55 protein-coding genes and 1 tRNA gene (2 of these 56 only partly in view) are annotated in these 55,405 nt (G+C 66.3%); 43 read left to right on the forward strand and 13 right to left on the reverse strand.

Features of this window, described 5'->3' with window-relative positions:
• The 20 genes from hisC to HHL15_RS10075 all read left to right on the forward strand — a co-directional run.
• Nucleotides 1–734: the 3' portion of a histidinol-phosphate transaminase gene (gene hisC / locus HHL15_RS09980; protein WP_169145615.1), read on the forward strand. Its footprint begins 364 nt before the window's first position; the window shows 734 of its 1,098 coding nt (coding positions 365–1,098); its start codon lies off the left edge, out of view; its stop codon occupies nt 732–734.
• Between the two features lie 11 nt (nt 735–745).
• A complete protein-coding gene (locus HHL15_RS09985; protein ID WP_169145616.1) occupies nt 746–1,639 on the forward strand; it encodes a prephenate dehydrogenase in 894 nt (297 codons plus the stop codon).
• Between the two features lie 14 nt (nt 1,640–1,653).
• A complete protein-coding gene (locus HHL15_RS09990; RefSeq protein WP_169145617.1) occupies nt 1,654–3,612 on the forward strand; it encodes a bifunctional 3-phosphoshikimate 1-carboxyvinyltransferase/cytidylate kinase in 1,959 nt (652 codons plus the stop codon).
• Nucleotides 3,613–3,725: 113 nt separating this feature from the next.
• The gene (rpsA, locus tag HHL15_RS09995; protein WP_169145618.1) at nt 3,726–5,432 is read left to right on the forward strand and encodes a 30S ribosomal protein S1; all 1,707 of its coding nucleotides are present in this window, start codon (nt 3,726–3,728) and stop codon (nt 5,430–5,432) included.
• Between the two features lie 11 nt (nt 5,433–5,443).
• A complete protein-coding gene (locus tag HHL15_RS10000; protein WP_079434022.1) occupies nt 5,444–5,728 on the forward strand; it encodes an integration host factor subunit beta in 285 nt (94 codons plus the stop codon).
• Nucleotides 5,729–5,827: 99 nt separating this feature from the next.
• Nucleotides 5,828–6,133, forward strand: coding sequence for a lipopolysaccharide assembly protein LapA domain-containing protein (locus tag HHL15_RS10005; protein WP_169145619.1), 306 nt, complete (start codon nt 5,828–5,830; stop codon nt 6,131–6,133).
• A 4-nt stretch (nt 6,134–6,137) separates the two neighbouring features.
• Nucleotides 6,138–7,313, forward strand: a complete 1,176-nt coding sequence (gene lapB / locus HHL15_RS10010; RefSeq protein WP_169145620.1) for a lipopolysaccharide assembly protein LapB — start codon at nt 6,138–6,140, stop codon at nt 7,311–7,313.
• Nucleotides 7,314–7,396: 83 nt separating this feature from the next.
• On the forward strand, nt 7,397–8,719 hold the full coding sequence (locus HHL15_RS10015) for a UDP-glucose dehydrogenase family protein (protein WP_169145621.1): 1,323 nt from the start codon (nt 7,397–7,399) through the stop codon (nt 8,717–8,719).
• Nucleotides 8,720–8,878: 159 nt separating this feature from the next.
• Nucleotides 8,879–9,769 carry a cysteine synthase CysM gene (gene cysM / locus HHL15_RS10020; protein WP_169145622.1) on the forward strand — a complete coding sequence of 297 codons (891 nt, stop codon included), beginning with the start codon at nt 8,879–8,881 and terminating at the stop codon, nt 9,767–9,769.
• 8 nt (nt 9,770–9,777) lie between these two features.
• Entirely contained in the window at nt 9,778–10,587 is an 810-nt protein-coding gene (locus tag HHL15_RS10025) for a 3'-5' exonuclease (RefSeq protein ID WP_169145623.1), read from the forward strand.
• A gap of 47 nt (nt 10,588–10,634) precedes the next feature.
• A tRNA-Val gene (locus HHL15_RS10030) sits at nt 10,635–10,711 on the forward strand.
• Nucleotides 10,712–10,857: 146 nt separating this feature from the next.
• A complete protein-coding gene (gene thrS / locus HHL15_RS10035) occupies nt 10,858–12,774 on the forward strand; it encodes a threonine--tRNA ligase (RefSeq protein ID WP_169145624.1) in 1,917 nt (638 codons plus the stop codon).
• 47 nt (nt 12,775–12,821) lie between these two features.
• Nucleotides 12,822–13,325: a translation initiation factor IF-3 gene (gene infC, locus HHL15_RS10040; protein WP_206198706.1), complete on the forward strand. Its 504-nt coding sequence runs from the start codon at nt 12,822–12,824 to the stop codon at nt 13,323–13,325.
• Between the two features lie 141 nt (nt 13,326–13,466).
• Nucleotides 13,467–13,664: a 50S ribosomal protein L35 gene (gene rpmI, locus HHL15_RS10045; RefSeq protein ID WP_169145625.1), complete on the forward strand. Its 198-nt coding sequence runs from the start codon at nt 13,467–13,469 to the stop codon at nt 13,662–13,664.
• A gap of 14 nt (nt 13,665–13,678) precedes the next feature.
• The gene (gene rplT / locus HHL15_RS10050) at nt 13,679–14,038 is read left to right on the forward strand and encodes a 50S ribosomal protein L20 (protein WP_079434014.1); all 360 of its coding nucleotides are present in this window, start codon (nt 13,679–13,681) and stop codon (nt 14,036–14,038) included.
• A gap of 72 nt (nt 14,039–14,110) precedes the next feature.
• Complete coding sequence (gene pheS, locus HHL15_RS10055) at nt 14,111–15,142, forward strand: phenylalanine--tRNA ligase subunit alpha (protein ID WP_169145626.1); 1,032 nt, start codon at nt 14,111–14,113, stop codon at nt 15,140–15,142.
• A 3-nt stretch (nt 15,143–15,145) separates the two neighbouring features.
• Entirely contained in the window at nt 15,146–17,524 is a 2,379-nt protein-coding gene (pheT, locus tag HHL15_RS10060; RefSeq protein WP_169145627.1) for a phenylalanine--tRNA ligase subunit beta, read from the forward strand.
• A gap of 5 nt (nt 17,525–17,529) precedes the next feature.
• Nucleotides 17,530–17,835, forward strand: a complete 306-nt coding sequence (locus HHL15_RS10065; protein ID WP_169145628.1) for an integration host factor subunit alpha — start codon at nt 17,530–17,532, stop codon at nt 17,833–17,835.
• Complete coding sequence (locus HHL15_RS10070; protein WP_169145629.1) at nt 17,822–18,199, forward strand: MerR family transcriptional regulator; 378 nt, start codon at nt 17,822–17,824, stop codon at nt 18,197–18,199. The genes HHL15_RS10065 and HHL15_RS10070 overlap by 14 nt, the downstream gene beginning before the upstream one ends.
• Nucleotides 18,200–18,285: 86 nt before the next feature.
• Complete coding sequence (locus tag HHL15_RS10075; protein ID WP_169145630.1) at nt 18,286–19,038, forward strand: proteasome-type protease; 753 nt, start codon at nt 18,286–18,288, stop codon at nt 19,036–19,038.
• Between the two features lie 14 nt (nt 19,039–19,052).
• Here HHL15_RS10075 and rsgA read toward each other — a convergent pair whose 3' ends face one another.
• Both rsgA and HHL15_RS10085 read right to left on the reverse strand, forming a co-directional pair.
• On the reverse strand, nt 19,053–19,946 hold the full coding sequence (gene rsgA, locus HHL15_RS10080; protein WP_235943326.1) for a ribosome small subunit-dependent GTPase A: 894 nt from the start codon (nt 19,944–19,946) through the stop codon (nt 19,053–19,055).
• Nucleotides 19,943–21,196: a M48 family metallopeptidase gene (locus tag HHL15_RS10085; protein WP_169145631.1), complete on the reverse strand. Its 1,254-nt coding sequence runs from the start codon at nt 21,194–21,196 to the stop codon at nt 19,943–19,945. Before HHL15_RS10085 ends, rsgA begins: the two co-directional genes overlap by 4 nt.
• 96 nt (nt 21,197–21,292) lie before the next feature.
• On the opposite strand from HHL15_RS10085, the gene orn reads away from it, so the two are divergent.
• Nucleotides 21,293–21,838 (forward strand): oligoribonuclease, encoded by a 546-nt coding sequence (gene orn / locus HHL15_RS10090; RefSeq protein ID WP_169145632.1) that lies wholly within the window; start codon nt 21,293–21,295, stop codon nt 21,836–21,838.
• Nucleotides 21,839–21,842: 4 nt separating this feature from the next.
• Here the strand turns inward: orn and zapE are convergent, their stop codons facing one another.
• A complete protein-coding gene (zapE, locus tag HHL15_RS10095; protein ID WP_169145633.1) occupies nt 21,843–22,874 on the reverse strand; it encodes an AFG1/ZapE family ATPase in 1,032 nt (343 codons plus the stop codon).
• Between zapE and HHL15_RS10100 the strand changes: the two genes are divergently transcribed.
• Nucleotides 22,873–23,835, forward strand: a complete 963-nt coding sequence (locus HHL15_RS10100) for a LysR family transcriptional regulator (RefSeq protein WP_235943327.1) — start codon at nt 22,873–22,875, stop codon at nt 23,833–23,835. The genes zapE and HHL15_RS10100 overlap by 2 nt on opposite strands.
• Nucleotides 23,836–24,167: 332 nt before the next feature.
• On the opposite strand, the gene HHL15_RS10105 is transcribed toward HHL15_RS10100, so the two are convergent.
• Nucleotides 24,168–24,803 carry a 3'-5' exonuclease gene (locus HHL15_RS10105; protein WP_169145634.1) on the reverse strand — a complete coding sequence of 212 codons (636 nt, stop codon included), beginning with the start codon at nt 24,801–24,803 and terminating at the stop codon, nt 24,168–24,170.
• Complete coding sequence (locus tag HHL15_RS10110; RefSeq protein ID WP_169145635.1) at nt 24,800–26,710, reverse strand: DUF294 nucleotidyltransferase-like domain-containing protein; 1,911 nt, start codon at nt 26,708–26,710, stop codon at nt 24,800–24,802. Before HHL15_RS10110 ends, HHL15_RS10105 begins: the two co-directional genes overlap by 4 nt.
• A 151-nt stretch (nt 26,711–26,861) precedes the next feature.
• Here HHL15_RS10110 and HHL15_RS10115 point away from each other — a divergent pair, with 151 nt between their 5' ends.
• Nucleotides 26,862–27,539 (forward strand): alpha/beta hydrolase, encoded by a 678-nt coding sequence (locus HHL15_RS10115; protein WP_169145636.1) that lies wholly within the window; start codon nt 26,862–26,864, stop codon nt 27,537–27,539.
• Nucleotides 27,540–27,592: 53 nt separating this feature from the next.
• Here the strand turns inward: HHL15_RS10115 and HHL15_RS10120 are convergent, their stop codons facing one another.
• Complete coding sequence (locus HHL15_RS10120; RefSeq protein WP_169145637.1) at nt 27,593–28,042, reverse strand: MaoC family dehydratase; 450 nt, start codon at nt 28,040–28,042, stop codon at nt 27,593–27,595.
• A gap of 37 nt (nt 28,043–28,079) precedes the next feature.
• Nucleotides 28,080–28,979 (reverse strand): LysR substrate-binding domain-containing protein, encoded by a 900-nt coding sequence (locus HHL15_RS10125; RefSeq protein WP_169145638.1) that lies wholly within the window; start codon nt 28,977–28,979, stop codon nt 28,080–28,082.
• A gap of 168 nt (nt 28,980–29,147) precedes the next feature.
• Between HHL15_RS10125 and HHL15_RS10130 the strand changes: the two genes are divergently transcribed.
• Nucleotides 29,148–30,662 (forward strand): acetyl-CoA hydrolase/transferase family protein, encoded by a 1,515-nt coding sequence (locus HHL15_RS10130; protein WP_169145639.1) that lies wholly within the window; start codon nt 29,148–29,150, stop codon nt 30,660–30,662.
• A 215-nt stretch (nt 30,663–30,877) separates the two neighbouring features.
• On the opposite strand, the gene selD is transcribed toward HHL15_RS10130, so the two are convergent.
• Nucleotides 30,878–31,927 carry a selenide, water dikinase SelD gene (gene selD, locus HHL15_RS10135; RefSeq protein WP_169145640.1) on the reverse strand — a complete coding sequence of 350 codons (1,050 nt, stop codon included), beginning with the start codon at nt 31,925–31,927 and terminating at the stop codon, nt 30,878–30,880.
• 30 nt (nt 31,928–31,957) lie between these two features.
• Between selD and mnmH the strand changes: the two genes are divergently transcribed.
• Nucleotides 31,958–33,010 (forward strand): tRNA 2-selenouridine(34) synthase MnmH, encoded by a 1,053-nt coding sequence (gene mnmH / locus HHL15_RS10140; RefSeq protein ID WP_169145641.1) that lies wholly within the window; start codon nt 31,958–31,960, stop codon nt 33,008–33,010.
• Nucleotides 33,011–33,012: 2 nt separating this feature from the next.
• Here mnmH and HHL15_RS10145 read toward each other — a convergent pair whose 3' ends face one another.
• The 4 genes from HHL15_RS10145 to HHL15_RS10160 all read right to left on the reverse strand — a co-directional run bounded on the left by HHL15_RS10145 (nt 33,013) and on the right by HHL15_RS10160 (nt 35,797).
• Nucleotides 33,013–33,348 carry an Hpt domain-containing protein gene (locus tag HHL15_RS10145; RefSeq protein WP_169145642.1) on the reverse strand — a complete coding sequence of 112 codons (336 nt, stop codon included), beginning with the start codon at nt 33,346–33,348 and terminating at the stop codon, nt 33,013–33,015.
• 55 nt (nt 33,349–33,403) lie between these two features.
• Entirely contained in the window at nt 33,404–34,822 is a 1,419-nt protein-coding gene (locus HHL15_RS10150) for a PhoH family protein (RefSeq protein ID WP_169145643.1), read from the reverse strand.
• Between the two features lie 48 nt (nt 34,823–34,870).
• Entirely contained in the window at nt 34,871–35,326 is a 456-nt protein-coding gene (locus HHL15_RS10155) for a peroxiredoxin (protein ID WP_169145644.1), read from the reverse strand.
• Between the two features lie 93 nt (nt 35,327–35,419).
• Nucleotides 35,420–35,797 (reverse strand): Mth938-like domain-containing protein, encoded by a 378-nt coding sequence (locus HHL15_RS10160; protein WP_169145645.1) that lies wholly within the window; start codon nt 35,795–35,797, stop codon nt 35,420–35,422.
• A 152-nt stretch (nt 35,798–35,949) separates the two neighbouring features.
• Between HHL15_RS10160 and HHL15_RS10165 the strand changes: the two genes are divergently transcribed.
• The 3 genes from HHL15_RS10165 to HHL15_RS10175 all read left to right on the forward strand — a co-directional run bounded on the left by HHL15_RS10165 (nt 35,950) and on the right by HHL15_RS10175 (nt 39,074).
• Nucleotides 35,950–37,263 (forward strand): pyridoxal phosphate-dependent aminotransferase, encoded by a 1,314-nt coding sequence (locus HHL15_RS10165; protein WP_206198699.1) that lies wholly within the window; start codon nt 35,950–35,952, stop codon nt 37,261–37,263.
• A 74-nt stretch (nt 37,264–37,337) separates the two neighbouring features.
• Nucleotides 37,338–38,645 (forward strand): homoserine dehydrogenase, encoded by a 1,308-nt coding sequence (locus HHL15_RS10170; protein WP_169145646.1) that lies wholly within the window; start codon nt 37,338–37,340, stop codon nt 38,643–38,645.
• A gap of 162 nt (nt 38,646–38,807) precedes the next feature.
• Nucleotides 38,808–39,074, forward strand: coding sequence for a DUF2249 domain-containing protein (locus HHL15_RS10175; RefSeq protein ID WP_169145647.1), 267 nt, complete (start codon nt 38,808–38,810; stop codon nt 39,072–39,074).
• Nucleotides 39,075–39,080: 6 nt separating this feature from the next.
• On the opposite strand, the gene HHL15_RS10180 is transcribed toward HHL15_RS10175, so the two are convergent.
• Nucleotides 39,081–40,265, reverse strand: coding sequence for an HPP family protein (locus tag HHL15_RS10180; RefSeq protein WP_169145648.1), 1,185 nt, complete (start codon nt 40,263–40,265; stop codon nt 39,081–39,083).
• 115 nt (nt 40,266–40,380) lie between these two features.
• On the opposite strand from HHL15_RS10180, the gene HHL15_RS10185 reads away from it, so the two are divergent.
• The 15 genes from HHL15_RS10185 to HHL15_RS10255 all read left to right on the forward strand — a co-directional run.
• Nucleotides 40,381–41,490 (forward strand): hypothetical protein, encoded by a 1,110-nt coding sequence (locus HHL15_RS10185; RefSeq protein ID WP_169145649.1) that lies wholly within the window; start codon nt 40,381–40,383, stop codon nt 41,488–41,490.
• An 87-nt stretch (nt 41,491–41,577) separates the two neighbouring features.
• Entirely contained in the window at nt 41,578–43,017 is a 1,440-nt protein-coding gene (gene thrC, locus HHL15_RS10190) for a threonine synthase (protein WP_169145650.1), read from the forward strand.
• A gap of 165 nt (nt 43,018–43,182) precedes the next feature.
• Nucleotides 43,183–44,580 (forward strand): aminotransferase-like domain-containing protein, encoded by a 1,398-nt coding sequence (locus tag HHL15_RS10195; RefSeq protein ID WP_169145651.1) that lies wholly within the window; start codon nt 43,183–43,185, stop codon nt 44,578–44,580.
• Nucleotides 44,581–44,922: 342 nt separating this feature from the next.
• On the forward strand, nt 44,923–45,405 hold the full coding sequence (locus HHL15_RS10200; protein WP_169145652.1) for an MSMEG_0572/Sll0783 family nitrogen starvation response protein: 483 nt from the start codon (nt 44,923–44,925) through the stop codon (nt 45,403–45,405).
• Between the two features lie 21 nt (nt 45,406–45,426).
• Complete coding sequence (locus HHL15_RS10205) at nt 45,427–46,446, forward strand: Nit6803 family nitrilase (RefSeq protein WP_169145653.1); 1,020 nt, start codon at nt 45,427–45,429, stop codon at nt 46,444–46,446.
• On the forward strand, nt 46,406–47,515 hold the full coding sequence (locus HHL15_RS10210) for an MSMEG_0568 family radical SAM protein (RefSeq protein WP_169145654.1): 1,110 nt from the start codon (nt 46,406–46,408) through the stop codon (nt 47,513–47,515). Before HHL15_RS10205 ends, HHL15_RS10210 begins: the two co-directional genes overlap by 41 nt.
• Complete coding sequence (locus HHL15_RS10215; RefSeq protein WP_206198700.1) at nt 47,512–48,090, forward strand: MSMEG_0567/Sll0786 family nitrogen starvation N-acetyltransferase; 579 nt, start codon at nt 47,512–47,514, stop codon at nt 48,088–48,090. Before HHL15_RS10210 ends, HHL15_RS10215 begins: the two co-directional genes overlap by 4 nt.
• Nucleotides 48,090–49,094, forward strand: coding sequence for a sll0787 family AIR synthase-like protein (locus HHL15_RS10220; protein WP_169145656.1), 1,005 nt, complete (start codon nt 48,090–48,092; stop codon nt 49,092–49,094). The genes HHL15_RS10215 and HHL15_RS10220 overlap by 1 nt, the downstream gene beginning before the upstream one ends.
• A complete protein-coding gene (locus tag HHL15_RS10225) occupies nt 49,091–50,347 on the forward strand; it encodes an MSMEG_0565 family glycosyltransferase (protein WP_328825017.1) in 1,257 nt (418 codons plus the stop codon). Before HHL15_RS10220 ends, HHL15_RS10225 begins: the two co-directional genes overlap by 4 nt.
• Nucleotides 50,340–50,636 (forward strand): MSMEG_0570 family nitrogen starvation response protein, encoded by a 297-nt coding sequence (locus HHL15_RS10230; protein ID WP_169145657.1) that lies wholly within the window; start codon nt 50,340–50,342, stop codon nt 50,634–50,636. The genes HHL15_RS10225 and HHL15_RS10230 overlap by 8 nt, the downstream gene beginning before the upstream one ends.
• Before the next feature lie 48 nt (nt 50,637–50,684).
• Nucleotides 50,685–52,013 carry an MSMEG_0569 family flavin-dependent oxidoreductase gene (locus tag HHL15_RS10235; protein WP_169145658.1) on the forward strand — a complete coding sequence of 443 codons (1,329 nt, stop codon included), beginning with the start codon at nt 50,685–50,687 and terminating at the stop codon, nt 52,011–52,013.
• A gap of 34 nt (nt 52,014–52,047) precedes the next feature.
• Complete coding sequence (locus tag HHL15_RS10240; protein WP_169145659.1) at nt 52,048–52,947, forward strand: Pnap_2097 family protein; 900 nt, start codon at nt 52,048–52,050, stop codon at nt 52,945–52,947.
• A 121-nt stretch (nt 52,948–53,068) separates the two neighbouring features.
• The gene (locus tag HHL15_RS10245; RefSeq protein WP_169145660.1) at nt 53,069–54,016 is read left to right on the forward strand and encodes a DMT family transporter; all 948 of its coding nucleotides are present in this window, start codon (nt 53,069–53,071) and stop codon (nt 54,014–54,016) included.
• 149 nt (nt 54,017–54,165) lie between these two features.
• Complete coding sequence (locus HHL15_RS10250) at nt 54,166–55,122, forward strand: TolB family protein (RefSeq protein ID WP_169145661.1); 957 nt, start codon at nt 54,166–54,168, stop codon at nt 55,120–55,122.
• 206 nt (nt 55,123–55,328) lie between these two features.
• Nucleotides 55,329–55,405, forward strand: the beginning of a protein-coding gene (locus HHL15_RS10255; protein WP_169145662.1) for a response regulator. 1,054 nt of this gene lie beyond the right edge of the window; the window shows 77 of its 1,131 coding nt (coding positions 1–77); the start codon lies at nt 55,329–55,331; its stop codon lies beyond the right edge, outside the window.

Raw genomic sequence — 55,405 nt, forward strand, 5'->3', positions numbered from 1 at the left:
CCGTGTATCCCCTGGCCACCCAGGCCGCCGGGGCCCGAGGCATCGAGGTGCCGGCAAAGAATTTCGGCCATGATCTGGATGCCATGCTGGCCGCCATCACCCCGGCGACCCGCGTCATCTTCATCGCCAACCCGAACAACCCGACCGGCACCTTCGTGCCTGGCCCCGAGCTGGAGGCTTTCCTGGCCCGCGTGCCCGCCGAGGTGCTGGTGGTGTTGGACGAGGCCTACACCGAATACTTGGCGCCGGCCCAGCGCTACGATGCGATCGCCTGGCTCGAGCGCTTCCCCAATCTGCTGATCAGCCGCACCTTCTCCAAGGCCTATGGCCTGGCGGGGCTGCGGGTGGGCTACGGCCTGGGCAGCCCGGAGGTGATCGACCTGCTGAACCGGGTCCGCCAGCCCTTCAACGTGACCAGCGTGGGTCTGGCCGCCGCCGCCGCCGCCCTGTTCGATGACGACTTCCTGCAGCGCAGCTTCGAGATGAACCTGGCCGGCATGGCCCAGCTCACCGAGGGTTTTGCCCGCCTGGGGCTGGACTGGATCCCCTCTGCGGGCAACTTCCTGACCGTCAAGGTTGGTGACGGCGCAAAGGTCAACGCCGGTCTGCTGCGCCAGGGCGTCATCGTGCGCCCCATCGCGGCCTATGGCATGCCGGAATGGCTGCGTGTGTCGATCGGTCTGGAGAGCGAGAACGCACGCTTCCTCGAGGCCCTGCCGGCCGCCCTGGCCTGAGCGGAGGGGGCGTGGACAAGATCGACAAGCTGGTCGTCTGCGGTGTCGGCCTGATCGGTGGCTCGGTGGCGCTGGCGCTGCGCCGGGCCCGGCTGGTCAATCGCATCGTGGGTGTCGGCCGGCGGCCCGAGCCGCTGGCCATGGCCCGGCAGCTTGGGGTCATCGACGAGATCGCCACGGACTGGGCCGACGCCCTCGACGGCGCCAGCGTCGTATTGCTGGCCATGCCCGTCGGGCAGATGGATGCCGTGGCCGCCGCGATTGCGCCGCACCTGGCGCCCGGGACGATCGTCACCGACGCCGGTAGCACCAAGCGTGACGTGATCGAGGCCATCTACCGCCACCTTGGGGCCCACCTGGGCACCGTGGTGCCGGCGCACCCCATCGCCGGTGCCGAGAAGAGCGGCCCCGCGGCCGCCCAGGCCGAGCTCTACCGGGGGCGCAAGGTGGTCGTCACCCCCTTGCCCGAGAACACGCCGGAGGCCGTGGCGCGCGTCCGGGAGATGTGGGCGGCCTGTGGCGCCGTGCTGCACGAGATGAGCCCCCAGGAGCACGACCGGGTCTTCGCCGCGGTCAGCCATCTGCCGCACCTGCTGGCTTTTGGCCTGGTGCACGATCTGGCCGGCCGCGCCAATGCCGAACAGCTCTTCAGCTACGCGGCCAGCGGCTTCCGCGACTTCACCCGGGTGGCGGGCAGCCACCCCGAGATGTGGCGTGACATCTGCTTGGCCAACCGGCATTCATTGCTGGCCGAGCTGGATGCCTATCTGTCCGAGCTGGCCTACCTGCGGGCCCTCCTGCTGGATGGCAACGGCCCGTCGCTGGAGGCGGTCTTTGCCGATGCCAGCCGGGCCCGCAACGAATGGGCCGACAAGGCTTTCCCTGCGACGCCCTCGGGCGAGTAATACAAGGATTTTCCATGGAATTCATCGATCTGCCGCCGATGCGGAAGGCTGCGGGCCAGGTGCGCCTGCCGGGCTCCAAGAGCATTTCGAACCGGGTGCTGCTGCTGGCTGCGCTGGCCGAAGGCGAGACCCTGGTCGAGGATCTGCTCGACTCCGATGACACGCGGGTCATGCGTAACGCCATCGTCGCCCTCGGCGTGGAGGTGGTGGAGGAGGGCGCTGCGCTGCGGGTCAAGGGATGTGGCGGGGGCTTTCCCGGGCTCAAGGCCGACCTGTTCGTCGGCAACTCGGGGCTCAGCATCCGTACCCTGGTGCCCGCCATCGCGGCCAGCCTTTCCCTTGCTGCCGATGACGCGGAGGTGCGCCTTTCCGGGGTGCCCCGCATGCATGAACGCCCCATCGGCGACCTGGTCGATGGGCTCAAGCAGCTTGGTGCGCGGGTCGAGTGGCTGGGGCAGGAGGGCTATCCTCCGCTGGCTCTCAGGCCGGCTCGCCTGCAGGCCGAGCGGGTCAGCGTGCGGGGCAATGTCTCGAGCCAGTTCCTCACCGGGCTGCTCCAGGCCGCACCGCTGGTGGCGCGAGACAAGCCGCTGGTCATCGAGGTGGAGGGCGAGCTGATCAGCCGCCCCTATGTGGAAATCACCCTCAACCTGATGGAGCGCTTCGGCGTGAGCGTGCAGCGCGAGGGCTGGAATCGCTTCATCGTGGCGGCCGGGCAGGCTTATCGCTCACCGGGCCGGATCGCGGTCGAGGGGGATGCCTCCACGGCCAGCTACTTCCTGGCCGCCGGTGCGCTGGGCGGCGGGCCGCTGCGGGTTGTCGGCGCAGGGCGGCGGAGCATCCAGGGAGATGTGAAGTTTGCCGACGCGCTGGCCGTGATGGGCGCCGAGATCACCTGGGGCGACGACTGGATCGAGGCGCGCGCGCCGGCTTCCGGCCGTCTCAAGGCCTTCGATCTCGATCTCAACCACATTCCCGATGCGGCCATGACCCTGTCGGTGGCGGCCTTGTTTGCCGATGGCCCCAGCACCCTGCGCAACATCGGCAGCTGGCGCGTCAAGGAAACCGACCGTATCGCTGCCATGGCGACCGAGCTGCGCAAGCTCGGGGCGACGGTCGAGGAGTTTCCCGAGAGCATCCGCGTCACCCCGCCGGCCCGCCTGCAGCCTGCAGCCATCGACACCTACGACGACCACCGGGTGGCCATGTGCTTCTCCCTGGCGACCCTGGGCGGCAGCTACGTGCGGATCAACGATCCGAAATGTGTGAACAAGACCTTCCCCGAATATTTCCAGACCTTCGCCGGCATCGCGCAGCCGGTGCCGGTGGTGGCCATCGATGGCCCTTCCGCTTCCGGCAAGGGCACGGTGGCGGCGCTGGTGGCCGAGGCTCTGGGTTTTGCGCACCTCGACAGCGGTGCGTTATACCGGATCGTGGCCCTGTCGGCCATGCGCAAGGGCGTTGCCCTGGAGGACGAGCCGGCGGTCGCCGCGCTGGCCGCCGGCTTGCCCGCGCGTTTCGAGGGCGGGCGGGTGTTGCTCGATGGCGACGACGTGACCGACGAGATCCGCAGTGAGACCTGTTCCGTTGGCGCTTCGCGGGTCGCGGTGCTGCCGCAGGTGCGGGACGCCCTGTTCTGGCGCCAGCGGGCCTACCGCAGCGGGGCCGGTGTCGTCGCCGAGGGCCGTGACATGGGCTCGGTGGTGTTCCCGGACGCAGAGCTCAAGATATTCCTGACCGCTTCCGTGGAAGCGCGCGCCGAACGCCGTTATAAGCAGTTGATCGGTAAAGGAATGGCTGCTAGTATGATTGATCTGCTCAAAGATCTCCATGAACGGGATGCGCGGGATTCCCAGCGCGCCGTGGCGCCTTTGAAGCAGTGCGAGGATGCGGCCCTGCTCGATACCTCCGAATTGACCGTCCAGCAGGCGGTGGATTTCGTGGTGGAGCGTGCGGCGGGTCTTCGCAAGTGAGCGCAACTGAGCGCAACTGAGTTTGTAGTCAAGGTCTTCCACTTCCCGCCCGGGTGGTGGAGGGTTGTTCAACCAGGAGCCGTTTCACGACGGTTGTAAGGTTCTTTTTTCATATGTCCACTGCCACCCCTGTCTCCTTCGAGGAAAGCTTTGCCGCCCTCTTCGAGGAATCCCTCAATCGTCAGGAAATGCGCGCCGGCGAAGTCATTACCGCCGAAGTCGTGCGCATCGACCAGAACTTCGTCGTCGTCAACGCCGGTCTCAAGTCCGAGAGCTACATTCCCATCGAGGAATTCCGTAGCGATCGTGGCGAGCTCATGGCCGAAATCGGCGACTATGTGCAGGTCGCCATCGAGCAGCTCGAAGACGGTTACGGCGAAACCCGCCTGTCCCGCGACAAGGCCAAGCGCATTGCCGCCTGGAACGACCTCGACAAGGCACTGAACGACGCGATCCTCGTGAAGGGCATGATCACCGGCAAGGTGAAGGGTGGCCTGACGGTCATGGTGAACGGCATCCGTGCATTCCTGCCGGGTTCCCTGGTGGACATGCGTCCGGTCAAGGACACCACCCCGTTCGAAGGCAAGGAATTCGAATTCCGCGTGATCAAGCTCGACCGCAAGCGCAACAACGTGGTCGTGTCCCGTCGCGCCGTGCTGGAAGCCTCCATGGGCGAAGAGCGTCAGAAGCTCCTCGAAACCCTGAAGGAAGGCACTGTCGTCAAGGGTATCGTCAAGAACATCACCGACTACGGCGCATTCGTGGATCTGGGTGGCATCGACGGCCTGCTGCACATCACCGACCTGGCCTGGCGCCGTGTTCGTCACCCGTCCGAAGTTCTGGCCGTGGGCGACGAGCTGGAAGCCAAGGTGCTCAAGTTCGACCAGGAGAAGAACCGCGTCTCCCTGGGTCTCAAGCAGCTGGGCGAAGATCCGTGGGTGGGCATCTCCCGTCGTTACCCGCAAGGTACCCGTCTGTTCGGCAAGGTCACCAACATCACCGACTATGGTGCGTTCGTGGAAGTCGAGCAGGGCATCGAGGGCCTGGTTCACGTGTCCGAAATGGACTGGACCAACAAGAACATCCACCCGACCAAGGTTGTCCAGTTGGGCGACGAAGTCGAAGTGATGATCCTCGAGATCGACGAAGACCGTCGCCGCATCTCCCTGGGCATGAAGCAGTGCATGTCCAACCCGTGGGACGATTTCGCCATCAACCACAAGAAGGGCGACAAGGTCCGTGGTCAGATCAAGTCCCTGACCGACTTCGGCGTGTTCATCGGCCTGGAAGGTGGTATCGACGGTCTGGTGCACCTGTCCGACCTGTCCTGGTCCCTGACCGGCGAAGAAGCTGTTCGCCAGTACAAGAAGGGCGACGAGGTCGAGGCCGTGGTGCTGAACATCGACGTCGAGAAGGAGCGCATCTCCCTCGGCATCAAGCAACTCGATGGCGACCCCTTCACCAACTTCATCGCCACCCACGACAAGAACACCCTCGTGAATGGCACCGTGAAGACCGTGGATGCCCGTGGCGCCGTGATCGCCCTGAACAACGACGTCGAAGGCTACCTGCGCGCGTCCGAGTTCTCCCGCGACCGTGTGGACGATCTGTCCCTGCTGCTGAAGGTCGGTGAGGAAGTCGAGGCCCTGATCGTCAACGTGGATCGCAAGACCCGTGGCATCAACCTCTCCATCCGCGCCAAGGATCAGGTTGAACAAAGCGAAGCAATGAGCAAGCTGGCGTCCGACAGCGCCTCCGCTGCCAGCGGCACCACCAACCTCGGTGCGCTGCTGAAGGCCAAGCTCAACGAGCAGAAGTAAGCGGTTCAGGCATGACGAAGTCGGAGCTCATCGCCCGGCTGGCGGAGCGTTTTCCCCAGCTGGTTGCGAAGGACGCCGAATTCGCGGTAAAGATGATTCTCGATGCGATGACCGATGCCTTGTCGCGGGGTGATCGTATCGAGATCCGCGGTTTTGGCAGCTTTGCCTTGAATTACCGGCCTCCCCGGGTCGGGCGTAATCCGAAATCGGGGGAAAAAGTCCAGGTGCCGGAGAAGTATGTTCCGCATTTTAAGGCCGGCAAGGAACTGCGGGAGCGCGTCGATATGATGGGTTGAGGCCCATCCGACGGTTTCCGGTCCGGAAGCCCGAGCCTGAAACGGAAGGCGGCGAAAGCCGCCTTCTTTTTTTTGTCCACGTCGGGGATAATTTGGGACATGCGCGCCCTTATCTGGATTCTCCGGCTGTTTTTATTCCTCCTGCTCTTCGGCTTCGCCGTCAAGAATGACGATGTCGTCGTCTTGCGGTTCTTTTTCGGGGCGCAGTGGCAGATGCCGCTGGTGCTCGTGATTCTTCTATTCGTGGTGGTTGGCGTATTGGTCGGTGTAACGGCGACGCTCTCCATCCTCTATCGACAGCACCGGGAGATCGACAATCTCCGCCGCAGCGGCCCTCGTGTCGCTTCGGATGTCCGTGTCCGGCCGCCAGTGGCCGATGGTCCGGACCTGCCTGAGACCTACTGAATCCATGGAATTCGAGTTGTGGTGGCTGCTTGCCTTTCCCCTGTTCTTCGTCCTGGGGTGGCTGGCGGCACGGATTGACATCAAGCACCTGGTCAAGGAGTCGCGGGCATTGCCGCGAACCTACCTGACCGGCCTCAATTTTCTGCTCAATGAGCAGCCTGACAAGGCCATTGATGCCTTTATCGAGGCAGTGAAGATCGACAACCAGACCGTCGAGCTGCACTTTGCCCTGGGCAGCCTGTTCCGCCGTCGTGGTGAAACCGACAGGGCGATCCGGATGCACCAGAACCTGATCGATCGCGATGACCTGTCGGATGATCAGCGCCTGCAGGCCACCTCCGAACTCGGTCTCGATTACCTCAAGGCCGGCCTGCTTGACCGGGCCGAGGCGGTGTTTACACAACTGCGCGGTTCCCGTCTCGATGAGTTCGCCCTCAAGAATCTGCTCGACATCTATCAGCAGGAGAAGGACTGGCGCAAGGCGATTGAGATCGCCGAGGCACTGCCGGGCCATGAGAGCGCGCTGTGGGAAAAGGAAGTAGCCAACTTCCACTGCGAGCTGGCGTCCGACCATCTGGCCAATTCCCGCTTCAGCGACGCCTTGACCGCATTGCGGCGGGCGCTCGAAATGAACCGGAAATCCGTGCGTGCGAGCATGTTGCTGGGCGATCTGCATGCCGCGCAGGGTGACGATCAGGAGGCGCTGGAGGCCTGGAAGAAGGTGGAGAGCCAGAATCCCGTCTATCTGGCGCTGGTGGCCGAGCGTCTGATGGACGCCTATCGGCGTCTGGGCAGTCTCGAGCAGGGCATGCAACTGCTGCGCAGCTACCTGGAGAAATATCCGTCGCTGGATCTGCTGGATGCCTTGTTCCAGTGGGAGCTGCAGAAGGAGGGCGCGTCGGCGGCCTACCATCTGGTGCGGGACGAGCTGCAGCGCAACCCGACCCTGCTGGGCCTCGACAAGTTGCTGGAGGCGGCGCTGCTGACGGCACCGGCCGAGCAGCGGATGGATATTGAGTTGGTCAAGGGCCTCGTGCATGGCCACACCCGTCGGGTGGCGCGCTATCGCTGCGATGCCTGTGGTTTCAAGGCGCGTCAGTTCTACTGGCGCTGTCCGGCCTGCGGCGGTTGGGAAACCTATCCGCCCCGGCGTACCGAAGAATTCGATCTGACCCCCTGAGTCGTCACGGGGCTGCACTCGAGTGACACGGAGTGCCGGGGTTTGACTGAAATTTCACCTGGAATTCTCGCGGGAACATTCATATGAAGATTACGGTGGTTGGCACGGGTTATGTGGGGCTTGTCTCCGGGGCCTGTCTGGCGGAGATGGGCAACGACGTGCTGTGCCTCGACCTCGATCCGGAGAAGATCCGGATTCTCGAGGAAGGTGGTATCCCCATTCACGAGCCCGGGCTCGATCAGGTTGTCGCCCGCAATGTGGCGGCCGGCCGCCTGCATTTCACGACCAATGTGCAGGATGCGGTCCAGTTCGGCACCATCCAGTTCATTGCCGTGGGCACGCCGCCCGACGAGGATGGCTCTGCCGATCTGCAGTACGTCTTGTCGGCGGCTCGCGCGATCGGCCGGCACATGACTGACTACAAGGTGATCGTGGACAAGAGCACGGTCCCGGTCGGCACCGCCGACAAGGTCAAGGCGGCGGTCCAGGCCGAGCTCGATGCCCGTGGTGCGACCATCCCCTACAGCATCGTGTCGAACCCCGAGTTCCTCAAGGAGGGGGCGGCTGTCGACGATTTCATGCGTCCCGACCGCATCGTCGTGGGTGCCGAGGACGATCAGGCGATCTTCCTGATGAAGGCCTTGTACGCGCCTTTCCAGCGCAACCACGAAAAGCTGCTGATCATGGATCTGCGCAGTGCCGAGCTCACCAAGTATGCGGCCAACGCCATGCTGGCCACCCGCATCAGCTTCATGAACGAACTGGCCCTGCTGGCCGAGTCGCTGGGCGCCGACATCGAACTGGTCCGTCAGGGGATCGGCAGCGATCCGCGCATCGGTTATCACTTCCTGTATGCCGGTTGTGGCTATGGCGGCTCCTGCTTCCCCAAGGACGTGAAGGCCCTGATCCGTACGGGGGCCGACGAAGGGCACGCCCTGCGGGTGCTCAACGCCGTTGAAGAAGCCAATGATGCCCAGAAGCAGGTGCTGGTGGACAAGGTGGTGGCCCGTTTTGGCGAGGATCTGTCCGGTCTCAACTTCGCCATCTGGGGGTTGGCCTTCAAGCCCAATACCGACGACATGCGCGAAGCGCCGAGCCGGGTCATCATCGCCGAGTTGTTCAAGCGCGGAGCGACGGTGACGGCCTACGATCCGGTGGCGATGTCCGAGACCGCCCGTATTTTCGGCGACGAGCCGCGCCTGCGTTATGCCGAGCGTCCTATGCAGGCGCTGGATGGCGCCGATGCCCTGCTGATCGTGACCGAGTGGAAGGAATTCCGCAGTCCCGATTTTGGCGCCATCAAGGACAAGCTCAAGACCCCGATCATTTTCGATGGCCGCAATCTCTTTGATCCCAAGCTGCCCCGTGAGGCTGGCCTGACCTACCTGAGCATCGGCCGGCCCTGATCTTTCAGAGCGTCGCATGTCCCGGAGGGCTTCCCAGGAAGCCCTCTTTTTTCTTCGCTGTTACCGTATTGCAACAAAACCGTGGGCCGGCCTGCCGTCCTCAGGAGCTGCATTCGGTATCATCTGCCCCAACTCCAACTTTCGATTCTGGTGAGCGCCATGGAATTCAAGACTCTCGAGGACTACGTGGGGCAGACGCCCCTGGTGCGCCTCAAACGCATCACGGCCGGCCGCAACAATGTCATCCTGGCCAAGCTGGAGGGCAACAACCCGGCGGGGTCGGTCAAGGATCGCCCGGCGCTGTCCATGATTCTCCATGCCGAGGAGCGGGGCGACATCAGCCCTGGGCACACCCTGATCGAGGCCACCAGCGGCAATACCGGCATCGCCCTGGCGATGGCGGCGGCGATCCGCGGCTACGGCATGATCCTGGTGATGCCCGAGAATCAGAGCATCGAACGCCGCCAGACCATGCGCGCCTTTGGTGCCGAACTGGTGCTGACGCCGAAGGAGGGCGGGATGGAGCTGGCCCGCGATGTGGCGGAGCGCATGCGCGACGAAGGCAAGGGCGTGATCCTCGACCAGTTTGCCAACCAGGACAATCCGCGGGCCCACATCGAGGGCACCGGCCCCGAGATCTGGGAGCAGACCGGCGGCACCATCACCCACTTCATCAGCAGCATGGGCACCACCGGCACCATCATGGGGGCGTCCACCTACCTCAAGTCGCGCAATCCGGACATCCGCATCATCGGTTGCCAGCCGACCGAAGGGGCGCAGATCCCCGGGATCCGCAAGTGGCCGGAAGCCTACCTGCCCAGCATCTACGACAAGTCCCGGGTGGACCAGTTGGAGTACGTGGGGCAGGCCGATGCCGAGGAAATGACCCGTCGCCTGGCCCGGGAGGAGGGCATCTTTGCCGGTATCTCTTCCGGTGGCGCAATGCATGTGGCGCTGCGACTCGCCGAGCAGGTAGAGAACGCTGTGATCGTCTCCATTGTTTGTGACCGTGGCGACCGTTACCTGTCCACCGGTGTCTTTCCCGCCTGATCATGACGATGCCGACCACACTCGTCTTCGATATCGAGACCATTCCCGATGTGGCGGGGATCCGGAGCCTGCACGGCCTGCCAGCGGACCTTGGCGACGAGGAGGTGGCCGAATACGCTTTCCAGTTGCGTCGGGCGGCCACTGGCAACGATTTCCTGCCTCACCACTTGCAGCGGGTGGTCACCATTTCCTGTGTGCTGCGGGATGCTTCCCAGTTCCGGGTCTTCTCCCTGTCCGAGCCTGACTGTCAGGAGGGGCAGATCATCCAGCGCTTCTTTGACGGCATCGAGCGTTTCACGCCGCAACTGGTGTCGTGGAATGGCGGGGGCTTCGACCTGCCCGTGCTCCACTATCGCGGCATGCTGCACGGCGTGGCCGCACCCCGCTACTGGGATCTGGGCGACGGTGATTATGTGGACTCCCGTGAGTTCAAGTGGAACAACTACATCGGCCGCTACCATCTGCGTCACCTGGACCTGATGGACCTGCTGGCCTTGTACCAGCCCAGAGCCAGCGCACCCCTCGATGACCTGGCCAAGCTGATGGGTTTTCCGGGCAAGCTGGGCATGGACGGCTCGGCAGTCTGGAAGGGCTATTGCGAAGGGCGGATCGCCGATATCCGCGATTACTGCGAAACCGACGTCGTTAACACCTATCTGGTGTTCCTGCGTTTTCAACTCATGCGGGGCACCATTGATCGCCAGCACTATGAGGCGGAGCTGGCTTTCGTGAAGGAAGCCCTGGGGCGTCTGGAGGCCGAGCACTGGAAGCGCTTCCTGGCGGCCTGGCCGGAATCGGGTCTTGATAAAGTAATTTGAAGAAGTAGTTGACAGGTTCTGGGAACCGTCTATAATGCGGGCTTCTTAGGCGCGTAGCTCAGCTGGTTAGAGCACCACCTTGACATGGTGGGGGTCGTTGGTTCGAGTCCAATCGCGCCTACCAAACACCTAAGAAGGAAAACGAATGTCTCGAACTTGCGGCGCTAAGGCTAGGTAATAACGAGTCTGCTGTAAGGCGTTTTCCAAAAAAGAAAAAGTGCGGCTCGTCCGCACTTTTTTTTTGCCCTGAATTTTCCGAAGCGAGCCCCCATGCCCAACATCACCTTGCCCGACGGTTCTGTACGTAGTTTCGAGCAACCCGTGACGATCGCCCAGGTCGCCGCCTCCATCGGTGCCGGCCTGGCCAAGGCGGCCCTGGCCGGCAGGGTCGATGGCAAGCTGGTGGATACTTCCTTCCTCATCGAGGGCGATGTGGCCCTGGCCATCGTGACCGACAAGGATCCGGATGGCCTGGAGGTCATCCGTCACTCCACGGCCCACTTGCTGGCCTACGCGGTGAAGGAGCTGTTTCCCGAGGTGCAGGTGACCATCGGTCCGGTGATCGAAAACGGCTTTTTCTACGACTTCTCCTACAAGCGTCCGTTCACGCCCGAGGATCTGGAGAAGATCGAGGCCCGCATGACCGAGCTGGCCAAGCGTGATATCCCTGTCGAGCGCAGCGTGCTGCCGCGGGACGAGGCGGTGGCTTACTTCAAGTCGATCGGCGAGCATTACAAGGCCGAGATCATTGCTTCGATTCCCCAGGGGGAGGATGTCTCCCTGTATCGGGAGGGTGATTTCACCGACCTGTGCCGTGGTCCTCACGTGCCTTCCACCGGCAAGCTGAAGGTCTTCAAGCTCATGAAGGTGGCGGGTGCCTACTGGCGTGGCGACTCGAAGAACGAAATGCTGCAGCGCATCTACGGCACGGCCTGGGCCAGGAAGGAAGAGCAGGAGGCCTACCTGCACATGCTGGAAGAGGCCGAAAAGCGCGACCATCGCCGCCTTGGCAAGCAGCTGGATCTCTTTCATCTGCAGGAAGAGGCGCCGGGTCTGGTGTTCTGGCATCCCAACGGCTGGACGGTCTGGCAGGCTGTGGAGCAGTACATGCGCGCCGTCTATCGTGACAATGGTTATCAGGAGGTGCGTTGCCCGCAGATCCTGGATCGTTCCCTGTGGGAGAAGTCCGGGCACTGGGAGCACTACAAGGCCAACATGTTCACCACCGAGTCGGAAAGTCGCGACTATGCGGTGAAGCCCATGAACTGCCCGGGCCATATCCAGATCTTCAATTCCGATCTGCGCTCCTATCGCGAGCTGCCCCTGCGCTACGGCGAGTTTGGTGCCTGTCACCGCAACGAGCCGTCCGGGGCGCTGCACGGCATCATGCGGGTGCGCGGCTTCACCCAGGATGACGGTCACGTCTTCTGTACCGAGGACCAGATCGAGTCCGAGGTGACGGCTTTCAACTCCCTGGTGCGCAAGGTGTATGCGGACTTCGGTTTCAAGGACGTGGCGGTCAAGCTGGCCCTGCGTCCGGACAGCCGGGTGGGTTCGGACGAGGTGTGGGATAAGGCGGAAGGCGCGCTGCGCGCCGCGCTGCGGGCCAGTGGTCTGGAGTGGGAGGAGTTGCCCGGCGAGGGCGCCTTCTATGGCCCGAAGATCGAATTCCACATCAAGGATGCGATTGGTCGCTCCTGGCAGTGCGGCACCGTCCAGGTGGATTTCTCCATGCCTGCGCGCCTGGGGGCCGAGTATGTCGGCGAGGACAACGGCCGCCATACGCCCGTGATGTTGCACCGGGCAATCCTCGGTTCGCTGGAGCGTTTCATCGGCATTCTGATCGAAAACCATGCAGGCGCCTTGCCCTTGTGGCTGGCGCCGGTGCAGGCGGTGGTGCTGAATATCTCCGAATCCCAGGCGGATTACGTTACGGAAGTCGTCAAAACCCTCCGGGCGCGTGGCTTCCGGGTTGAGGCAGATTTGCGCAACGAGAAGATTACTTATAAAATACGTGAACATAGCGTAAGAAAGCTGCCTTACCTGCTGGTCGTGGGTGACAAAGAAAAGGCAGCTGATGTAGTGGCAGTCCGCGCCCGTGGTAATCAGGATCTCGGTCAAATGTCCCTCGATAAGATTGTCGAGCGTTGGCAAGACGAAATCTCTTCGTTTGCCGGCACGGCCTGATTTTTTTGTTTTCTATGGAGATTTAAACCATCGCTCAGGATAAGAAGCTGCGCATCAACGGCGAAATTAGCGTGCCGGAAGTGCGCCTGACGGGTGAGGACGGTGAGCAGATCGGCATCGTTTCTCTGCGTGCTGCATTGGAAGCGGCTGAAGAAGCGGGCGTCGATCTGGTAGAGATCGCGCCGATGGCAAAGCCGCCCGTGTGTCGTTTGATGGACTTCGGCAAATACAAGTACGAAGAAGCCAAGCGCGCCCACGAAGCCAAGCAGAAGCAGAAGCAGATTCAGGTCAAGGAAGTCAAGCTCCGCCCGGGTACGGACGAGAACGATTACCAGATCAAGCTGCGGAACCTGACCAAGTTCCTGAACGAAGGCGACAAGGCGAAGGTGACCCTCCGTTTTCGTGGCCGTGAAATGGCCCACCAGGAATTCGGCATGCGCCAGCTGGAGCGGATCAAGGCCGACCTCGAAGAAATCGCGATGGTCGAGCAGATGCCGAAGATGGAAGGGCGCCAGATGATCATGGTCATCGCGCCGAAGAAGAAGCACTAAAAGAATTTCAGGCGCCCGAGCGGTTCGGGCGCCGGAAGACGGCGGGCAGAATAGTCCGCCGTAAACAAGTGGTGACGGGTTGTTGAAGCGTTTCCGGAAGTCGGAAGCCACCCGGGGCCATGTCATAAGCTGGAGTACTTCATGCCCAAGATGAAGACCAAGAGCGGGGCCGCAAAACGGTTCAAGGTCCGCGCTAGCGGTAGCATCAAGCGTTCGCAGGCGTTCAAGCGCCACATCCTGACCAAGAAGACCACCAAGAGCAAGCGCCAGCTGCGCGGCATGACTGCCGTCCACGCTGCGGACGAAAAGTCCATCCGCGCCATGATGCCTTACGCTTGATTTAGGAGAACGCAATGCCCCGAGTTAAACGCGGTGTAACCGCACGTGCCCGTCACAAGAAAGTCCTCGATCAAGCCAAGGGTTACCGCGGCCGTCGCAAGAACGTATACCGCATCGCCAAACAGGCGGTGATGAAGGCGGGCCAATACGCCTACCGTGACCGTCGTCAGCGCAAGCGCCAGTTCCGCGCTCTGTGGATCGCCCGTATCAACGCCGCCGCGCGTGAAGTCGGTCTGACCTACAGCCGCTTCATGAACGGCCTCAAGAAGGCCTCCATCGAAGTGGACCGCAAGGTGCTGGCCGACCTGGCCGTTTTCGACAAGCCCGCTTTTGCGGCGCTCGCCGAACAAGCCAAGGCCAAGCTCGCTGCTTAAGCTCAAGCAGCACGAAAAAAGGAGGCCTGGCCTCCTTTTTTTTGTCCTGAACCCGGGATAAGACTGAACACAATGGATCAACTGGATCAACTCGTCACGCAGGCGGAAGCCGATTTTTCCGCTGCTGTCGACGCCGCTGCCCTGGAAGTCGCCAAGGCGCGTTACCTGGGCAAGGCCGGCTCCCTCACGGAGCTTCTCAAGGGGCTCGGCAAGCTCGATCCGGAAGCGCGCAAGAGCGCCGGCGCCGAGATCAACAAGGCCAAATCCGCCATCGAGGCCCTGCTCAATGCCCGTCGCGATGCCCTGCAGCGGGCCGCTCTCGAGGCCCAGCTGGCCGCCGAGGCGCTGGATGTGACCCTGCCCGGCCGTGGCCAGGGGGTCGGTGGCCTGCACCCGGTGGTGCGTACCCTGGAGCGTGTCGAACAGTTGTTCCGCTCCATCGGTTTCGATGTGGCCGAAGGCCCCGAGATCGAGACCGACTTCTACAATTTCACGGCATTGAACACCCCGGCCAATCACCCGGCCCGTTCGATGCACGACACCTTCTACCTGGAAAACGGCGAGGGCGTGCTGCTGCGCACCCATACCAGCCCGGTCCAGATCCGCGCCATGCAGGCCCACGTGGAGGCCTACAAGGACCGTGACACCATGCCCGAACTGCGCATCATCGCGCCGGGCCGCGTGTATCGCGTGGACTCCGACGCCACCCATTCACCGATGTTCCACCAGGTTGAAGGCCTGTGGGTTGGCGAATCGGTGAGCTTTGCCGACCTGAAGGGCGTGGTGGCCGATTTCCTGCGCAGCTTCTTTGAGAGCGATGATCTGCAGGTGCGTTTCCGTCCGTCCTTTTTCCCGTTCACCGAGCCGTCCGCCGAGATCGACGTAGCCTTCATGAGCGGTGCACTGAAGGGCCGCTGGCTGGAAATCGCCGGCTGCGGGATGGTGCATCCCAATGTGCTGCGCTTCGGCGGCATCGACCCCGAACGCTATACCGGTTTTGCTTTCGGCATGGGGCCCGACCGGCTCACCATGCTGCGCTATGGCGTCAATGACCTTCGCCTGTTCTTCGAAGGCGATCTCCGTTTCCTCGGTCAATTCAGGTAAGCCATGCAATTCTCAGAACTCTGGTTGCGCAGTTTCGTCAGTCCGGATCTCGATTCGGATGCGCTGGGGCATTTGCTCACCATGGCGGGGCTGGAAGTGGAAGAGCAGGACGGCGTGGCCGCCGTGTTCTCCAAGGTGGTGGTCGCGCAGATCATCGAGGCCGAAAAACACCCCAACGCCGACAAGCTGCGCGTCTGCAAGGTCGATGCGGGGCATGGTGAACTGCTGCAGATCGTCTGCGGCGCGCCCAATGCGGCCGCTGGCATCAGGATTCCCTGCGCGCTGGTGGGCGCCGACCTGGCCGGTTTCGGCATCAAGGCGGCCAAGCTGCGCGGCGTCGAGTCCTTCGGCATGCTGTGTTCGGCCAAGGAACTGGGTATCTCCGACGAAAGCAGCGGTCTGCTGGTGCTGCCCGAGGATGCTCCTGTCGGTACCGACCTGCGGGACTACCTCGCCCTCAACGACACCCTGTTCACGATCAAGCTGACGCCCAACCGCGCCGACTGCCTCAGCCTCAGCGGCATCGCCCGTGAAGTGGCGGCCCTCACCGGCCAGCCGCTCAGCCTGCCGGCCTGCGAGCCGGTGGCGGCGGTGCTCGGCGACAGCCGTGACATCGTGCTGGATGCTGCCGAGGCTTGCCCGCGCTATTCCGGACGCATCATCCGTGGTGTCAATGCCAAGGCGCCGACGCCCGAATGGATGAAGCAGCGCCTGGCGCGCAGCGGCATCCGTTCCATCAGCGCGCTGGTGGACGTGACCAACTACGTGATGCTCGAGCTCGGCCAGCCGCTGCACGCCTTCGACGAGGCGAAGCTGAGCGGGGCGATCCACGTGCGTTTCCCGAAGGCCGGTGAGCAGGTGCTGCTCCTCAATGGCCAGACCGTGACCCCGGCCGCCGACACGCTGCTGATCGCCGACGAAACCCGGGCCCTGGCCCTCGCCGGCATCATGGGGGGCGAGGATTCCGGCATCACCCTGGACACCACCGACCTGTTCCTCGAGAGCGCCTTCTTCGCCCCCGATGTCATCGCCGGTCGTGCCCGTGCCTATGGTTTCTCGTCGGATGCCTCCTATCGCTTCGAGCGGGGTGTGGACTTCGCCTTGGCCGGTCCGGCCATCGAGCGCGCCACCCGCCTGATCCTCGACATCTGCGGCGGTCAGCCCGGCCCGGTGGTCGATGCAGTGGCGGCCGGCAAGCTGCCCCGGCGCGAGCCGATCCGCCTGCGTGCGGCCCGCGTGCGCCGGGTGCTGGGCATTGCGCTCAGCGCCGATGAAGTGGCCGGCATGTTCGGTCGCCTCAACTTGCAGGTGGCACGCGAAGGGGACGATTTCGTCGTGACCCCGCCGTCCTACCGCTTCGACCTGGAGATCGAGGAGGACCTCATCGAGGAGATCGCCCGTCTCCACGGCTACGACAACATCCCGGTGTGTGCGCCCAAAGGCCCCATCAGCATGCTGCCGCGCCCCGAGGCGAAGCGCGACACCATGTTCGTGCGCCGTCTGGTGGCGGGGCGCGAGTACCAGGAGGTCATCAACTTCGCCTTTGTCGAAGAAGCCTGGGAGAAGGATTTCGGTGGCAACGCCGACCCGGTGCGCCTGGCCAACCCCATTGCCAGCCAGATGAGCGTGATGCGCTCCACCCTGATCGGTGGCCTGGTGGCCAACCTTGTGACCAACCGCAAGCGCCAGACCAACCGTGTCCGCGTCTTCGAGATCGGCCGCTGCTTCGCCAAGGACCCTGCCGGCAAGCCGGTGGAGGGCTACTATCAGCCCGTGCGCATCGCCGCCCTGGCCGGTGGCCTGGCGAGGCCCGAGCAATGGGGCGAGAGCAACCGCAACGTCGATTTCTACGACGTCAAGGCCGACCTCGAAGCCCTGCTGTTCCCGCGTGTGGCGGAGTTTGAGCGGGCCGCTCATCCGGCCCTGCACCCCGGTCGGTCTGCCCGTGTGCTGCTGGATGGCCGTGCCATCGGCTTCATCGGCGAACTGCACCCGGTATGGGTCCAGAGGTATGAACTCGGCACTGCGCCGGTGGTTTTCGAGATCGAACTCGACGCCCTGCTGGAAACGCGTACCCCGGCCTACCGCGAGGTTTCCCGCTTCCCGGCGGTGACCCGTGACCTGGCCCTGGTGGTGGATCAGCAGGTGTCTGCGGCGAGCCTGCTGAGGGGCCTGCAGTCGGTTGCCCCGGCCATCGTCCAGCATATCGAGCTGTTCGACCAATACCAGGGCAAGGGTATCGAGCCGAACCGGAAAAGCCTTGCTTTCCGCGTAGTTATGCAAGAAACTCAGCGGACTCTTGAGGATGCCGAAGTGGATGCCGCGATGATTGCCCTGACCCGTCACGCCGAGGACAGCCTCGGTGCGAAATTGAGGGCCTGATCATCATGAGCATGACTTTGACCAAGGCCGAACTCGCCGACATGCTCTTTGAGCAGGTGGGTCTCAACAAGCGTGAAGCCAAGGATATGGTGGAGTGCTTCTTCGAAGAGATCCGCCTGGCGCTCGAGCGCGGCGATTGCGTCAAGCTCTCGGGCTTCGGCAACTTCCAGTTGCGCGAGAAGCCCCAGCGTCCCGGGCGCAATCCCAAGACCGGCGAAGAAATCCCTATTACTGCCCGGCGTGTGGTGACTTTCCACGCCAGCCAGAAGCTCAAGGCGAACGTGGAGCAACTGAGCGATGTCGCAAAGTGATATACCGGCGGCGGCCGAGCTGCCTCCGATCCCTCTCAAGCGCTACTTCACCATCGGTGAGGTGAGCGAGCTGTGCGGTGTCAAACCCCACGTCCTCCGTTACTGGGAGCAGGAATTCACCCAGTTGCGGCCGGTCAAGCGGGGCGGCAACCGGCGTTATTACCAGCACCATGAAGTGCTGCTGATCCGCCGCATCCGCGAGCTTCTCTACCAGGACGGCTTCACCATCTCCGGTGCGCGCAATCGCCTGGATGACATGGCTGCCCGCAAGCGCGAGGATGTCGAGGAATCCGCCGGGCTGCGCGATCAGCTGAGCGCGGTCCGCAACGAGATCCGCTCCATCCTGCAGCTCATCCAGAACTGAATCCTTACGCCCGGTCCAGCGGGCGTGCCCGAACCAATCCTGGGCGGTACCTGACAGGTACCGCCCTTTTTTTGCGAGCTGTTTCCATGACCTACTGCGTCAGCATGCTTCTCGATGCCGGTATGGTGTTCCTGTCGGACTCCCGTACCAATGCCGGTGTCGACCACATCAATACCTTCCGCAAGATGAGCATCTTCCAGCGCCCCGGTGAGCGGGTGATGGTGCTCATGAGTTCCGGCAACCTGGCCATCACTCAGCAGCTGGTGTCCATGCTGCGGGAGGTCATGGCCATCCAGGACGGGCGTGAGAACCTGTGGACTGTGCCCAACATGTTCGAGGCGGCACGTCACGTCGGCGAGATGCTGCGCGAGGTGTACCGGCGGGATTCCGAAGCCCTCAACAACTTCGGCATCGACTTCACCGCGGCGCTGATCCTCGGCGGACAGATCGGCAATGAGCAGCCGCGCCTGTTCCATGTGTACGCGGCCGGCAACTTCATCGAGGCGACCCCCGATACCCCGTATTTCCAGATCGGCGAATCCAAGTACGGCAAGCCCATCATCGACCGGGTGGTCAAGCGTCACACCAGCCTGGACGAGGCCGCCAAGCTGGCCCTGATCTCCATGGACTCGACGATCCGTTCCAACCTGTCGGTCGGCGTGCCCCTAGACCTGGCGATCATCAAGACCGATGAGCTCAAGGTGTCCTCGCACATCAGCATCGATGCCAAGAACGAGTACTTCGCCATGATCCGCAACCGCTGGAGCGAGGCCCTGGGCCACGCTTTTGACGAACTGCCCAACCCCGACCTGCTCGGCAAGGGCGATCTGAGCCTGTAAGGCGCCGGGCTTACTTACCAGCCCTGGGCCTGACGCCGCCCGTTCTCGCATTCCGCCCGGAACTGCAGGAACTGGCGCAGGCGGCGTCCTTCGATCTCGCCGCGTTCCGCCGCCTCGCGCAGGGCACAGCCCGGCTCCGAGTCGTGGCGGCAGTCGCGGAAGCGGCACTGCCCCGCATAGGGGCGGAATTCCTTGAAGCTGGCCTCCAGGGCCTCGTTGTCCAGGTGCACGAGGCCGAAGGTCTGCATGCCGGGACTGTCGATCAGGCCACCGCCTTCCGGCAGCGGATAGAGGCGGGCGAAGGTGGTGGTGTGCTTGCCCGTATCCAGCACTTCAGAGATCTCGCGCGTCTCGGCCCGGGCTTCCGGGATCAGGGCATTGGTGAGGGTGGACTTGCCCATCCCCGACTGGCCCACCAGCAGGCTGGTCTCGCCGACCAGGAGGCTGCGCAGCGCATCCACATTGTCGAGTGCCGACAGTTCCAGCACCGGATAGCCCAGCCTGACGAAGGATGCCAGGCGGCTGCGCGCATCGGCCAGGCCGGCCGGGATGTCGGTCTTGTTCAGCACGATCAGCACCTTCAGGTGCTGGCTTTCCGCCGCGCACAGGCAGCGCGACACGAACTCGTCGCTGAAGCTGGGTTCGGTGGCGACCACCATCACTACCTGGGTGGCGTTGGCGGCGATCAGCTTCTGGCGCCAGGCGTCCGAGCGGTAGAGCAGGCTGCTGCGCTCCACCAGCTTGTCGATCACGCCCTGGCCGGGGCCGGTGTCGGCCACCTGGACCCGGTCGCCACAGGCAAACATGCTTTTCTTGCCGCGGGGGACGCACAGCAGGATCTCGCCTGCGTCGGTGCGAACCTCGTACTGCCGTCCGAAGGCGGCGATCAGGGTGCCGAAAGTTTTCAACGTGTACTGCCCTCGAGCCGCGCGATACGGATGGCTGCCGGTGGATGGGAGTCGTAGATACTGGAATACAGCGGGTCCGGCGTCAGGGTCGAGGCGTTGTCCCGGTACAGCTTGACCAACGCCCGGACCAGATCCGGGGCTGGGGCCTGGGCGGCGGCGTAGGCATCCGCCTGGAACTCATGGGTGCGCGACCAGCGGCTCATCAGCGGGGTCAGCGGGAAGGTGAACACCGGCAGGGCCAGGGCGAACAGCACCAGGGTGGCCGCCGTGCCGCCGGCCTGCATGCCCAGGCCGGTGAAGAACCAGTCGGTGGCCGAGACATGGCCGAGCAGGGCGAAGAAGGCCAGGCTGCCCGCACCGATCACCGCCAGGCGCTTCCACAGGTGGTGGTGATGGTAGTGGCCCAGCTCATGGGCCAGCACGGCCTCCACCTCGGCCGGGTCGAGCTTGTCCAGCAGGGTGTCGAAGAAGACGATCCGCTTGGCCGCGCCGAAGCCGGTGAAGTAGGCGTTGCCATGGGCCGAGCGCTTCGACCCGTCCATCACATAGAGGCCCGACAGGCGGAAGCCGCAGCGGCTCATCAGGCCCTCGATGCGCTGGCGCAGGGGGCCGTCCTCGAGGGGCTTGAACTTGTTGAACAGCGGGGCGATGAAGCTCGGGTAGACCAGCAGCACCAGCAGGTTGAAGACCAGCCAGAAGCTCCACACATACAACCACCAGAGCTCGCCCATGGCCTCCATCAGCCACAGCACGCAGGCGATCAGGGGCAGGCCGATGACGGCCGACAGCAGGATGCCCTTGAGGGCATCGGCGACGAACAGCCCCGGGGTCAGCCGGTTGAAGCCGAAGCGCGCCTCCAGGCCGAAGCTGCGATACACCGTCAGGGGCAGATCCACCAGCCATGACACCGAGGCCACCAGGGCAACGAAGACGAGGCCCTGCGGCAGGCTGCCGGCAGCGAAGAAGCGGACGCTCACGTCATGCAGCGCCTGCAGCCCGCCACCCAGGGTGAGGGCGAGGAGGAGGCCGGCGGAGATCAGCAGGTCCACCATGCCGGTGCGGACCCGCGCCACCGTGTAATCGGCGGCCTTCTGGTGGGCATCCAGCCCGATGCTGTCCGCGAAGGCGGCGGGTACCTGCCCGCGGTGGGCCGCCACGTGGCGGATCTGGCGGCCGGCCAGCCACAGGCGGGTCAACAGGCCGGCGACGAGGGCGAGCAGGAAGAGGGCGGAGAAGCTGCTTGGGCTCATCGAAGGGGCTCGGGGGAGGGCGTTGAGAGGCGACGGGCGAGTGAGGGAAGGTGGCTTCAGCGTAGAATCGCGCCTTTACCGAAAAGCGAGCCGATTATGGCACAGGACCAGAATCACCTCATCTGGCTGGACATGGAAATGACCGGCCTCAATCCCGACAGCGACCGCATCATCGAGATGGCCATGGTCGTCACCAACGGCAACCTCGACATCGTGGCCGAAGGCCCGGTTATCGCCGTGCACCAGCCCGACGCGGTGCTCGACGGGATGGATGAATGGAACAAGAACACCCACGGCCGTTCCGGCCTGATCGACCGGGTCAAGGCTTCCACCATCGACGAAGCCCAGGCCGAGGAGATCTACCTCGAGTTCATGAAGCAGTACATCCCGTCGCGCACCTCGCCGATGTGCGGCAACTCCATCGGCCAGGACCGCCGCTTCATGGCCCGCTACATGCCGAAGCTGGAAGACTGGTTCCACTACCGCAACCTGGACGTGTCCACCCTCAAGGAGCTGGCCCGGCGCTGGCGTCCGGATGTGTACAAGGGCCTCGAGAAGAAGGGCGCCCACCAGGCCCTGGCTGACATCCACGAGTCCATCGCCGAGCTGCGCTACTACCGGGACAACTTCCTCAAGGTCTGATCCTTCAGATGCGGCACAGGGCCAGCAGGCGGCTGCGGCTGCGGGCCAGGTCCTTGCCCAGCAGGGCGGCCAGCTCCGGCGCAAGGCCAGAGAAGCTGGCCGCGACAGAGGCCCGGGCCGTGACGGCCAGTGGCAGGCGGGCCTCCCAGGCCGCATCGAGGAACCACACCAGGCGGCGCAGGCTGTCCATGTGCTCGCCCGCCAGCCGCGGAAAATCCAGGATCAGCAAGGCTTGCCGCTCCGTTGCCAGGCTGGCGTAGTCGCCCGGCCCGCGGGCCTGGCGGAACAACGCATCGAAACCGGCTTCACGCCATCCTTCGCTCCGCCCCTCCCGCCAGGCGCCGCGCCGTGACTCCGGCCTTGCCGCAGGCGCCCCCAGCCACCAGCGCGGGGGCGCCTCGGCAGCCAGTCCTTCCCGATAGTCCCGACCCCCATCCACCCGCAACAGCGTGCACTGCTGCTCCAGCCAGGCGGCCAGCGGCGTGTAGTGGCGTGCCTGCTCGCGCAGGCGCGGCAGATCAGGCCACAAGGCCGCAGGAGGATGGTTGGCGGTAAGGACACAGCCCATCCCCCGGGCCAGGGCGCTCTCGAAGACACGCAGCAGGATCAGCGCATCGGCACTGTCGTAGGCATGAAACTCGTCGAGCAGCAGCACGCGGGCCGTGCCGAACAGGCTGTTCATGCGGTGCTGCCAGTCGCCGCCCGCCACCGCGCTGCGATGCACCGCCGCCAGCAGCTCGGCCACATGAAGACGCCGTGCCTGCGCCGGCCCCAGGGCGTCACCCAGGGTGTCCAGCAGGCGGGTCTTGCCCCGCCCGACCCCGCCCCACAGGAACAGCCCTGCCGCTTGGCCGGAGCCCGGGGTGTGCTTCAGCAGCGCGCTGCCCAGGCGGGCCAGATGGATCAGGGCATTGCACTGATCCGGGTCCGGCAGGTGTCCGCCGGCACGGAAGCGGGCATCGAGTTCGTCGAGCAGGGCAGAGGCCTTGCCGGGATGGCCCGGCGTGCCACGGAAGAGGAGCGGGAGTGCGAGCATGGCTGCATTCTGGGCGGCGGCTTGGTATAACACCAATGCCGATTTCTCAAACCACCCATTCCTCACCGGTATGGTTTCCCTCCGACAGATCCGCTACCTCCTGGCCATCGCCGACACCGGCAGCCTCACCGCTGCCGCCGCGCGCCTGTATGTGGCCCAGCCCGCCCTCAGCCGCCAACTGGCACAGACGGAAGAGGCGCTGGGCTTTTCCCTGTTCCGGCGCGAAGCCCGCGGCGTGTGCCTGACGCCCGCCGGCGCCCTGTTTCTCGAGCGCGTCCGGGGCCTCGCCGGGATGCTGGACGACGCCGTGGATGACGCCCGCCGCCTGGAGCGGGGCGAGGTGGGCGTGCTGCGCCTGCTTCACTCCAGCTCGGTGCCGGTGGCCGGCCCCCTGCTGGCGGCGCTGCAAGCCTTCACCGCAGCGCTGCCGGGCGCCCGGGTCGACCTGGATCGCGTCTCGTCAGAGCTGCAGGGGGTGGAGATCCTGGCCGGCCGGGCCGACATCGGCGTGGCCCGTCTGCCCGTGCTGCGCCGCAGCCCCGAGCTGGTGCAGCGCCCGCTGCCCGCCGAACGCCTGTGGGTGGCGCTGCCGGCCCATCACCCCCTGGCGGCGGAGGCCGGCCCCTTGCCCCTCGAGGCCTTGCGTGACGAACGCTTCGTCTCCGCCGTGCATCGCGAACGTGGCGGCCTGGCCCGGCGCGTCACCGACCTGTGCCTGGAGGCTGGCTTCGTCCCCGGCTCCGCCGCCGTCCAGTCCCGCAAGACTTCGATGCTCGCGCTCGTCGCCGCCGGCTTCGGGGTGGCGGTGATACCCGCCTGCATGCGCGACATGCTGCCCGCGGGAGCCGCGCTGCGCCAGCTTGCCGGGCCTGCGGCCCTTGCAGAAGCGGCCATCCTCCTGCCGCCGGAGGCGTCGCCGCTGGCATTGAGGTTTGCGGGGATGCTGGAGGCGGGGTGGTAGGGGCGTTCCGCGGGGAGATACCGGATTGGGCCGCGGTATGAATACAAATGGGTATGGTGTTGATAAACGCCATACCCATTTCTTTTGAAGCGGGCGTCTACGAAGGATGCAGAGCCGTCTACATGCTTGCAAGCGTCGTCAACATTGCATGTAGACGGACCAACATTGAATGTTGACCGGTCAACATTCAATGTAGACCAGGCAACATTGAATCCAGCGGCGTCAACTTAAGGAACATCGTCTTCTGCATGCCATGTAGACGCGTCTACATGCTTCATCGGACGTGCTGGGAAGCATGCAGCCGGTGATTGTCGGCTGCTTGCGCTGCCTCGCTAGCTCCCGCGCAGCCATTTGCGGCTGCTCTGCGCGTCCAGCAGTTCCCGTGGGCTGCCGAGGCCTTGCTGTTTGGCGCGGGCGAGGGCCACCTGGTGGAGTTGGGCGACGGCGAGGGCTTCGAGGAGGGCGTCGCGGTGGTCGAGGCGTTCGATGCCGAAGGCGCCGAGCCAGGCGTCCATGCGTGCCTGGCCGGCGATGCGCTCGGGGTAGAGGCTGGGCATCAGCACCATCAGGTCGAGCCAGTCCAGGGGCGGGATGCTGCCGAGGTTGTTCTCGAAGGCGCGTTCGAGGGTGCCCTGGTTGAAGGGCGCGTTGTAGACCACCACCGGTGCCTTGGCGATGAACTTGAGCAGGGCGGCCATGGCGCCGGCAGGGGCGCTGCCGAGGCGGGCCTGGAAGGCATCGCCGGGGTGCAGGAGGCCCTTGTTGATGGCCACCGCGCCCACCGCCAGCAGGCGCTGCCCGCCGCCGTCCATCGGGCCGGTCTCGGTGTTGACCACCACGTAGCGGGTCTCGTAGTGGGAGCGGCTCAGGTCGGGCGTGGGTATGGCCGCTATGGCTTCGAGCGTGCTGCGCAGGGCGGGGTCGAGGGCCGGGCCGCTGCCGGGCAGGAGTCGGGAGAGCCAGTTCATATCTGGTAGTCCAGCTTGAGGCGGAGCTGGATCTTGCGGGCCTGGCGGAAGGCTTCCTTGAGGATGCGCCGGTCGAGCTCGTTGAGGTCGTCGGGCTTGACCCGGTTGTCGCCGGATGAGCCGTGGTCGGTGTCGAGGTGCTGGTGGCGCAGGCGCAGCAGCTGGATGAAGTGGAAGCCGTCGGCCATGGCGGAGAGCTCTTCGGCGGGCATGCCGATGCGGCTGCCGGCCTGGCGCAGGCGCTGGGCGGTGCTGGTGGCCTCGACACCGGCCCGCAGGGAGAGCACCCGGGCCGCGTCGACGAACAGGCGGGCGCCGAACTTCTTGAGGTCGATGGTGCCGGGGTGGCGCGGGTCGTCGTCGGTGACGAAGTCGCGGATCTTGCCCAGCGGCGGGGATACGTCGAGGGCGTTGGCAGCCATCGCCTTGAGGAAGGCGGGGGTGCCGCCGGTCATCGAGAGCAGCCAGTGGCGCAGGGTGTGAGCCAGCTTCTCGTCGCCGTAGAGCACCCGGTAGTCGAAGAAGATGGTGGCGTTGAGCAGGGCCTCGGGGTGGGGTTCGCGGATCCAGCTGCCGAACTTTTCGCGCCATTCGTCGAAGGTCAGGCACAGGTCCGGGTTGCTGGCCATGATGTTGCCTTCGCACAGGGGGAAGCCGCAGGCGGCCAGGTCGTTGTTCACGTCCCGGGCGAATTCCAGCAGGCGCAGCTTGAGGGGTTCCTTGTCGGCCCATTCGGGCAGCACGTAGATGATCCCGTTGTCCTGGTCGGTGGACAGGGTCTGCTCGTGGCGCCCCTCGGAGCCGAAGGCCAGCCAGGCGTATTCGACGCCGTAGAGGTCGTGGCGGTCGAGGTTGAGCTCGATGATGCGGCGGGTCAGGGCGTCGTTGAGGGCGGAGATGAACTGGGTCAGCTGCTCCGCGCCGATACCCTGGGCCAGCAGGTTGAGGGCCAGCTGGCGGATGTCCCGGCTGGCGCGCTGCAGGGCCTGCACGTCGGCGGCGCTCTCGATGCCGGAGCGGATCTGGCGCAGGCCGATGCGCTGCAGGGCGAACAGGTCGCGCTCGGAGATCACGCCCTTGAGCGTGTCCTCGGCATCCACCACCAGGATGTGGCGCACGCCGTGGGTGGCCATCTCGAGGGCCGCGTCATAGGCGCTGGCGTTGGCCTTGAGGGTGTGGGGCGGGGCGGTCATCACGTCGGCGATCGGCCGGGTCAGGTCGAAGCCGGGCAGCACGATGCGCTTGAGGATGTCGCTCTGGGTCAGCACGCCTACCGGCTTCCCGTCGTCGCCGGCGACGGCCAGGCAGCCCACGCCGGCTTCCACCATGCGCTCGAGGGCGGCGCGGGTGGCGAGCCCGGGGGCGACGGCGACCGGCGATTTGCTGATCAGCCCCGACAGGGGGGTGGTCATGGTCTGCTGCTCGGCCGCCCGCTGCGAAAACTGCACCTGCAGCTGCTCACGGGACTGGTTGAGCAGGCTGGCGATGTAGCGGGTGCAGAACAGCTGGAAGCTCGGGCTGAGCTCCTGCAGCTTCAGGAAGTCGGCGGCGGGCAGCTGGAAGCAGTAGCTGTCCTCCACCGCCAGGTAGCCGTTGGTGGAGGGCCGCCCGGCCGAGATGGCGCCGATCGGGAAGCCCTCGCCGGGGCCGAGGGTCAGGGTGGAGTATTCGGTGACCGCCACGCCGCCCGTCTGGCGCGCCTGTACCTTGCCGCGATAGACGATGTAGAAGAAATTGGGAGCGCCGTCGCCGGGCATCAGGATTTCGGATTCCGCCGGGTAGAAGGCGGTGGCCAGGCGCTCCCCCAGGAAGCGCAGCGCATCCGCCTCCATGCGGTCGAAGGGGGCGTGGCGGCGCAGGAAGTCCAGATGGGTGCGGATCAGGGTGTCGGCGGCGGTGTTATCCATAAGCAGGACCAGAGGCGCGGATCAAACGCCCGAATCTACTCCGGCGCTGCCGGGGTGTCATGATCTTGCGCAATAAATCGGCAATCTGCAGGATGTTGCAGTGCAGCTAGCGTCCGTTACAATCCTTCGAGACCCCCAACCGGAAAACGCCATGACCGCCACCATCCTGCCTGCCGTCGAGATCCAGACCGGCCCGTCCCCCACCCATGCGGTGATCTGGCTGCATGGCCTGGGGGCCGACGGTCATGACTTCGAGCCGGTGATCGACGAGTTCGACGCCGACCGCCTGCCCTTTACCCGCTTCGTCTTCCCCCACGCCCCGACCCGCCCGGTGACGATCAACGGCGGCTATGTGATGCGTGCGTGGTACGACATCGTCTCGTCAGATTTTTCCACCCGCCGCGAAGACCCGGCGGGCGTGCATGAATCGGCCGCCCAGATCGAAGCCCTGATCGCCCGCGAGAACGAACGCGGCATCCCGGACAGCCGCATCGTGCTGGCCGGCTTCTCGCAGGGCGGGGCGATCGCCCTGCACACGGCGCTGCGTCACCCCCGGCGACTGGCCGGCGTGCTGGCCCTGTCCACCTATCTGCCGCTGGCCGACACCCTGGCCGCCGAAGCCAGCGAGGCCAATGCCAAGACGCCGATCTTCATGGCCCACGGCCTGAGCGATCCGGTGATCCCCTGTGATTTCGGCAAAGCTTCCGCCGACCTTCTGAAGGCCGCCGGCTACCCGCTGGAATGGCGCTCCTACCCGATGGACCACTCCCTGTGCCTCGAGGAGGTGCAAGACCTGGAGCTGTGGCTCGCCCACGTGATGTCGCGCTAGGGCTGTGCAGCGTGAGGGCTGGCTGAAGCCAGCCCCTGCGCGGTTCCGGTGTTTCAGCCGGGGCGGCGCTTGAGCATGTTGTTGCCGATGAAGCTCAGCACGGTCTCGCCGCGCTGGTTGACCGCCGCGTAGCGCAGGCGGGCAATGCCGCGGTCGGGCTTGGAGGTGGAGGGGCGGACCTCCAGCACCTCCACCTCGCTGTGCAGGGTGTCGCCCGGGCGCACCGGGGCAAGCCAGCGCACTTCATCGAGGCCCGGCGAGCCGATGCTGGATTCCTTGAAGATGCCGCTCTGGATGAACAGGCGGAAACACAGGGCGATGGACTGAAAGCCGCTGGCGATGAGCCCGCCATAGGGCGACTCGGCCGCCGCATTCACGTCCAGGTGAAAAGGCTGAGGGTCGTAGCGGAAGGCGAAGTCGATGATCTCGGCCTCGGTGAGGGTCAGGCCGCCGCTGATGAAGCGGTCGCCTACGATGAGGTCGTCGAGGTAGCGGTTTGTCATGGGGCTGTCTCCGTGAGGTTGGAATTGTCCGCGGAGTTTAGCCCATGGAGGAGGGCGCCAGCACCGTCTCGCAGACCGCCAGCCAGGCCCGCGCCGCATGGGACAGATAACGCCCCGGGGCGTGGATCAGTGCCACCTTCCAGCTGATCGCGGGTTCGGCGAGGGCCCGTACAGCCAGGGCTTCATCCGGCTGCAGGCGGGCCAGCAGCGGGGCCGGGATCAGGGTGGTGCCGAGGCCGGCTGCGGCCATCGCCACCAGGAAATCCCACTGGCCGCTCTGGGCCACGATCTGGGGTTCGGCACGTATCGCCCGGAAGGCGTCCCGCACCTGGCGGGTCAGCGAGAAGTCATCGGGCGGCAGGACCAGCGGTTCGCCGGCCAGTTCGGCCAGGTCGAGCCGGCTGGCGCGCGTCCACGCCGCTTCCCGGGGGCCGACCACCAGCACCGGATGGCTGCCCACGCCCAGCGTGGCCAGGCCGAGGGCGGGATCGGCCGGTAGCACGGTGACACCGGTTTCGAGCTCTCCGCTGGCCACTTGCTGTTCGATGACCTGCCCGCCGCTTTCCCGCAGGTTCAGGCTGACCTCGGGGTGCTGCTCGCGAAAGGCCTTCACCACCGGTGGGAAGAGCAGGTTGACCATGGGCGGCAGGCCGACGGTCAGCTCGCCCCGCGCCAGGGTGGTGAGATCGTCCAGCTCGCGCCCCAGCTCACGCATCAGGCCCAGGGCCTGCTGCCCCCGCTCGAACACCACCCGGCCGGCGTCGGTCAGGCGCAGCTGGCGCCCGTCGCGCAGGAGCAGGGGCTGGCCGAGTTCATCCTCCAGCTGGCGCAACATCTTGCTGACCGTGGATTGGGTGACGCAGAGGTGCTCGGCGGCCAGCGTGAAGCTGTTGCAGCGGACGGTTTCGACGAAGTAGCGGAGGGCGCGCAGGTCCATAAATCCATGAAAAAAACGACTTCCAGGGATTATTTTAAGTCATCCAGTGACTGAATTCCCGAACCTATACTCGTGCCCGGATTGACCCAGCGTCCATTCACCCAGGCGTCCATCAGAGGCGCACCCAGGGGCGTCAGACCCCAAGAACGAGTATCGGAGAAAACAGCAATGCCCATGGATCGCATCCGTCTTGCCCGCCTGCGGGACCGCATCATGTCCCCCGAAGCCGCCGCCGAACTGTTCCGCGACGGCATGACCGTCGGGATGAGCGGCTTCACCCGGGCCGGTGACTGCAAGGCGGTGCCCTTCGCACTGGCCGAGCGGGCCGCCCGCGAACCCCTGCAGATCACCCTGATGACCGGCGCATCCCTGGGCAACGACATCGACAAGGTGCTGGCCGAAGCCAATGTGATCAGCCGCCGCATCCCCTTCCAGGCCGACCCGACCCTGCGCCGCAAGATCAACGCGGGGGAGGTCAAGTTCATCGACCAGCATTTGTCCGAGACCGTCGAGCAGCTGCGCTCCGGCCAGATCGCGCCGGTGGACATCGCCGTGGTGGAGGCCACCGCGATCACCGAGAACGGCGGCATCGTGCCGACCACTTCGGTGGGCAACTCGGCGAGTTTCGCGGTGCTGGCCAAGAAGATCATCGTCGAGATCAACCTGACCATGCCCCTGGGCCTGGAAGGGCTGCACGATATCTATATTCCCACCTACCGGCCGCACCGCCTGCCGATCCCGCTGATCTCCCCCGAGCAGCGCATCGGCCTGCCCTACATCCCGGTGGATCCCGAGAAGATCGTCGCCATCGTCATCACCGAAAAGGCCGACAGCCCGTCCAATGTGCTGCCGCCCGACCGGGAGACCAATGCCATCGCCGGCCATCTCAACGAATTCCTGTTCCACGAGGTGAAGGCGGGCCGCCTGTCGACCTCCCTGCAGCCGCTGCAGGCGGGTATCGGCACCATCGCCAACGCGGTGCTGCACGGCATGCTCGATTCGCCTTTCCGGGACCTGCGCATGTATTCGGAGGTGTTGCAGGACAGCACCGTAGAACTGCTCGACGACGGCCGCCTGAGCTTTGCCTCGGCCTCGTCGATCACCCTGTCGAAGAGCGCCTACGAGCGGGTGCTGGGGCAGATCGAGCGCTACAAGCAGCGCCTGGTGCTGCGCCCCCAGGAGATCTCCAACCACCCGGAAGTGATCCGCCGCCTGGGCCTGATCTGCATCAACACGGCGCTGGAGTGCGACATCTACGGCAACGTGAACTCGACCCACGTGGGCGGCACCCACATGATGAACGGCATCGGCGGCTCCGGCGACTTTGCCCGCAATGCCCACCTCGCGGTGTTCGTGACCAAGTCGATCGCCAAGAACGGGGCGATCTCCAGCATCGTGCCGATGGTGTCCCACGTGGATCACACCGAACACGATACGGACATCATCGTCACCGAACATGGCCTCGCCGACCTGCGCGGCCTGGCGCCCCGTGAGCGGGCCCGCCAGATCATCGAACATTGCGCCGATCCGCTGTACAAGGATGCCCTGCGCGACTACTTCCTGCGCGCCAGCCGCCGCGGTGGCCATACGCCGCACCTGCTCCAGGAGGCTTTTGCGTGGCACCAGCGCTACGAGCAGCACGGCGCGATGCTGGCGCCGCAGCAGGAGGTCGTGCCGGCCTGATCCAGGCGCCGCTTCAGCTTCTGCCCCAAACCGGAGCGCGCGCAGGCCGCGCTCCCGGCTCCTCCGACCCTCGAAAGTGCCCTTCGATCCGGAGTCCGCGTCTTACGCCTGCTTGCTTCCCCCAGGCCGCCCGCATTCCGTGCTTCTCTCCCCGTGGAATGCGGGGCGGGCCCTGGCCTCGTCAGTCTATCGGCAGGCCGGGGTGTGTTTGCCGCTCAGGCCGTCACCTTGACCTGCGCCGGGCCCTGGGCCATCCGTCCGATCACCGCCGCTTCGCCGAAGCCTCCCTGGCGGAAGATCGCCAGCACGTTCTCCACCGCTTCCGGTGCGCAGGCCACCAGCAGCCCGCCACTCGTCTGTGCGTCGGCCATCAGGCTGCGTTGCCAGGTCTCCACGCCGCTATCGAACTGCACCGCATCGCCGCAGCTTGCCAGGTTGCGGCCGATGGCACCCGGGCCGATGCCGTCCCGGGCGAAGGGGATGGCCGCCGGAATCAGGGGCAGGGCGGACGCACTGACCTGCGCCTCCAGGCCGGCACCCCGGCACAGTTCCAGCAGGTGGCCGAGCAGGCCGAAGCCGGTCACGTCGGTGAGGGCGTGCACCCCGTCCAGCGCCGCCAGGGCCGGGCCCGGGCGGTTGAGGCGGGTGGTGGTGGCGATCATCTGGGCATAGCCGTCGGCATCGAGCAGCCCCTTCTTCATGGCCGAGCCCAGCACGCCCACCCCCAGCGGCTTGCCAAGGATCAGCACGTCGCCGTCGCGGGCATCGCGGTTGCGCTTGATGGTGTCCGGGTGGGCCAGCCCGAGGGCGACCAGGCCGTAGATCGGCTCGGGGGAGTCGATGCTGTGCCCGCCCGCCACCGGAATGCCCGCTTCGGCGCAGATGCTCGCACCACCGGCCAGGATGCGCCCGATGACCTCGACCGGCAGGGTGTTGATGGGCATGCCGACGATGGCCAGGGCCATGATCGGCGTGCCGCCCATGGCATAGACGTCCGACAGGGCGTTGGTGGCGGCGATGCGCCCGAAGTCGTAGGGGTCATCGACGATGGGCATGAAGAAATCGGTGGTGGCGATCAGGGCCTGCTGGTCGTTGAGGCGCCACACGGCCGCATCGTCGGCGGTCTCGGTGCCGACCATCAGGTTGGCGAAAGGCTGTGCGGCCGGCATGCTGGCCAGCATCTCGCTCAGCACGGAGGGGGCGATTTTGCAGCCGCATCCGCCGCCGTGAGACAATTCGGTGAGCCGGAGTGTTGCATTTGTCATTTTCTATCCTGTCGATCGGTCGTCTTGTCCATGTTCCCCCATCCTTCCCATTTCTCCGCGAGCGTTGATCAGCTCGGCGAATTCGACACCATCATCGACGTGCGTTCGCCGTCGGAGTTCGCGGAGGATCACGTGCCGGGCGCCATCAATTGCCCGGTACTCAATGACGAGGAGCGGATCCGCGTCGGCACGCTCTACAAGCAGGTGTCGCCCTTCGAGGCGCGCAAGGTGGGGGGAGCCTTGGTGTCGCGCAACATAGCACACCATCTCGAGACCCGCTTTCTGTCCATGCCCAAGGGCTGGAAGCCGCTCATCTACTGCTGGCGCGGTGGGCAGCGCAGCGGGGCGATGACCCTGGTGCTGAGCCAGGTGGGCTGGGCGGCGCGGCGCCTGGAAGGGGGCTACAAGACCTTCCGGCAGCGGGTGCTGGAGGACCTCGAAAGCCTGCCCGCCCGCCTCGACTTCCGGATCCTGTGCGGCCCGACGGGCAGCGGCAAGACGGCGCTGCTGGATGCCCTGGCCCGGGAGGGTGCGCCGGTGCTTGACCTCGAAGCGCTGGCCTGCCACCGGGGGTCGGTGCTGGGCGGCGGGGTGTCGGGTTTCCAGCCGGGGCAGAAGGCCTTTGAAACCGGGCTGTGGAGCGTGCTGCGCAGCCTGGAGCCGGGCCGGCCGGTGTGGGCTGAATCCGAGAGCCGCCGGATCGGCCGGTTGCATGTGCCGGGTACGCTGTTCGAGCGCTTGCGCGACGGCGCCTGCGTGCGCATTGAGGCTCCTCTCGACGCGCGGGTGGCCCATTTGATGGAGTGCTATGCCGACCTGATCGGCGAGCCGGCGGCCTTCAAGGCGGCCCTGGAGCGCCTGGTGCCCCAGCATGGCCACGAAAGGGTGGGGGCCTGGCAGGGCATGGTGACGGAGGCCAGCTGGGATGCGCTGGCCCGTGCCCTGATTGTGGACCATTACGATCCGGCCTACCGGCGCGGTGGCGAGGGCCTCTACAGGCAGGCTGGCGACGCCAGCTCTTTGAGCCTTGAATCCCTCGAACCGGCCGCCCTGGCCCGGGCCGCCAGGCAACTGGCGGCCTGAGCTCAGCCCTGCGGAGGCTGGCGGGCTTCGATTTCCAGCAGGGTGGCTTCCAGTTCGTCGGAGAGCTGGAGGGCCAGCTCCATGGCTTCGGGTGCGCTCCGGCGGGCGGCCTGCTCGGTGCGCAGGGCGAGGTCCATCAGCTCCATGGCCATGATGTTGCCGGCCGAACTCTTGAGGGAGTGGGCCAGCCGGGCGACATCGGTTGAGTTGCCGGTGGCCGTGAACTCCCGCATCTGGATGGCAAAGCTCCCGTGGGCTGTGGTGAAGATGCCCAGCAGCTTGGCGATGAAAGCGTCACGTCCCTGGTAGCGGGCTTCCAGGTCGGCCCAGCGGATCATTGCCCGGCCTCCCCGGTGGAGCCGGCGTCCTGCCGATGCACTTGGCGGGCGGTCATCACAGCACCTCCGCGGCGTGGTCGGCCAGGCGCGAGCGCTCGCCCCGCTGCAGGGTGATGTGGCCCGAATGCGGCCAGCCCTTGAAACGGTCCACCACGTAGGTCAGGCCCGACGAGCCCTCGGTGAGGTAGGGCGTGTCGATCTGCGCGATGTTTCCCAGACACACCACCTTGGTGCCGGGGCCGGCGCGGGTGATCAGGGTCTTCATCTGCTTGGGCGTGAGGTTCTGGGCTTCATCGATGATCAGGAACTTGTTGATGAAGGTGCGCCCGCGCATGAAGTTGAGGGACTTGATCTTGATGCGGCTGCGGATCAGGTCGCGGGTGGCGGCCCGGCCCCATTCGCCGCCTTCGCCGGTGGTGCCGTTGAGCACGTCCAGGTTGTCTTCCAGGGCGCCCATCCAGGGAGCCATCTTCTCTTCCTCGGTGCCGGGCAGGAAGCCGATGTCCTCGCCCACCGGCACGGTGACGCGGGTCATGATGATCTCGGAGTAGCGCTTGGTCTCGAGCACCTGGGTGAGGCTGGCCGCCAGCGTGAGCAGGGTCTTGCCGGTGCCGGCCTGGCCGAGCAGGGTGACGAAGTCGATCTCCGGGTTCATCAGCAGGTTGAGGGCAAAGTTCTGCTCCCGGTTGCGCGCGGTGATCCCCCACACATTGTTCTTCTGGTGGGAGAAGTCGATGAGGGTCTCGAGGGTGACGACCTTGCCGGCCTTTTCCTTGACCCAGGCCTGCAGGGGCTGCTCACCGTCCTGGAAGACGAATTCGTTGATCAGCAGGTCGGCGGTGTCCGGGCCCTTGATCTTGTAATAGGTGCGGCTTTCCTGCTTCCAGGACTCCATGTCCTTGCCGTTGGCCTCCCAGAAGGCGGCGTCGATCTCCTTGGTGCCGGTGTACAGGAGGTCGGTGTCCTCGAGGACCTTGTCGTTGAAGTAGTCCTGCGCTTCCAGGCCCAGGGCGCGGGCCTTGATGCGCATGTTGATGTCCTTGGACACCAGGATGACCGGACGCTTGCGGTCGAATTTCTCGAACAGGTGCATCACCACCGCGAGGATCTGGTTGTCGCCCTTGGCGGTGGGCAGCGCGGCGGGAAGCTGGACGTTGATCGCCTCGGTCTGCAGGAACAGGCGGCCGCTGGCGAGCTCGCTGGACGGCCCCAGCAGGCTGATGCCGGCCTCTATCCCCTCCGGGCAGCTCTGCACGATCTCGTCGAGCGTGCGACTGGCCTGGCGGGCGTTACGGGCCACTTCCGACATGCCCTTCTTGTTCGAGTCGAGTTCCTCAAGGGTCATCATCGGCACGAAGATGTCGTGCTCCTCGAAGCGGAACAGGCTCGTCGGGTCGTGCATCAGCACGTTGGTGTCGAGAACGAAAAGCTTGGTGGCGGGTGTCTTGGACTTGGCGGGGCGTCGGGTGGCCATGGGATCTCGATTCTCTTCGTCGGTCTGGGGAGGGCGCGCGGAAGGGAGTTACAGGGTCTTCACGTAGTCCAGTACTTCCTGGGCATGGCCAGGCACCTTGACACCGCGCCATTCGCGGCGCAGCACGCCGGCGGCGTCGATGACGAAGGTGCTGCGCTCGATGCCGCGCACCTGCTTGCCGTACATGTTCTTCATTTTCATGACGCCGAACAGGGTGCAGGCGGTTTCGTCCGGGTCGGAGATGAGGTGGAAGGGCAGCTCCTGCTTGGCGCGGAAGTTGTCATGGGACTTGAGACCGTCGCGGGAGATCCCGAAGACGAGGGTGTCGGCGGCCAGGAACTCGCCGTGGAGGTCGCGGAACTGCTGGCTCTCGGTGGTGCAGCCGGGCGTACTGTCCTTGGGGTAGAAGTACAGGACCACCTTGTGCCCCTTGAGGGCAGACAGGGTGATTGCCTGACCGCCGGTGGCGGGCAGGCTGAAGTCGGGCGCGGCCTGGTCGAGCATGGTTTCTCCGGATGAGGTTGTCCGGTAGCAGCCTAATCCCAAGCCGCGGGGCTGGCAATCCGTCCGGGATGAAGATTGGCCGGAGCGTGGCGTTCAGGCTGGATCGAAGAGCAGGGCGGCGGCCACGTTGCGGTGCTCGGCGACAAGGATGTTGTAGGTCCGGCAGGCCGAGCCGAGGTCCATCACCTCCAGGCCGATGCGGGCCGTCATCAGGCTTTTCAGGAGGCTGGGGTGAGGGAAGCGCTGCTTCATGCCGGTGCCGAGGATCAGGATCTCGGCGCCGAGGCCGGCGAGGTGCTCGAAGGCGGCGGCGTCGAGGGCGTCGAAGCCGCCCTTGAGCCAGTCGCTCTCGATGCGCTGGGGCATCACGATCACGCTGGATTCGTGGCGGGTGTTGCCGACCATGACGTGCCGCGCGTCGTAACGGGCAATGGTGTTGTACTGATCGCTCTTGTCGAGATGGAGTTTCATGGGGGCGGACTCTCTGCAAACTGTCGGGCGGGCGGGGGCTGATTTGCCGGCCCCGGACGGCTTGGGTAACATTATACCTTTGCGTCGCCACGCACCTGCCTCGGGTTCCACCCGCCGGCCGGACCGGAAGCAAGGGGTAAGAGGCCCCGATCATGAGTCGCCACGCCAAACTGCGCGTCGTTTCGAAGCCCGAGGCCGAGAACGGTGCCGCACTCACCAGCAAGGAAACGGAAAGCACCGTGCAACCCATTCGCAAGTCCGACAAGCTCGCCAACGTCTGTTACGACATCCGCGGCCCCGTGCTGCAAAAGGCGAAGCAGATGGAGGACGAGGGCCACAAGATCATCAAGCTGAACATCGGCAACCTCGCCGCCTTCGGCTTCGATTCTCCCGAAGAGATCCAGCTCGACATGATCCGCAACCTGCCCAACGCGGCCGGCTACTCGGACTCCAAGGGCATCTTCGCGGCCCGCAAGGCGATCATGCACTACACCCAGCAGAAGCACATCAAGGGTGTCACGCTGGAAGACATCTACGTCGGCAACGGCGTGTCCGAGCTGATCGTGATGGCCATGAACGCGCTGCTCAACACCGGCGACGAGGTGCTGGTGCCGGCCCCCGACTACCCGCTGTGGACCGCCGCGGTGAGCCTGTCCGGCGGCACCCCGCGCCATTACATCTGCGACGAGGCCAACGAGTGGCTGCCCGACCTGGACGACATCCGCGCCAAGATCACGCCGCGGACCCGGGCCGTCGTCATCATCAACCCGAACAACCCCACCGGCGCGCTGTACCCGGACGAGACCCTCAAGGCCATCGTGCAGGTGGCCCGTGAGCACGGCCTGATCATCTACGCCGACGAGGTCTACGACAAGGTCCTGTACGACGGCGCGACCCACACCTCCATCGGCGCGCTGTCCGAGGACGTGCTGACCATCACCTTCAACGGCCTCTCCAAGAACTACCGCTCCTGCGGCTACCGCGCCGGCTGGATGGTGGTGTCCGGTGACAAGCGGCCGGCGGCCGACTACATCGAAGGCCTCAACATGCTGGCCTCGATGCGGCTGTGCGCCAACGTGCCCGGGCAGTACGCGATCCAGACCGCCCTCGGCGGCTACCAGAGCATCGACGACCTGGTGGCGCCAGGTGGCCGCATGCGCCGTCAGCGCGATCTGGCCCACGAGCTGATCACCGCCATCCCGGGGGTCAGCTGCGTCAAGCCCAAGGCCACCCTTTACATGTTCCCGCGGCTCGACCCCAAGGTCTATCCGATCCAGGACGACCAGCAGTTCATCGCCGAACTGCTCGAGGAGGAGCGCGTGCTGCTGGTCCAGGGCACCGGCTTCAACTGGCCCGACCCGGATCACTTCCGGCTGGTCTTCCTGCCTCACGAGGACGACCTGCGGGTCGCCATCGGCAGGATCGCCCGCTTCCTGGAAAACTACCGCAAGCGCCACGGCACCTGACATTCCCGAGGGGCGCGGCACCAGTCGCGCCCCTCGTTCATTCAACACCCTGCTTTTTCACTCCCCAAAAGACCATGAAACCCATCAATGTTGGCCTCCTGGGCATCGGCACCGTCGGCGGTGGCACCTTTACCGTTCTCAAGCGCAACGAAGAAGAAATCACCCGCCGCGCCGGCCGGCCGATCCGCATTACCGCGGTGGCCGACAAGAACCTGGAGCTGGCCAGGAGCGTCACCGGCGGTGACGTCCGCCTCACCGACGACGCCTTCTCCGTGGTCACCGACCCCGAGATCGACATTGTCGTCGAACTGATCGGCGGCTACGGCATCGCCAAGGAACTGGTCCTGAAGGCCATCGAGAACGGCAAGCACGTGGTCACCGCCAACAAGGCGCTGCTCGCCGTGCATGGCAACGAGATCTTCGCCGCGGCCCAGAAAAAGGGCGTGATGGTGGCCTTCGAGGCGGCTGTCGCCGGTGGCATCCCCATCATCAAGGCCCTGCGTGAAGGCCTCTCCGCCAACCGCATCCAGTGGATCGCCGGCATCATCAACGGCACCACCAACTTCATCCTGTCCGAGATGCGCGACAAGGGCCTGCCCTTTGCCGAAGTGCTCAAGGAAGCCCAGCGCCTGGGCTACGCCGAAGCCGACCCGACCTTCGACATCGAAGGCGTGGACGCCGCCCACAAGGCCACCCTGATGGCCTCCATCGCCTTCGGCGTGCCGGTCCAGTTCGACAAGGCCTACGTGGAAGGCATCACCAAGCTCGAAGCCGCCGACATCAAGTACGCCGAGCAGCTCGGCTACCGCATCAAGCTGCTGGGCATCGCCCGCCGCCGTCCGCAGGGCATCGAGCTGCGCGTGCACCCCACCCTGATCCCCGAAAAGCGTCTGATCGCCAACGTGGAAGGCGCCATGAACGCCGTGCTGGTGCAGGGCGACGCCGTCGGCGCCACCCTCTACTACGGCAAGGGCGCCGGCGCCGAGCCCACCGCCAGCGCGGTGATCGCCGACCTGGTGGACGTGACCCGCCTGCACACCGCCGATCCCGAACACCGGGTGCCGCACCTGGCCTTCCAGCCCGACCAGATCGCCGAAGTGCGGGTGCTGCCCATCGAAGAGGTGGAGACCAGCTACTACCTGCGTCTGCGCGTGCTCGACAAGCCGGGCGTGCTGGCCGACATCACCCGCATCCTGGCCGACCAGTCCATCTCCATCGACGCCATGCTTCAGCGTGAGCCGGAAGAGGGCGAGTCCCAGACCGACATCATCATCCTCACCCACCTCACCATCGAGGGGAACGTGGACACCGCCATCGCCAAGATCGAGAGCCTTGATTCGGTGACCGGCCAGGTGACCCGTCTGCGTCTGGAAAACCTGTAATCCGGGGTTTCCTGTCGCCAGCATGCGGCCGCCTCCGGGCGGCCGTTTTACATCTGCGGGCGGACCCGAACCCGATCCAGATCAAGGAAAGCGGGCCTGGCCGACGGCACACTGCAGATACCCGACTGATCCAGTCGGATTTAATCGACACCAGGAGCCGTCATGCAAACCATCCACGTCTGCAACCACACCACCCCCGAAGCCCTGTATCCCTTCGACGCCCGCGGCATCGCCAAGCGCTTCCGCCATGCGGCGATCTTTGGCGCCCTCGATGCCCTGGTGCCGGGCGAGGTGATGCGTTTCTGCAACGACCACGACCCCTTGCCGCTGCTCGGCCAGCTTCAGCAGCGCTATGGCGACACGGTGAGCATCACCTACCGCCAGCGCGAGCCGGGCGCCATCGTGATCGACTTTGCGCGGCTGGCCTGAGCCGGCTCAGAGCCGGTCGTTGCGCACGTAGTCCAGCGCCTCGTGCTGGAACAGCACCGAGGCCAGCCGGGCATTGCTGATCAGGCCGGCCAGGCGTCCGTCGGTGTCGAGCACCGGCAGCACCGCCTGGGTCGAGGCTGACAGGGCGTCGGCCGCCGCCGCGATGCCATCCGTCGCCTGCACCGTGCGCAGGCCGTGGGCGCGGGTCAGCATGAGCTGCCCGGCCACCTCCGGCTTGTCGGCATGGGGGCCGGGGGTGGGGCGCAGCAGGCGGCGCACGTTGTCGCCGACGCGCCGCCCGTCCTCGGGCTCCACGTGGCGTAGAAAATCCCCGAGGCTCAGCAGGCCTTCCAGCCGCCCGGCCCGGTCGACCACCGGCAGGGCGTCGGCCGCATGGTGGCGCAGGGTGCGCCAGGCCTCGTTCAGCTCGGTCGCAAAGCTGAGCCGGGCGGGTGCCGCGCTCATGATGTCGCCACAGGTCAGCAGCACGTGGCGGTGGAAGGCATGCCGCGCTGCGCGCCGGAAGACCTGCTCCAGGTCGTCCTCGCTGATGTCCAGGTAGGCGTCCATCTCCTCCAGTGCCGCGGCCAGGTCGGGCTGGGCGATGCCGGCAGGCGGCGGCTCCGGGCGCCCCGGCGCCGGGGCTGGCGGTGAGCAGAGCGGGTAGCGCCGGCCAGGTACAGCGTTATTCACGGCGGTGGCGGCGATCAGGATGGCGAGGACGTTCCAGCCGACCGCGGCGAGTCCCGTGGCCGGATCAAGCCCCTGGGCGCCGTGGGCCGCCATCACCAGGGCCATGGCGCCGCCCGGCGGGTGGATGCAGCGCAGCCAGCCCATCGCGCCGACCGACAAGCCCACCGCCAGCGCCGCCGCCAGGTAGGGCGAGGTGACAGTCAGGCCGCAGGCCAGCCCGATCAGAGCCGGCAGCAGCAGGCCGCCGGCCACCGACCAGGGTTGGGCGAGGGGTGAGTGGGGTAAGGTGAACAGGATCACCGAGCTGGCCCCGAGGGGCGCCAGGGCGCGCCGTGCCTCGGGCGGGGCTGGAATGATGTAGAGCACCGCCTCGTAGATCAGGATGCCGACGAAGGCCGCCAGCGTGCTGCGCAGGCGTTCCGCCCGCGACAGCGGTGCGGCATCGGCGATCAGGTAGCGGTGGGCGAAGCGGATGAAGGCGGTGCGGAGGGCGTCCATCGGGAAGCGCGGGAGGGCCGGAAAGGTCGGGCACTCTACGCAGAAGCGGCGGGCGCTTGCCTTGATCCATGTTTGGTTTTGAATGATTGCGAAGGCTGAAAGGGCGGGAGGCGCGGTGCTGATCTATCTGGGATGTTGTACGGTGCTGGCCTTCGCCGCGGCGATCCTGCTGGCCCTGCGCGGTGATGCGCCGGCCGCCGCCGCCCATGCGGCCTTCGCGGCCGGTGCGATGCCGCTGATCTTTGCCGCCATGGGGCATTTCGTGCCGGTGCTCACCCGCAGTGCCGGGGCCGGTGCCCGGATCGGCCGCCTGCCCCTGGTGCTGCAGGGGGTGGGGATCCTGGTGGTGGGGGTGCTGGCCGGTGTCTTTCCGGGGGCGGCCCTGCATGCTGCCCTGGCCGTGGGGCTGGCCGCCACGGCGGGCATGCTGGCCTGGGTGCTGGGGCGGGGGCGCAAGGCGCTCGGCCGGCCCCATCCAGGCCTGTACTGGTATGCGGCGGCCCTGGGCTGCCTGATCCTCGCGCTGCTGGCCATCGCGGCCGGCCTGGTATGGCCCGCCATCTATCCCCTGGCCCGCCTGGCCCATCTTCATCTCAATACCCTTGGCTTCATCGGCCTGAGCGCCATCGGCACCCTGCATGTCCTGATGCCGACCGCCCTGGGCCAACCGGACCCCCGCGCGGCGAGCCGGCTGACGCGGCAGTTGCCGTGGATGCTGGCCGGGGTCGCCGCGGCGGTGCTGGCCTGCGGCCTGCCCTGGCTGAGCCTGCCGGCAGCCGTCCTGGTGGGCGGTGTGGCGATCGCCACGCTGGCGGGCTGGCTGCGTGGCCATGGCATCCGGCGCCTGCTGGCGGACGGCGTGGCCGCATCGCTGTTGCTGGCCACCGCGGGCTTCGCCGGCCTGGCCCTGATGGGGGCGGCCCATGGTGTCGGGCTGTTGCCGGGGCGGCCGGCGGTGGCCGCCTTCTTCACACTCTTCCTGTTACCCCTGGTGACGGGCGCCCTGTCCCAGTTGCTGCCGGTGTGGCGCTACCCGGGGCCGCTGACGCCGGCGCGCACGGCCTTGCGTGCGTGCCTGGCCGGCCACGGCCTAGTGCGTGCCGTCCTGTTCCTGGCCGGAGGGCTGCTGCTGCCCGTCAATGCGCTGCTCGGGGCCGGCCTGGTGGCGGGAGGTGTGCTGCTCTTCGCGGCGGCGCTGGCCGTTGGGCTGCTGCGCCGCGCCTGAGTCGCGTTCGATGCGGCAGGGCGAAGGCCAAGGGGCGGGCCGGCTGTGCTATCTTCCAAGGCTTTCGTTTTCACTTCGGCGAGCCCCATGCGCTATATCTCCACCCGCGGCCAGTCTGCCCCCCAATCCTTCTGTGACATCCTGCTTGGCGGCCTGGCGCCGGATGGCGGCCTGTATCTGCCCGAGGCCTATCCGCAGGTCAGCCGTGCCGACCTGGACGCCTGGCGCGGCCTGTCCTACGCCGAACTGGCCTACGCGATCCTGTCCCGCTTCATCGATGACATCCCGGCCGCCGACCTGAAGGCGATCTGCGACAAGACCTACACCGCCGAGGTGTATGGCTATGTGCGCGACGATGCCAAGGCCGCCGAGATCACCCCGGTGCACTGGCTGGAGCCGGGCAAGCTGGGCCTGCTGGAGCTGTCCAACGGCCCGACCCTGGCCTTCAAGGACATGGCCATGCAGCTGCTCGGCAACCTGTTCGAGTACGTGCTGGACAAGCGTGGCGAGCAGATCAACATCCTCGGCGCCACCTCCGGTGACACCGGCTCGGCGGCCGAATACGCGATGCGCGGCAAGCACGGCGTGCGTGTCTTCATGCTGTCGCCCCATGGCCGCATGAGCGCCTTCCAGCGCGCCCAGATGTATTCCCTGCAGGACGCCAACATCTTCAACATCGCCGTGCGCGGCATGTTCGACGACGCCCAGGACGTGGTCAAGGCGGTCTCCAACGACCACGCCTACAAGGCCAAGTACAAGATCGGTGCGGTCAATTCGATCAACTGGGCGCGTGTTGCCGCCCAGATCGTGTATTACTTCAAGGGCTATTTCGCCGCCACCGAGAACAACGACCAGCAGGTCGCCTTCGTGGTGCCGTCCGGCAACTTCGGCAACATCTGCGCCGGTCACATCGCCCGGATGATGGGTCTGCCGGTGGCGCAGCTGATCCTCGCCACCAACGAGAACGACGTGCTCGACGAGTTCTTCCGCACCGGCGTCTACCGCCCGCGCAACACCGCCGAGACCCACGCCACCTCGAGCCCGTCGATGGACATCTCGAAGGCTTCCAACTTCGAGCGCTTCGTCTTCGACCTGGTCGGCCGCGACGGCGCCAAGGTGCGCGAGCTGTGGAGCAAGGTGGATGCGGGCGGTGCCTTCGATCTGTCGGCCTCCCCGGAATTCGCCGCCATCGGGCAATACGGCTTCGCTTCCGGCAGCAGCAACCATGCGGAGCGCCTGGCCACCATCCGGCGTGCCGACAAGGACTACGCTACCGTGGTGGACACCCACACCGCCGACGGCCTGAAGGTGGCCTTCGAGCTGCGCGATCCGGCCGTGCCGACCCTGGTGCTGGAAACCGCCCAGCCGGCCAAGTTCGAGGAGACCATCGTCGAAGCCCTCGGCCGCAAGCCGGCGCGTCCGGCGGGCCTGGACAACATCGAGGCGCTGCCCCAGCGCGTCGAGGTGATGGATGTGGATGCGGAGGCCATCAAGGCCCTGATCGTCCGCACGGTCGAGGCCGGCTGAGTTCTTGCCGGTAGTGAAGCCAAGGCGGCTCCGGAGAAATCCGGGGCCGTTTTTTCTTGCTCGTCGGGAGAGTGGTGTGGGGGGGGGCGCATCGGTGCGTGACTTATATGGATTGAATCCATACAATTTCCCTCCGGCTTGACTTCCGCTTTACCCGATCCCGCCATGAATGCGACCCAACCGGGCTGGTGCCCGCAGAACCTGTCCCAGGACAAGGCGGCCTACCTGGCGATCGCCGATGCCATTGCCCGCGACATCCGCGATGGCAGCCTGCCACCCAATTTCCGTCTGCCGCCGCAGCGCCGGCTGGCCCACCTGCTCGGGCTCAATTTCACCACCATCAGCCGCGCCTACGCGGAAGCCCAGCGCCGGGGCTTGCTGGATGCCCGGGTCGGGCAGGGGACTTACGTGCGCCCCGAGGCCTGCCCGCGCGTCCGCCATGCGGCAGCCCGGGCGCGCCTGATCGACATGTCGATGAATCTGCCGCCGGAACCAGATCAGCCGGAGCTGCTGGCGCGCATGGAAAGCGGCATGCGCAACCTGTGCGGCGACATCAATTCCCTGCTGCGCTACCAGCCCTTCGGGGGGAGCCAGGAGGATCGCGAGGCCGGCGTGCATTGGCTGGCGCGGCGCGGCGTGATCAGCAGTGCCGAGCGGGTGCTGGTATGCCCGGGAACGCACAGCATCCTCAATGCCCTGCTCAGCCTGCTGGTCGGGAGCGGCGGCGGGCGCATCTGTTGCGACAACATCACCTACCCGGGGCTGCGGGCCCTGGCGGCGATCCACGGGGTCAGCCTGATCGGTCTGCCGTCCGACCAGGAGGGCATCGTGCCGGACGCCTTCGAGCGCGCCTGCCGCGACAGCCGGCCGGCGGCGCTGTATGTCAATCCGACCATCCACAACCCCACCACGCTGACCATGCCGCTGGCGCGCCGGGAGGCGCTGGCGGAGATCGCTGCACGCCACGGCGTGCCGGTCATCGAGGATGACCCCTACGGCCTGCTGCCGGAGTCGCCGCCGCCGAGCTTCTTCGCCCTGCTGCCCGGGCTGACCTACTACATCGGCGGTTTGTCCAAGACCGTTGGCGCCGGGTTGCGGGTGGCCTACCTGGCCTTGCCCGATGCCCGCCAGTTGCCGCGCATCAGCGGCATCCTGCGGGCCGTGTCGGTGATGACGCCGCCGGTGTCGGTGGCGATCGCCACCGAGTGGGTGCTCGATGGCACCGCGGAGCAGTTGGTCCGCTTCGTGCGCGAGGAGTCCCGGGTGCGCCAGGGGCTGGCCAGGCAGGCCCTGGGCGGCACGCCCTACGAGGCTTCGCCCGACGGCTTCCATGTGTGGCTGCCCCTGCCGGAGGGCTGGAGCCGGGTCAGTTTTTCCGCGCACCTGCGCAGCAGCGGCATCGGCGTGGTGACCAGCGACGCCTTCCTGGTGGGCGGTGCGGCGGTGGAGGCGGTGCGGATCTGCCTTGGCGGCACGGCCACCCGCGATGATGTATCCCATGCCCTGGAGCTGGTCGGTTCGGCACTCTCCCATCCCCCCGCGATCTACTCCTCGATCGTCTGATCCTCCCCGGGGGAGCTTCCGCCCCGTCGTGTTTTCCCTTGCCCTTGCTGATTGTATGCATTCAATGCATGCACGCTGGCGGTGCGCCTGTCGCCGCCGGCGCACTCGCCCTGTGCGCTGATTTTGCACGGCTTTCCTGCGTCCGTTAGATGGCGGGTTGGGGGCTTTTGGTGCAGTGTAATGATTAATTTAGCGTTTATTGTATGCATTCAATTCTAGCTAATTGATGGCACGTCGATTGCTAAATTGATTCTGCGCACTGCCGGCAGAATCGTCTGGCAGACAGCCCGGGACGCCTCGCAGTGCGCATTTCAATCCCAACCCTTTCTCAAGGAAATTGACATGCCCGCTGTGACCCTGCCCCCCCATGCCACCGGTGACTTCTTCGTCGACTACGAAGAGAAGGTCTTTGAAGATGTGAAGGCCGAAGCCGGCCAGAAGGCCCTCGTCACCTTCCATACCGTCGCCTTCGAAGGCTCCATCGGCCTGGTCAACCTGCTCCAGGCCACCCGCCTGCTGCGCAAGGGCTACGAGACCTCCATCCTCCTCTACGGTCCCGGCGTGACGCTCGGGCTGCAGCGCGGCTTCCCGCGGATCGGTGACGAGGCCTTCCCGGGCCACCTGGCGATGAACAAGCAGATCGCCAAGTTCATCGAGGAGGGCGGCAAGGTGTATGCCTGCCGCTTTGCGCTGCAGGCGCTGTATGGCCACGGCGAGCCCTCGCTGATCCCCGGCATCCGCCCGATCAGCCCGCTTGACGTGCTGGACATCCAGCTCCTCCACAAGCGCGACAACGCCTTCGTCATCAACAGCTGGACGCTCTGAGCGTCAGCCCGGGAGACGAGCATGACGACCGCAAGAATCGTCCGCGTTGCCGCGGTGCAGATGAGCCCCGACCTCGAGTCGGCCACCGGGACGGTGGACAAGGTGTGCCGCGCGATCCTGGAAGCGGGGGAGAAGGGGGCCCGCATGGTGGTGTTCCCCGAGACCTTCGTGCCCTATTACCCGTACTTCTCCTTCGTCCAGCCGGCGGTGACGATGGGGGCGGCCCATCTCGAGCTGTATGAGCGGGCGGTGACGGTGCCGGGGCCGGTGACCCAGGCGGTCGGCGAGGCCGCCCGGCGGGCGGGAGCGGTCGTCGTGCTCGGCGTCAATGAGCGGGACCATGGTTCCCTCTACAACACCCAGCTGGTCTTCGACGAGAGCGGGCGCCTGATCCTCCGGCGCCGCAAGATCACCCCCACCTACCACGAGCGCATGGTGTGGGGGCAGGGCGACGGCAGTGGCCTCAAGGTGGTGGACACCGGCATCGGCCGCATCGGGGCCCTGGCCTGCTGGGAGCACTACAACCCGCTGGCCCGCTACGCCCTGATGGCCCAGCACGAGGAGATCCACGCCAGCCAGTTTCCGGGTTCGATGGTGGGCAACATCTTCGCCGAGCAGATCGCCGTGACGATCCGCCACCACGCCCTGGAGTCGGGCTGCTTCGTGGTCAATGCCACCGGCTGGCTGAGTGATGCGCAGGTGGCTTCGATCACCCCCGATCCGGCCATGCAGCGGGCCCTGCGCGGTGGCTGCCACACCGCCATCGTGACCCCCGAGGGCAACTACCTGGGCGAGCCGCTGCGGGAAGGCGAGGGCATGCTGATCGCCGACCTGGACATGGCCCTCATCACCAAGCGCAAGCGAATGATGGATTCGGTCGGGCACTACGCCCGTCCGGAGCTGCTCTCCCTGCGCGCCGACCTGGCCGCCCGGATGCCCCTGCACGGCGTCGGCGAGCTTTCCCCTTCCCCCTCCCTCTCCCCGATGTCAGGAGTCGATCATGTCGATGACAGCACTGCGTCCGCAACAGCTGATCTCTGATCTGCAAAGCCACGGCTTCCGGCTGGAAGGCAGCGCCGGCGGGCTGCACAGCCGCCGTGGCGGCGCCGGCCCGTCGGACCACGCGGCGGTGCTCATCGACGGCCGGCCGCTGATGATCCCGATCCATACCGGCAGCGCGCGCAATTCGCCCTACCTGGCCTCCCTGCCGGATGCCGCCGGGCAGGCCACGATCAGCCGCGATGGCCACCCCGTGGCGCGCATCGCCTTTCCGCAGACGCCCCGCTTCTACAGGCTGCAGACCCTGGACGGGGTGCCCTACAGCCACATCGCCACCCTGCACAGCACCGACGTGCTGGCCACCACGGTGCTGCAGACCTGCACCCGCTACCAGAGCCGCGCCAAGGCCTGCCAGTTCTGCAGCATCGGCCAGTCGCTGGCCGCCGGCCGCACCATCGTCCGCAAGACGCCGGAGCAACTGGCCGAGGTGGCCCGGGCGGCCGTGCTGCTCGACGGGGTGCGCCACATGGTGATGACCACCGGCACCCCGCCCACCCCGGACCGCGGCGCGCGGCTGATGTGCGAGAGCGCCGAGGCCATCCGCGCCGCCGTGGATCTGCCCCTGCAGGCCCAGTTCGAACCACCGGACGACTTCGCGTGGTTCCGGCGGGTCAAGGAGTCCGGCGTCGACAGCCTGGGCATGCACCTGGAGGTCGTCACCCCGGCCCTGCGCCAGCGCCTGATGCCGGGCAAGGCGGCGATCCCGCTAGCGCGCTATGACGAGGCCTTCGCGGCGGCGGTCGAGGTGTTCGGCCGGGGCCAGGTGTCCACCTACATCCTGGCCGGCCTGGGAGACAGCCGGGAGGCGATCCTGGAGGCGTCCGCGCGCCTCATCGGGATGGGGGTGTATCCCTTCGTGGTGCCCTTCGTGCCGATCTCGGGAACGCCCCTGGAAGACCACCCGGCGCCGTCGGCCGAGTTCATGGACGCCGTGCTGGCGCCCCTCGCCGGCCTGCTCCGCGAAGGAGGCCTGAGCGGCGCGGCGATGAAGGCCGGCTGCGGCAAATGCGGCGCCTGCTCGGCGCTGCCACGCTACGAGGCGCGCTCATGAACGCCCCGTCGAATGCCTTCCTGGCCGGCCTGCGTCTGCCGCGCCACTACCTCGTCGAGCATGCCGACGAGGCCGCCCGGGCGCTGGCGATGCGCCTGCGCCGCGCCGTGTTCTGCGATGAGCAGGGCCTGTTCGAGGGCGAAGACCGCGATGCGGTCGACGCAACCGCCTTGCTGCTGGTGGCCCGTCCCCGCCTTGCCGCAGATGCGGGGCAGGAGCCGGCTGCGCCGCCGGAATGGGGGCCGCCGGTGGGAACGGTGCGCATCCACCAGCTGGAGCCTGGCCTCTGGCAGGGTTCGCGCCTGGCGGTGGCCGCCGAGTACCGGCGGGTCGGGGCGCTTGGCGGGGCGCTGATCCAGCTGGCCGTGCGCAGTGCCAACACCCTGGGCTGCGAGCGTTTCATCGCCCAGGTGCAGTCCGCCAACGTGGCCCTGTTCCGGCGCCTGCACTGGCACTCCTGTGCCGAGATCGAGCTGCATGGCCGCCCCCATCATCTGATGGAGGCCGACCTGTCCCGCTACCCGGCCTTCGCGGCGGGCGAGTCCATGCAGGTCCAGGTCAGGCGGGGTGCGTGATGCAACTGGAGACCCTGATCACGAGCCTGCGCCTGCACAAGGGCATCGCCCACAAGCGGGATATCGACAGCGTGCTGCGCGCCATGGCGGGCCGCCACCTGCCCGGCGCCGATGCCTGGCTGGGCGACGACTGCGCCGTGTTGCCCCGCGGCGATGGCCATCTGTTGTTCGCCATCGAAGGTTTCATCAACGCCTTCGTGGCCCATGACCCGTGGTTTGCCGGCTGGTGCGGGGTGATGGTCAATCTCAGCGACATTGCCGCCATGGGCGGGCGGCCCCTGGCCGTTGTCGATGCCCTGTGGAGCGACGGGCCGGAGCAGGCGTCAGCCCTGATGGCGGGGCTCGCCGCAGCGGCACAGGCCTTCGCGGTGCCGCTCGTCGGCGGGCACAGCAACACCCGCTGCGACCGCCCGCAGTTGGCCGTCGCCGTGCTGGGCGAGGCGCAGCGCCTGCTCTCGAGCTTCACCGCCCGCCCGGGCGACAGCCTGGTCATGGCGGTGGACCTGCGTGGACACTACCGCGAGCCCTTCGACAACTGGGACGCAGCCACCATGGCCGAGCCGGCCCGCCTGCGGGGCGACATGGCCCTGCTGCCGGCCATCGCGGAGGCGGGGCTGGCCCACGCGGCGAAGGACATCAGCCAGGCCGGGCTGCTGGGCACGGTGCTGATGTTGATGGAGTGCTCGGGTGTCGGCGCGGCCATCGATGTCGACCGGATCCCCCGGCCGGCCGGGGCCGAGCTGCTGCGCTGGCTGCGGGCCTTTCCGAGCTTCGGCTACGTGCTGGCGTGTCAGCCGGAGCAGGCCGCGGCCTTGTGCGCGCGCTTCCGGGAGCGGGGCATTGCCGCCGCCGCCATCGGTGAAGTCCGGCCAGAGCGGCGCCTCGAGCTGACTTGCGCCACCTCCGGCGGGCGCGACAGCGGGATCTTCTGGGACCTCGCCGAGGAGCCGCTGATGGGCGTCGGCCCGCAGGTGGATTGCGTGGCCGCAGGAGCGCTCAAGTGATCCGCCGGTCCCGTCCGTTCCGCCGGCGCGCGCTGAACATCGCCCTGCTGACCCATTCCACCAATCCGCGGGGCGGGGTGGTGCATTGCCTGGAACTGGCCGAGGCGCTGATCGCCCTGGGGCACCAGGTCACCCTGCATGCGCCGGTGGCACCCGGCGGCGGCTTGTTCCGGAGCACTTCGGCCCGTGTCTGCCTGATCCCGGAGGCACCCGCCGCGGGCACATTGCGGGAGCGCATCGAACGGCGCATCGACACCTTCCGGAACTGGTTCTCGAGCCCCTGCCACGCCGACTTCGACCTCTTTCATGCCCACGACGGGATCGGCGCCAACGCGCTGTTCGAACTGCGCAAGGACGGGCGGATCCCCGGCTACGTGCGGACGGTGCATCACCTGGAGGACAGCTACGGGGACGCACACCTCGATGCCCTCGAGATGCGCTCCATCCTGGGGGCGGATCGCCTGCTGTGCGTCAGCCCGAGCTGGTCGGGCAAGCTGCTCGGGCGCACCGGCCGCGAGGCCGCCGTGGTCGGCAACGGAGTCAACCTGGCGCGCTTCGGGGCGCGGCCGTCGGCGCGCGACGAGCCGCTGCGGCGGCGCCTGGGCCTTGGCCCGGGGCCGGTGTTCCTGGCCGTCGGCGGGATCGAGGCGCGCAAGAACACGGTGGCCACCCTGCAGGCCTTTGCGCGCCTGCGCCAGACCCTGGCCACGGCCCAGCTGGTGGTGGCCGGCGGGGCGAGCCTGCTCGACCACAGCGCCTGCCGGCAGGCCTTCGACGCGGTGCTGGCGCAGGAGGGGCTGGCCTGTGCCGGGCCCGGCGAGGCGCGTTCGCCCGGTGCCCCGGCAACGCCCCTGATCCTGGCCGGCGTGCTGGAGGATGCCGACATGCCGGCGCTCTACCGCTGCGCGGACGCCCTGGTCTTCCCGTCGCGGGTCGAGGGCTTCGGTCTGGCCGTCATCGAGGCGATGGCCTGCGGGATTCCGGCGGTGGTCTCGCGCATCCCGCCCTTCACGGATTTTCTCGGCGACGCGGACTGCCTGTGGGCGGATCCGGCCGACCCGGAGTCCATCGCCAGGGCCATGTGCCGGGCGCTGATGCCGGGTACCCGCGAACGTCTCGCCGCCCGCGGCGCCGAGGTGGCCCGTCGCCATGACTGGGCCGGCTGTGCCCGTGCCCATGTGCAGGCCTATCGCTCACTGCTCGACGAACTGTCTGCTTCCATCCCACCCCTTGCGGAGATCAACCATGCCTGAAATGTATTTCCAGATCCGCTGGCCCGATGGCCAGGAAGAAAGCTGCTACTCGCCGTCCCTGGTGGTCGGCGACTTCCTGACGCCGGGCCAGAGCTACCCCGTCGCCGACTTCGTGCACCGCTGCGACAAGGCCCTCAGCCAGGCCAGCGAGCGGGTCCGGCAGAAGTACGGCTACTTCTGCTCCAGCGCCATGGACCAGCTCGGCCGGATCCGCGAGCGGGCCGAGCCCTTTGCCGCGGAGCCGGACGGGCTGGTGACCGTCCAGTCCTTCAAGCCCGGGGCCCGCTGAGCCCATTCCGTCCTGATCTGCATTCATCCCATCATTCAAGGAGTCGCCATGAACACGCTTTTCCCCCAATCCACGCAACTGCTGTCCCGCTCCCATTATCCGGTCGTCGTCGTCGGGGGTGGCCAGGCTGGCTTGTCCACCAGCTACTTCCTGCAGCAGAACGGCATCGAGCACATCGTCTTCGAGAAGAACCGGGTCGCCCACTCCTGGCGCGCCGACCGCTGGGACACCTTCTGCCTGGTGACCCCCAACTGGCAGTGCCGCCTGCCGGGCTTCCCCTACCCGGGGGACGATCCCCAGGGCTTCATGCTGAAGGACCAGATCGTCGACTACGTGGAGGCCTTCGCCCGCCGGATCGCACCGCCGATCGTCGAGGGGGTGGCGGTGAGCCACGTGACGCGCGGCGCGTCCGGTCGCCTGGAGGTCACGACCAGCGCCGGCCACTTCACCACCGATCACATCGTGGTGGCCACCGGTGGCTACGACATTCCCATCGTTCCCGCCTACGCCGAGCGCTTGCCGTCCCATATCCAGCAGATTCACTCGGTGAATTACCGCAACCCGGAATCCCTGCCGCCGGGCGAGGTGCTGGTGGTGGGTTCCGGCCAGTCCGGCGTGCAGATCATGGAAGACCTGCACCTGGCCGGCCGCAAGGTGCATCTGTGCGTGGGCCCGGCGCCCCGTTCGCCGCGGGTCTACCGTGGCCGCGAAGCGACCGAATGGCTGATGGACATGGGTTACTACGAGCTGACCGTGGAGCGCCACCCCCTTGGCGAGAAGGCCCGCGAGAAGACCAACCACTACATGACCGGCCGCGATGGCGGCCATGAGATCGACCTGCGCAGGTTCGCCCGGGAAGGCGTCCGCCTGTACGGCAGCCTGGCCAACATCCAGGGGGCGACCCTCGAGTTCCTGCCCGACCTGAGCCGCAACCTGGACGATGCCGACGAGGTATACGTGAGCATCCGCAAGGACATCGACAAGTACATCGCCGCCCAGGGGATAGATGCGCCGGTGGAGCCGGAGTTCGAGAAGCTGTGGGCGCCCGGGGTCGATCCGCTGAGCCTGGACTGCGAGGCGGCGGGCATCACCTCGATCGTCTGGGCCATCGGCTTCCGGCCGGATTACCGCTGGATCGAGCTGCCGAGCTTCGACGGCCGCGGCAACCCCAAGTACCAGCGCGGCGTGTCGCCGGTGCCCGGCCTGTACTTCCTGGGCCTGCCCTGGCTGCACACCTGGGGCTCCGGGCGCTTCCTGGGGGTCGCCGACGATGCCCGCCACCTGGCCGAAGTGATCGCCGGACGCCTGGCGGCCGCTGAGACCGGTGAAACCGCTGAGGCCGGTGCCGCCACCCTGCCGCAGGCTGCCGTCGCCTGAGGCGGCCCGAGCTGTCCCGAGGAGAGACCCTGCCATGCTCGAAACCACCTTGTCGATGCCGCCCGGCCGCTGTTTGCCCGGGCTTCACGGGGCCCAGCGGGTGGGCATGCCGCAGCTCGCCCTCAACGGCTTGTCGGAGACCTGGCTGCTGGCCGACTGTGGTGATCGCCACTGGCAGCTGCTGGCCGCCGCCTCGGGGGCGTCCATCGCGCAGCTGCGGGATGGACGTCAGCGCCGGGTCTATCCCGCCTTCCGGGCGCTGCGGCTGCGCCACGGGGCGCTGGACGGCGTCCGTGAGGACGACGTCCTGCAGATCGACAGCACCCTGGGGCGGGTCAGCCGCACCCAGTTCTGCAGCAAGCATGTGATCTCCACCGCCGGTGGCGGACTTTGCGCGGTGGTGGAGATGCTGTCGGTGTTCGTGGCCCGGGAGCGGGCCGGGGTCAACACCTCGGCAGTGCGTAGCCCGGTGCCGGGCTTCGAGCATGTGCCGCAGATGGAGGAGGGGCTGGGTCTGGCGGCGGTGGCCCGCAAGACCCGCGGGCACGATGCCGACGCGCGCTTCGGGCGGATCGGCCACAGCTACGCGCCTGTCCATGTGCAACCCTGCCCGTCGATTCATTTCAACGGGGCCGGCTTCCTGTATTTCGCGCGCTTCCCCGAGCTGGCGGATCAGGCCGAGTGGGCCTGGTTCGGGCCGCGGGCCTCGTCATCCCTGACGACCGAGAGGCAGTTGATCTACCACGGCAACGCCAATGTCGGCACGCCGCTGGTGGTCCACCTGGCCGGCTTCGATCCGGACAACCCGCTGCATCACCACTGCCAGATCGTCCGCGGGGACGACAAGCAGGTGATTGCCGACATCACCACCCGCAAGCGTCCCCGCCACGATGCCCAGTCCTTCCTGGACACCTTGTTCGAGCCGCAGGCGTGAACCGGCCTGGGGCTCTGTGCTCATCGATAAAGTGAGCATCTGAATCTGTAGTCATCGGGGCGCTCGTTTATGCTTGGCGGGCCCGAACCGCCATGCCTGCGCCGCTGCGCCCCCGACATCCATGAATACCTTCCGAACTCCCGGCTCCGGGCTCTCCGATCACCTCCGCGGCCTGCTCGCCGCCGGCGTCGTCGTGCTGTGCTGGTCGGGCTTCAATATCGTGTCCCGCCTGGGCAGCACCGGCGTACTGACACCCTTCGACATCGCGGCCCTGCGTTTCGGCGTGTCCGGTCTGCTGGCCCTGCCGTATTTCATGTTGCGGGTGGCGCCGGTCGAATGGCCGCGCTACATGATCCTGGCCGTGTTCGGGGGGCTGGGCTACGGGGTGCTGGTGTATTCCGGCTTTGCCTTTGCTCCTACGGCACACGCCGGGGTTTTCGTGAATGGCGGCATCCCGTTCTGGACCATCGTCATCGTGGCGGCCATGTCGGGCTTCCGGCTGGCCCGCAATATCGGCCTGGCCCTGCTGCTGACCAGCGGCGGCCTGATCCTGATGGCCTCCGGCAGCCTGCTGGACGCGGGGGGAGGTTCGCGCTGGGTCGGCGACCTGCTGTTCCTGCTGGCCGCCTTGTCGTGGGCGATCTTCGGCCTCTTGATGCGGCGCTGGCAGGTCCGGCCGCAGCTGGCGATCACCGGCGTGGCCAGCTTTTCCATGCTGGCCTATCTGCCCCCCTATCTGCTGTGGCTGCCCAAAGCCCTGGGTGAGGCCTCTGCTGGAGAGATCGCCCTGCAGGCGGGGTACCAGGGGGTGGTCGCGGCGCTGCTGGCCGGCGGCATGTACAGCTATGCCAACCAGAAGATCGGCGCCTGTCAGGCCTCGATGATGCTGGCCCTGGTGCCGGGCGTGTCCGGCGTAGGTGCCTGGTTCATCCTGGGCGAACCGCTGGGCATCCGGGCCGTGGTGGGGATCGTTGCGGTGTCCCTGGGGGCGGTTCTGTGCGCGGTGCCCCCCGGAGCGTTCGCCCGGACCTTTCTGCGTTTCCGGGGGGATGCAGAGGGTGAGCGCTGAGTGGCACGCATGCAATGGCATTCGATGAATACCCGTTTTGGGTTGTAAATAGTTCATAGCGCCATTCAAACGGGATTGTCACACTATGCGCATCTTGTTTTCTCCTGGCGTCCAGGGGGATGCCATTGTGATAAGGCTGCGCTTCGAACATGCAATTTCAAAACCTCTCCCCGGCGTTGTGTCGTTTCTCGGCGCTGTTTGCGCTTGCCCTTACCGCCTGTGGCGGAGGCGGCGGCGGTACACCGGAGTTCGTTGCTCCCCGCTACGACCTCGTTTTCGATAGCACGGGGGCCGACGGCATCGGTCGCCTGTACCGGGTGGATGGCAGTACCGGCCAGGTCACCGCTGTGGCGGGGGCGACGCCGGGTTATCGTCCGGCGGCGGATCCCCAGGGGCGGCGCCTGGTCTTTTCGGCCAGGGCCAGTGAAGACCCCCAGGCCAGATACACCTTGCGCCTCCTTGATCTTGGCAGTGGCGTGCAGACCCGGCTGTCTGCCGATGACCTGGCCAACGAAGTGGAAGCATCCTTTGCCGCAGACGGGGAGCGTCTGATCTACACATCCGATCGCGACGGTGATGGCGACATTGTGCTGGCCAGATTGGCCGGCACGCAGTTCAATGTCTTGCGCAATCTCACGCCACCCATCGCGCCTCCGCCCGACGAGGATCGCACCCCGGCCTGGTCTCCTGACGGCAGCAAGATCGTCTTTACGGCTTACCGCGGCGGTAACCCGGCGATCTGGATCATGCAGGTCAATGGCGACAACCCCTGGCAGATCACCGCTTCGGGCAATTGGGGCGATTACAGCCCCTCCTGGTCACCGGATGGCAGTCGGGTGGCGTTCCAGCGGGTCGACACCGTGGACGGGGTGGTGCGTTCCCGCATCGGCTGGGTTGCGACCACGGGCGGCAATGTCACCTTTCTGGACTTTCCAGGCAGCGTGTATGACCCGCGTTATTCGCCGGACGGTAAGTATCTGGCCTTCTGGGCCAAGACGAATGATGGGGGGGATCTGTACATCGCGACCCCGGACGGGCAGGTGGTGAAGCGCCTCGGTACGAACGGCGCTGACCGGCATCCGGCCTGGATCCGTGTGAATCCCTGAGGGGCGCTTCATTGCTGCCTTGTTTCCTGGCAGGCCGGTGTCTGCCAGTTTGCGTGGGCCGATTATCCGGGGGGCGTTTGCCGTAGATCAAGCCGCTGTGCCATGGCCGGGTTGTAGTATGCAATTTTGTTAATTACGGTTAATTATAGTGGCGCCCAAGTTCTGCGCCCTGCAATGACCGTGTCCGCTGGTTGCGGAGAGAGAGCATGAGCAACAGGGCATACAAGGTATTCATTGTCGATGACGATCCATCCTCCCGGCTCGTCTCGTCCTTTTGCTTCAA

This window comes from Zoogloea dura (assembly GCF_012927165.1).
Lineage (GTDB): Bacteria > Pseudomonadota > Gammaproteobacteria > Burkholderiales > Rhodocyclaceae > Zoogloea > Zoogloea dura.

Excerpts from the sequence above, each read along its gene's own strand:
- HHL15_RS09990 (WP_169145617.1), top strand. The coding sequence starts at position 1,654 with ATGGAATTCATCGATCTGCCGCCGATGCGGAAGGCTGCGGGCCAGGTG.
- rpsA (WP_169145618.1), top strand. The coding sequence starts at position 3,726 with ATGTCCACTGCCACCCCTGTCTCCTTCGAGGAAAGCTTTGCCGCCCTC.
- HHL15_RS10000 (WP_079434022.1), top strand. The coding sequence starts at position 5,444 with ATGACGAAGTCGGAGCTCATCGCCCGGCTGGCGGAGCGTTTTCCCCAG.
- HHL15_RS10005 (WP_169145619.1), top strand. The coding sequence starts at position 5,828 with ATGCGCGCCCTTATCTGGATTCTCCGGCTGTTTTTATTCCTCCTGCTC.
- lapB (WP_169145620.1), top strand. The coding sequence starts at position 6,138 with ATGGAATTCGAGTTGTGGTGGCTGCTTGCCTTTCCCCTGTTCTTCGTC.
- HHL15_RS10015 (WP_169145621.1), top strand. The coding sequence starts at position 7,397 with ATGAAGATTACGGTGGTTGGCACGGGTTATGTGGGGCTTGTCTCCGGG.
- cysM (WP_169145622.1), top strand. The coding sequence starts at position 8,879 with ATGGAATTCAAGACTCTCGAGGACTACGTGGGGCAGACGCCCCTGGTG.
- HHL15_RS10025 (WP_169145623.1), top strand. The coding sequence starts at position 9,778 with ATGCCGACCACACTCGTCTTCGATATCGAGACCATTCCCGATGTGGCG.
- thrS (WP_169145624.1), top strand. The coding sequence starts at position 10,858 with ATGCCCAACATCACCTTGCCCGACGGTTCTGTACGTAGTTTCGAGCAA.
- rpmI (WP_169145625.1), top strand. The coding sequence starts at position 13,467 with ATGCCCAAGATGAAGACCAAGAGCGGGGCCGCAAAACGGTTCAAGGTC.
- rplT (WP_079434014.1), top strand. The coding sequence starts at position 13,679 with ATGCCCCGAGTTAAACGCGGTGTAACCGCACGTGCCCGTCACAAGAAA.
- pheS (WP_169145626.1), top strand. The coding sequence starts at position 14,111 with ATGGATCAACTGGATCAACTCGTCACGCAGGCGGAAGCCGATTTTTCC.
- pheT (WP_169145627.1), top strand. The coding sequence starts at position 15,146 with ATGCAATTCTCAGAACTCTGGTTGCGCAGTTTCGTCAGTCCGGATCTC.
- HHL15_RS10065 (WP_169145628.1), top strand. The coding sequence starts at position 17,530 with ATGAGCATGACTTTGACCAAGGCCGAACTCGCCGACATGCTCTTTGAG.
- HHL15_RS10070 (WP_169145629.1), top strand. The coding sequence starts at position 17,822 with ATGTCGCAAAGTGATATACCGGCGGCGGCCGAGCTGCCTCCGATCCCT.
- HHL15_RS10075 (WP_169145630.1), top strand. The coding sequence starts at position 18,286 with ATGACCTACTGCGTCAGCATGCTTCTCGATGCCGGTATGGTGTTCCTG.
- HHL15_RS10085 (WP_169145631.1), bottom strand. The coding sequence starts at position 21,196 with ATGAGCCCAAGCAGCTTCTCCGCCCTCTTCCTGCTCGCCCTCGTCGCC.
- orn (WP_169145632.1), top strand. The coding sequence starts at position 21,293 with ATGGCACAGGACCAGAATCACCTCATCTGGCTGGACATGGAAATGACC.
- HHL15_RS10100 (WP_235943327.1), top strand. The coding sequence starts at position 22,873 with ATGGCTGCATTCTGGGCGGCGGCTTGGTATAACACCAATGCCGATTTC.
- zapE (WP_169145633.1), bottom strand. The coding sequence starts at position 22,874 with ATGCTCGCACTCCCGCTCCTCTTCCGTGGCACGCCGGGCCATCCCGGC.
- HHL15_RS10105 (WP_169145634.1), bottom strand. The coding sequence starts at position 24,803 with ATGAACTGGCTCTCCCGACTCCTGCCCGGCAGCGGCCCGGCCCTCGAC.
- HHL15_RS10110 (WP_169145635.1), bottom strand. The coding sequence starts at position 26,710 with ATGGATAACACCGCCGCCGACACCCTGATCCGCACCCATCTGGACTTC.
- HHL15_RS10115 (WP_169145636.1), top strand. The coding sequence starts at position 26,862 with ATGACCGCCACCATCCTGCCTGCCGTCGAGATCCAGACCGGCCCGTCC.
- HHL15_RS10120 (WP_169145637.1), bottom strand. The coding sequence starts at position 28,042 with ATGACAAACCGCTACCTCGACGACCTCATCGTAGGCGACCGCTTCATC.
- HHL15_RS10125 (WP_169145638.1), bottom strand. The coding sequence starts at position 28,979 with ATGGACCTGCGCGCCCTCCGCTACTTCGTCGAAACCGTCCGCTGCAAC.
- HHL15_RS10130 (WP_169145639.1), top strand. The coding sequence starts at position 29,148 with ATGCCCATGGATCGCATCCGTCTTGCCCGCCTGCGGGACCGCATCATG.
- selD (WP_169145640.1), bottom strand. The coding sequence starts at position 31,927 with ATGACAAATGCAACACTCCGGCTCACCGAATTGTCTCACGGCGGCGGA.
- mnmH (WP_169145641.1), top strand. The coding sequence starts at position 31,958 with ATGTTCCCCCATCCTTCCCATTTCTCCGCGAGCGTTGATCAGCTCGGC.
- HHL15_RS10145 (WP_169145642.1), bottom strand. The coding sequence starts at position 33,348 with ATGATCCGCTGGGCCGACCTGGAAGCCCGCTACCAGGGACGTGACGCT.
- HHL15_RS10150 (WP_169145643.1), bottom strand. The coding sequence starts at position 34,822 with ATGGCCACCCGACGCCCCGCCAAGTCCAAGACACCCGCCACCAAGCTT.
- HHL15_RS10155 (WP_169145644.1), bottom strand. The coding sequence starts at position 35,326 with ATGCTCGACCAGGCCGCGCCCGACTTCAGCCTGCCCGCCACCGGCGGT.
- HHL15_RS10160 (WP_169145645.1), bottom strand. The coding sequence starts at position 35,797 with ATGAAACTCCATCTCGACAAGAGCGATCAGTACAACACCATTGCCCGT.
- HHL15_RS10165 (WP_206198699.1), top strand. The coding sequence starts at position 35,950 with ATGAGTCGCCACGCCAAACTGCGCGTCGTTTCGAAGCCCGAGGCCGAG.
- HHL15_RS10170 (WP_169145646.1), top strand. The coding sequence starts at position 37,338 with ATGAAACCCATCAATGTTGGCCTCCTGGGCATCGGCACCGTCGGCGGT.
- HHL15_RS10175 (WP_169145647.1), top strand. The coding sequence starts at position 38,808 with ATGCAAACCATCCACGTCTGCAACCACACCACCCCCGAAGCCCTGTAT.
- HHL15_RS10180 (WP_169145648.1), bottom strand. The coding sequence starts at position 40,265 with ATGGACGCCCTCCGCACCGCCTTCATCCGCTTCGCCCACCGCTACCTG.
- thrC (WP_169145650.1), top strand. The coding sequence starts at position 41,578 with ATGCGCTATATCTCCACCCGCGGCCAGTCTGCCCCCCAATCCTTCTGT.
- HHL15_RS10195 (WP_169145651.1), top strand. The coding sequence starts at position 43,183 with ATGAATGCGACCCAACCGGGCTGGTGCCCGCAGAACCTGTCCCAGGAC.
- HHL15_RS10200 (WP_169145652.1), top strand. The coding sequence starts at position 44,923 with ATGCCCGCTGTGACCCTGCCCCCCCATGCCACCGGTGACTTCTTCGTC.
- HHL15_RS10205 (WP_169145653.1), top strand. The coding sequence starts at position 45,427 with ATGACGACCGCAAGAATCGTCCGCGTTGCCGCGGTGCAGATGAGCCCC.
- HHL15_RS10210 (WP_169145654.1), top strand. The coding sequence starts at position 46,406 with ATGTCGATGACAGCACTGCGTCCGCAACAGCTGATCTCTGATCTGCAA.
- HHL15_RS10215 (WP_206198700.1), top strand. The coding sequence starts at position 47,512 with ATGAACGCCCCGTCGAATGCCTTCCTGGCCGGCCTGCGTCTGCCGCGC.
- HHL15_RS10220 (WP_169145656.1), top strand. The coding sequence starts at position 48,090 with ATGCAACTGGAGACCCTGATCACGAGCCTGCGCCTGCACAAGGGCATC.
- HHL15_RS10230 (WP_169145657.1), top strand. The coding sequence starts at position 50,340 with ATGCCTGAAATGTATTTCCAGATCCGCTGGCCCGATGGCCAGGAAGAA.
- HHL15_RS10235 (WP_169145658.1), top strand. The coding sequence starts at position 50,685 with ATGAACACGCTTTTCCCCCAATCCACGCAACTGCTGTCCCGCTCCCAT.
- HHL15_RS10240 (WP_169145659.1), top strand. The coding sequence starts at position 52,048 with ATGCTCGAAACCACCTTGTCGATGCCGCCCGGCCGCTGTTTGCCCGGG.
- HHL15_RS10245 (WP_169145660.1), top strand. The coding sequence starts at position 53,069 with ATGAATACCTTCCGAACTCCCGGCTCCGGGCTCTCCGATCACCTCCGC.
- HHL15_RS10250 (WP_169145661.1), top strand. The coding sequence starts at position 54,166 with ATGCAATTTCAAAACCTCTCCCCGGCGTTGTGTCGTTTCTCGGCGCTG.